Below are 55,943 nucleotides of genomic sequence, written 5' to 3'. Positions count from 1 at the left end.
AGCTGATGGCGCCACCCAACGTCACGATGGTGGAGCGGGTCCGGTCCGGCACCTCGACCTCGTACACCCATCTGGTCATGGTGGCGGGGGTGGTGGTCGTCTCGGCCGGCAACATCCTGGTCATCGGCCGCCCGTTCGGCGAGGTGCCGACGGGCTGGATCGTCGCGATCCTGGGCGGCCCCGCGCTGTTCCTGCTCGGCGGCTGCCTCTTCGACTTCGTGATGACCGGTCGGATCCTCTGGTCCCGGGCGATCGCGATCGTCGTACTCGGTGCCGTGGGACCGGCGATGCCGCTGCTGTCGCCACTCGCCGTCATGGTCGTGGCCAACCTGATCCTGCTGTTGACCCTGCTCGCCGAGACGGTGGCCCGGCGGGTCAGCCCAGAACCGGCGGCGTCGGAGCGCGGGGGTGGTGCCGGGTACTGACGAGGTTCGCCACCGCGATCAGGTGCAGGATGATCATGACGAGCAGGGTGGTCTCGATCATCGACATCAGGTGGGTCACCGGTGCCACCGCGCCGAGCAGGACCAACCCGGCGGGCCGGGACCGGGACACCCGGCCGAACACGATGTAGTCGAGCAGTCCCCGGCCGAGCAGGAACAGGCCGGGACCGCCGAGGACGGTTGCCGCCCAGGCCGCCGGGGTGTCGTCGAAGGGGTGTTGGATGACGAACTGGCCGGCGGCGGCCGTACCGACGATGCCGGCCACCATGATCAGGTGAGTGACGGCGGTGAGCTGGCTCAGCCGGGACGGATTGTCGGACCGGGAGATGGCCGTGCTCATCAACTCGCCGGCACGGTAGATGTAGATCCGCCACATCAGCACCGTGATCAGGAAGACGACCACGAGCGCCCAGGCCTGGTCGACAGGTTGCGTCCGGGTGTCGCTGAAGGACTGGCCAGCCAAGAAGATCGAGGTCCCGAGCGCGATGATGACGAACTTCCGGTAGCGCTCGGTGAGCCGTTTTCCGGCCAGCCGCCGTTCCCGGGACTGGTGTGCACCGATGAACCGGGGGACGGGCCAGCCGAGCGCCGCGCCCGTGTACTCGATCCCGATCGCCACCGCCCAGAGCACCCCCCGAGCCGTACCGGTGAGCAGTCCGCCGCTGATCCAGCCGATTCCCGCGACGCTCTCCCAGAGGATGATCCGCCGGGAGTGGCCCACCCCCGCGTCGGACTGGGCCGTGACCAGGTTGTAGAGAACCGTTCCGAGGTGGATCAGCACGTAGGTGATCGCGAACAACAGGCCCCGGCTGCCGTACGCGTCGGGCACCAGGGCCGCCAGCAGCAGGCTGCCGGCCATCGTCCAGATCACCTGCGGTTGGGTCATCGGCCGGCTGAGGTCGACCGTGCTGGCCGCCCACGCGGTCAGCGCCCAGAGCAGCGCGAACGCCAGCAGCAGCACCAGGACCTGACCGGCTACCGCCCAGGTCATCCGTTGCGTCAGCCGCTCGGCGAGCGACAGCAGCACGAAGACGTAGACCAGGTCGAAGAACAACTCCAGGAACGCCGGCCGGTCCGCCTCCTCCGCCGAGGTTGCCGCCTCGGGGCTGCCATCCGTCGCCATCGACCACCCAGCCCACCCGTCCGGTCCGCCACTGTCGCGCAATCCGACCCTAGGGGCCGCACGGTGTCGGTGTGGGACGAAGCTGCGGGGTCGAGACCTACGAGGCCAACCGCTCGGCCGCGGTGCGACCTGATCTCGTGAGTTCGATCCCGCCGTCCGACCGGTTGATCTCCGACCACACCGCGTCGAGGGAGAGGCCGAGGACGTCGGCGATCGCGGCGATGGTCGGGAAGGCAGGGGTGGCCACCCGACCGGACTCGATCTTCCGGAGGGTCTCCGGCGAGACACCCGCGTCCAGTGCGGTGAGGAGCATCGAACGCTGCCCCCTGGCCCGGCGCAGGAGGGCGCCGAGGCGCTGTCCGCGTTCGACCTCTTCGGGGGTGAGCGGCAACCTGACCATGGCGCCGATTCTAGTACCGGGATAATATGACCGGGATACTTATTGGTCGTACGAGTAAGGCACCGCATGATCGAGATCCTGGACCCCACCGACCTGCCGCGAGCAAGGGACACGGGCGCCCTGGTCGGTGGCATATTGCAGAACCTGAAGAGCCGCACCGTGGTCGGCACGAACCTGCTGGACATCGACCGGTGGGCCCAGGCCATGATCATCGAGGCCGGAGCGCAGTCCTGCTACGTCGACTACGAGCCGTCCTTCGGACGCGGGCCGTTCGGCCACTACATCTGCACATCGGTCAACGACGCCGTGCTCCACGGACTGCCGTACGACTATCCGCTCGCCGACGGCGACCTGCTGACCCTCGACCTCGCCGTCGCCAAGGGCGGAGTTGTCGCCGACTCCGCCGTCAGCTTCCTCGTGGGCGACTCGAAACCCCCGGAGAGCGTCGCGATGATCGACGCCACCGAGCGTGCACTGAGCGCGGGGATAGCCGCGGCCGGACCGGGGGCCCGCATCGGTGACATCTCCCATGCCATCGGCTTGGTCCTCAGCGCGGCGGGATATCCGATCAACACCGAGTTCGGCGGTCACGGCGTCGGCTCGACGATGCACCAGGACCCGCACGTCTCGAACACGGGGCGGCCCGGTCGCGGATACAAACTGCGCCCCGGCCTGCTGCTGGCCCTGGAACCATGGATCATGGCGGACACCGCCAAGCTCGTCACCGACGCCGACGGCTGGACACTCCGAAGCGCGACCGGCTGCCGGACCGCGCACAGCGAGCACACGATCGCCATCACCGACGACGGAGCCGAAATCCTCACCCTGCCGAAGCAGGCACGACCCTGAGTGACAACGGCCCCGGTCGGTACGGCTAGTCGCGCAGGCGGCGGATGTCGCCGTACGCCCGGTAGAAGCCGCCCCGGCCCGACTCCCGGACCTCCGGGACCAGGTAGCGGGCCCTCGGCTCCCGGATGCCCTTCGGGAACTGCACCAACCAGTCCCGCCGGTAGCCCGGCGAGAGTACGTGGATGCGCAGCCGGCCGCCCTCCTCGACGCACTCCACCAGCACCCCGTCGCCCGCGTCGTGGGTCACCTCGACCGTGGACGACACCGGCACCGCCGGCATCCGGGGCGGCGCCTTCACGTCCACCACGTCCGGGACGCTGCCCTGCTCGGCCGCCCGGATCGCCGCCTCGCTCGCGTCGACGCAGGCCAGCGCCCCGCTCGTGGTGACCAGGTAGAGCCGCTGCTCGTGGTACTGCATCGAGTAGGCCGACCCGCAGCCGGTGCCGAGCTTCCACAGTCGGTTGCCGGCGGCGTCGAAGCAGTAGATCGAGGAGTGGCTGTCCCCGGCGAAGACGAACTCACCGTCGGCCGAGGTGGCACAGGAGTAGACCGGCGCGTCGCACCGGTAGATCCGTTCCGACCGGCCGTCCTTGCTCAGCCGGACCACCTGGCTGGTGGCCGTACCGGCGTAGAGGGTGCCCGGCTCCTGCCAGCCGAACAGCACCGCCCCGGTCGGCTGGTGCCACACCTCCCGACCGGTCCGCCAGTCGTAGCTGGTCACCCCGCGCGAGTGCCCGTGATGTACGGCGTCCGCGTCACAGCGCACCATCCAGCCGGACGAACCGTTGCCCTGCCGCCGCCAGAGGAACTCGTCCTCGTGGTCGATGCTGGCGATCCCGCCCCCGGAGTCCGAGACGCCGAGTACGCCGTCGTGGATGTCCAACCAGTAGATGTCGATGTCGTCGGCGATCCGGTAGGCCAGCCGGGGCACCTTGCCGGAGATGTCGTACACGTTGCCGTCGTCGCAGCCGGCGTAGCGCCAGTCGTCGTCGGCGACGATGCACTTCACCCCGTCCGGCAGCCGGTACTGCTGCACCACCTCGGCGTCGTGGTTCAACGCGGTGATCACGCCGTGCTCGTTGCCGACCAGGCAGCCGTACCGGTCGACGAAGATGCCGAACGCCGGGGCGCCGGAGTCGTACCGCCAGAGCACCGGGGCCCGGTGGGCGGTGGACCGGACGCTGACGATCTGGCGCCGCGACACGCCGCGCTTCTGCCGCTGCCCCGGCACGGCCGGGGCGTACCCCTTGCGTACCTTCTCGCCGAGCTTGCGGGACGCCTCCAGCCGGGCCCGCTCGGCACTGGGGAAACTGCTCCGCTTGACCTGGCCGGTGTCGCCGATCCGGCCGTACCGGACGGTCAGCTCCGTTCCGTCGACGGTCACCTCGTAGAACTTGTGCGAGCCACCGTCGGCCTCGGACAGTTCGAGGTACGTCGTCTCCTGCGGCATCGGGGGTTACCTCCGGGATGGCGTGACTGGCGCCGGCGGGGGCACCGGGCGCATCGACGGACCACACCGTAGAGACCCGGACCGACAAAATTCCGACCGGTCGCGGGGGCGTTCAGCGCAGCGGGTGCAGCTTGTCGACCGCCTTGCGGGCCGCGACCAGCACCGGGTCCCAGACCGGGGAGTACGGCGGTGCGTAGCCGAGGTCGAGCATCGACATCTCGTCCACCGTCATCCTGTTCCAGAGCGCCACGGCCAGGGTGTCGATCCGCTTCGCCGACATGGACCGGCCGACGATCTGCGCGCCGAGCAGTTGCCCGGTGCCCCGCTCGGCGATCAGCTTGACCGTCATCGGGGCGGCGTCGGGGAAGTAGCCGGCGGTGTTGGTCGACTCGACGGTGACGGTGATGAACTCGAACCCGGCGATCCGCGCCTCCGGCTCCAGCAGGCCGGTCCGGGCCACCTCCAGGTCGCACACCCGGGTCACGGCGGTGCCGACGACACCGCCGAAGGTGGCGTAGCCGCCGCCGATGTTGATGCCGGCCACCCGGCCCTGCTTGTTGGCGTGCGTGCCGAGCGGCACGTAGACCGGTTGGCCGGTCGTCTTGTGCAGGGTCTCGACGCAGTCGCCGGCCGCCCAGACCCGGGGCACTCCGATCACCCGCATCCGCAGGTCGGTACGGATCCCGCCGGTCGGGCCGATCGGCAGGCCGGCGTCGGCGGCGAGCCGGACGTTCGGCCGTACGCCGGTGCCGAGCACGACCACGTCCGTCGGGATCGTGGCCTCGTCGGTCCGTACGCCGGTGACCCGGCCCTGTTCGGTGGTGAGCCCGGTGATGTCGACCCCGGTACGCACGTCGATGCCGAGCCCGACCAGGGCGTCGCGGACCAGCCGGCCCATGTCCGGGTCGACGGTCGACATCGGCTGCTCGCCCCGTTCGACCAGGGTCACCGACAGCCCGCGTTCGATCATCGCCTCGGCCATCTCGACCCCGATGTAGCCGCCGCCGACCACCACCGCCCGTTTCGGTTTCGGGTCTCCGTCCAGCCAGTGCCGCAGCGCCTTGCCGTCGTCCAGGGTCTGCACCCCGAACACCCCGCCCGCGTCGGTACGCGCCCAGGGCGGAACGCTCGGCACCGCGCCGGCCGCGTACACCAGGTCGTCGAAGTGCTCCCGGACCTCGCGCCCGCCGTTGTCCAGGTCCCGCGCGACCACCTCGTGCCGCTCCAGGTCGATCCCGGTGACCTCGTGCCGGGTCCGGACGTCGATCTGGTGGTCCCGGCGGTGCGTCTCCGGGTCACGGGTGATCAGTTCCTCGCAGTCGACCAACCCGCTGATCCAGTACGGGATGCCGCAGGCCGAGTAGGACGTGAAGTGTCCCCGCTCGAACGCGATGATCTCCAGGTCGTCCCGGTCCCGGCGACGTCGCGCCTGGGACGCGGCGGACATTCCCGCGGCATCGCCACCGATCACGATCAGTCGCTCAGTCATGACTTATTGTCACCGTTCCGGGGCGTCGTCGCCGCGGGTCTGCCGCGCCAGGTCGGCGACGACGTCGGTGAGTTCACCCCGACGGGCGTACGCGGCCCGCTGCCGGGTGGCACCGGTGCCGTCCTTGCGCAGCCGGTCCAGCAGGTCGGTCACCTCGGGCAGGTCACCGTGCCGCTCCAGTTCCGGACGAACCCGGTCGACCAGCTTGTCGAGCAGCTCCCACGCCGGCATGGTGCCGCCGCGGACCGGGTCGACGGCGAGCCCGTCCATCCCGTCGTGCGCGGCCCGCCAGTGCGCGGCGGTCAGCAGGTGGTGGTCGATCCGTATCGGCTCGCGGCCCTGCTCGACATCGGTCAGCGCGGTGCCGACCAGGGACCGGACCAGCGCCGCGACCAGGATCGTGTCGTCCAGGCTCGGGCAGACGTCACCGATCCGGATCTCCACCGTCGGGTAGTGCGCGGAGAGGCGCGCGTACCAGTAGACCATTCCCTCGTCGAGCAGCATGCCGGTCGCGACGAGCTGGTCCACCAGCCACTGGTAGTGCGCGTACGACTCCAGCCACGGGGTCGGCGCGACCGACGGCCAGCGCTCCCAGAGCACCGAGCGCCAGCTCGCGTACCCGGTGTCCTGCCCGTTGTGGAAGGGCGAGTTGGTGGTGACCGCGTGCAGGATCGGCAGCCACGGTCGCAGGTGGTTGAGCACCTGAACGCCCGTTTCCGGGTCGGGGATGCCGACGTGCACGTGCATGCCGTTGTTGCCGGGGCCGTCGACCAGTGGCCCGAACTGCTCGACCATCCGGTGGAACCGTGGGTTGTCGAACACCGGCGGAACCGGCCCGTCGACCAGCCCGGCGCCGACCGCGACCAGCCGTACGCCCGCCGCGTCGGCCGCGTCGGCGAGCCCGGACCGGAGCAGTCCGAGCGAGTGCCGCAGCGCGCTCAGCTCCAGGCCGGGCGGGCTGCCGATCTCGATCTGGCTGGTCTGGAACTCGTGCTGCACCTGGCCGCGCAGGTCGTCCGGCACCTGTTCCAGCACCCGGTCCACCGCCGGGACCGCCTGCCCGGTCTCCGGGTCGACGAGCAGGAACTCCTCCTCGACCCCGACCGTCCGCAGCCCCTGCTGCTCGGCCGCCTCGGTCGCCCCCGGCTGGCGGGTCACGCCTGCCTGGGTGCCCCGCACAGCCGCGTCCTGGGGAACCGCCGTGTTCTGGGCCATCGCCACACTGCCGGCCATCGCCACCACCCGCCGTTCGTCGGTTGCCGTCGCGCCGGGAAAGGCGCCTGGCGACTCCGTTACCCAGCGCGGTCGGGCCGGGAAACGCCGCACCGGCGTGGCGACTCGCACTCCTTTCGAGGCATTCGGCCTCCGGAGGCGGGCATCGGGCGGGTGGACCCGCTCGGCGGCACGGCAGTGCGTGCCCGATCGGCTAGCGGAAGACGCCGATCTCCCGGGGCTTGAGGCCGGGGAAGATGGCCTTCGGATCGGCCACCCCCATCCGGGCCCGCAGCAGCTCGGTCAGCACGTCCCGGTAGTCGTTCGCGCCGGCCAGGTCGCCCTGGTCCAGGGCTGAGGCGGCAAGCCCCGGCCAGCGGCCGTGCACCTTCCCGCCGTTCATCCCGCCGCCGAGCATCAGCATCAGACCGCCGTGCCCGTGGTCGGTGCCGGAGCTGCCGTTCGCCTCGACCCGGCGGCCGAACTCGCTCATCGTGACCACCGAGACGTCGTCGAGTGCCGGCCCCAGATCGGTGGCGAACGCGCCGAGCGCACCGGCCAGCTCGTTCAGCCGGTTGCGCATGTCGCCGCCGTCCGGCCCGCCGATGTTGGTGTGCATGTCCCAGCCGCCGATGTCGACCGCTGCCACCCGCAGCCCCACCTTCGCCTTGATCAGTCGGGCCACGTCGCGCAACTGGTCGGCGAAGCCGCCACCCGGCCACTGCGCCGTCGACTTGTAGTCCTTGCTGGCGATCTTGCGCGCGGCCGCGATCGACGCCAGGGTCTCGGTCGCCTGGGTGGCCAACGGGTGGTCGTCCAGGCCGGTGTAGAGCGCCTTCAGCGCGGTCAGCGTGCTCGCCCGTACGCCACTGAAGCCCTGTAGGTCGAACTCGCGGATGCCCTGGAGCACCAGCTTGTTCTCGCCGCCGACCAGCGAGCGGGGCAGTGCCGAACCCTCGGCGATGGCCCGGAAGGTGGTGCCCGGACCGAGCGCGGTGAGCACCCGGTCCAGCCAGCCGGTGTGCACCCCGGTCGAGGCGGCACCCCGTTCCAGGCAGTCCTGCGCCTGGAAGTGGCTGCGGCTGGCGTCCGGCGAGGCGACCGCGTGCACGGCGGCCATCTTCCCCGACTTCCAGAACGGCTCCAGCGGTGCGAGCGCCGGATGCAGGCCGAACCGGTCGTCCCCGGCGATCAGCGCACCCGGCTGCACGGCGATGTTGCGGCGGGCGTCGAGGTAGTTGCGGTCCCCGCGCGGCACCACCACCGACAGGCCGTCCATGCCGCCGCGCAGGAAGACCACGACCAGGGTGCGGTTGGTGGTGGCCGGGGCGCCGAACGCGACCCGGGTGGTGGCGATCTGCCCGGCCAGGCTGGCCACACCGACCGCACCCGCGCCGGCCATCACCCGACGCCGGGTGAAGCCGTGCCGCCAGCGGTCGCGCTGCTCGGTCAGCTCGCCGGTGACCGCCTCGGCGTGCACCCGGATCGCCGCCTCGGGCAGGTTCGGCCCGTACCGGCGCAGTTCGTCGACCGTACGCGGAGAGTTGTCCTGATTCATGGTCTCTCCTCAGCGCAGCGCGTGGTAGATCGAGTCGAGGAAGAGCGGGGCCAGGTGTTCGATCTTGCCGCCGAGGGTGGCGTTCTTGACCGCCGTACCCTCCTTCGAGCCGAGGAAGGCCAGCAGCGCCTGCTTGTCCTTGGCGGCCAGCGGCTGTTGCAGCAACCGGGCGGCGAGGGCGTCGAGGTATTCGCCGGTGGTCGGTGGACGCTTGCCCACCAACCCCTCGGGCTTCGGGTACGACAGCCCCCTCTGCGCCCCCTGCACCAGCGCCCGGTGGCTGTTCCAGATGGCCAGGGTGGCGTGTGCCGATCGCCACGCCGCCGCCACGTCGGGGTAGCCGTTCGGCGGCACCCAGCCCAGCGGCGGCTGCCCGAAGCGCTGCGTCAACCGGTAGAGCCCCTCGATTCCGGCGCGGGTGTCGGCACCGGGTGCGACCCCGAGCGAGCGGGCGGTGGCGACGAAGTTCTCCAGCGGCCGGCGGGCCTTGAGCCCGGTCGAGATCCAGAACTCCTGCGAGCGGAACAGGACCCGCAGCACCGGGGCGATCGCGGTCCCGTTGGCCAGGTACGCCTCGGCCAGCCGCTGCACCAGGTGGTGCGGCGGGGTGTCGGCGACGAACCGGACCGCAAGCTTGCGGGCGATGTTCTTCGCCGTCGCCTCGTGGGTGGCCAGGTATTGCAGGTAGCGGTCGCCGACGGCGAGCCCCTTGGCCCGGGACGGGTTCTTGTCGGTGAAGCCGAGCACCTTGACCGGGTCGACCCAGTGCCGGTCGGCCTCGTACCGGAACTCGCCCTCGTTCGTGACGGTCCGGCCGGTCATGATGTACGCGCTGTTGCGTACGTCGGATTCGGTGTAACCGCCGTCGATCCCGACCGTGTGCAGTTCGAGCAGTTCCCGACCGTAGTTCTCGTTCACCGACCGGCGGTGCGACTCGTTGTTGTTCAGGTAGCGCAGCATGGCCGGGTTGCGGGCGCTGGCGGCGAGCATGTCGGAGAACCTGCCGAGCGCGTGCTTGCGGATGACCTGGGTGTCGAACGAGGTGCGTACGTCCCAGCCGCCGTCGAACGGGTTGGTCACGTTCAGGTGGTTGGACCAGAAGTCGACCATCACCTCGAAGAGTTGGCGGCTGCTCCAGAACTGGCGGGCCAGGGTGGCGTGGCCCAGTTCGTACTGGGCGGCCCAGTCGAACTCCTTGACCGCGCGCCGGATCTGCGCGGTGGACATGCCGACGGTGGGGAACGAGCCGAGCACCTGGTCGCCGATCGGGTCGGCGACCTTGCCCGGGTCGAGCTGCGCCTCGATCCAGGCGTCGATGCCGGACGCGCGGACGGCGTCCGCCTCGGTCCGGGTCGGCCCGAAGGAGGCCCGGCGCAGCAGGTGCAGCACCGGGTCGCGGCTGAGCGGGTTGGGGAAGACGGGGGTCGCCTTCAGCGCCGCCTCGGCGGCCTTCGCCGGGGTCTCGGCGAGCCCGGCGGCGCCGAAGTTGATCGACTCGCCGAGTGACTGGCTGTAGCTGGCGTCGCGGTCGGCGAAGGAGCCCGCGTCGCGGGGTGACCGGGTCGAGGTCGCCTGGTCGCTCACGGCCGCGGCGATCCCACCACCCCCACCGAGTACGGCGGCGGCCGAGCCGACCGCGCCGGTGGCGACCGCGGCGGCGCCGAGTCCGATGACCACCTGGCGGCGGTTGCGCAGCAGGGTGAACAGGGCCGGTTCGCCGGCTCGGGCGGCGCGGGCCATCGTGCCGAGCACCGGCGCCAGCCGACCTGATCCGCCCCGGCCAGCCCCGGCCCGGCGCTCGACGCCGGTTCCGGTCGCCCGTCGGGCGGGTGCCCGGTGCCGGGATTGCCCGTCGCGCTCCGCCGAGCCCGGCTGTTCCCGCTCGGCCATCCTGGGCGCACCTCTTCGTCGATCCGGGGTTGGGTGGGCGTCCGACAGCCAGCGCCCCAGGCGCACCCTAGCCAGCCGCTGAGTCGGCGCTCAACCATCGAGACGGAATGTTAAGCCGGAGCAAAGGAACCGCCCCGGCTCGGCTCGATCCGGACGGGGCCGGTCGGCCCCGTCCCCGGGCACCGACGGTGCTCCTCCCGGCCGCGTAGCGGCTCTTCCTCCCCGCCGCACGCGGCCGATTCCGCCTTTCATCGTCCACATCGGATGTTGTCTCCGGCTCCGCGCCCGGTGCTGACCACGCGCACCCGGTGCCGAGCCTTCCCGGAATCGGACCGAGGGGTTCACCATGCTCGCCTTCGCACCACTCGACGGCGCCGTCGGCGTCGCCGCCACCGTCGTCCACGCGCTCGCCACGGCGGTCACGCCACTGGCCGGCACCGCCGCCACCGCCGTCGCCGTCGTGCTCTTCACGATCGCCGTACGCCTGCTGATCACGCCCCTGACCGTGGCCCAGGTACGCGGCGAGCGGCGTCGGGCCGCGCTCGCCCCGCAGCTGCGGGAACTCCAGCGGCGGTACGGCAAGGACCGGGCCCGGTTGCAGCAGGAGATGATCAAGTTGCACCGGGAGGCCGGGGCGAGCCCGCTCGCCGGTTGCCTGCCGGGGCTGTTGCAGGTGCCGTTCTTCGTGGTCATGTACCACCTCTTCACCGCTGCCGGCCCGGTCGGTGGTGGTGCCGGGCTGCTCACCGAGCGACTGGCCGGGGTGCCGCTCGGGCACCACGTCGCGGACGGACTCGGCGGCGCGGCGGGGCCGCTGTTCGGCGTACTGCTGGTGCTGTTGCTGGGATTGGCCTGGTGGACGTCGCGGCGGATGCGTCGGGACGCGGCCGTGTCCGCCGCGCAGCCCGGCGGTACGGAGCAGCCCGGCGCCGCCGTGCTGGCCCGGCTGCTGCCGCTGCTGCCGTACGGGACGGTGCTGGCGGCGCTGGTGCTGCCGTTGGCGGCGGTGCTCTACCTGGTCACCACTACCGCCTGGACGGCTCTGGAACGGGCGGTGTTGCGCCGGCCGGTGCAGGTGGCGACCACCTAGACATCGACAAACGTTGACATATGTGGGCCCGGGACGTACAACCGGACGGAGAGCGCTCTCTCATCCGTCCCGTAGAGAGGCCAACATCATGACCAGCACCGTCCCGGCCCCGGCCGGAACCACCCCGAGACGACGGCGGCTGCTGCTGCTGGCCGTGCTCACCGCGCTCGTCACCGTGGTGAGCACGGTCTCGGTGACCGCCCGTGCCGCCGTACCACCGACCCCGCCCGGCTGGAGTCTGGTGTGGAGCGACGACTTCACCGGCGCCGCCAACACCCTGCCGTCGGCCGGCAACTGGATCATCGACACCGGCACCAGCTATCCGGGCGGCCCACCCAACTGGGGCACCGGTGAGATCCAGACCTACACCAACAGCACCGCCAACGTCAGTCACGACGGAGCCGGCAACCTGCGGATCACCCCGATCCGGGCCGCGAACGGCCAGTGGACCTCGTCCCGGATCGAGACCGTACGGACCAACTTCAAGCCGCCGGCCGGTGGTGTGCTCGCCATCGAGGGCCGGATCCAGATGCCGAACGTGACCGGTGCCGCCGCTGCCGGATACTGGCCGGCGTTCTGGGCGCTCGGTGCGCCGTACCGGGGCAACTACCAGAACTGGCCGGCCATCGGCGAGTTCGACGTGATGGAGAACGTCAACGGGATCAACTCGGTCTGGGGCGTACTGCACTGCGGGGTCGCGCCGGGCGGGCCGTGCAACGAGTTCAACGGCATCGGCGCCAACCGGGCCTGCCCCGGCTCCACCTGCCAGTCGACGTTCCACACGTACCGCTTCGAGTGGGACAGCGGGTCCAGCCCGCAGCAACTGCGCTGGTACGTCGACGGCCAGCTCTACCACACGGTCACCGAGACCCAGGTCGGCCAGCCGCACTGGAACAACATGACCAGCCACGCCGGCTACTTCCTGCTGCTCAACGTGGCGATGGGCGGCTCGTTCCCGAACGGGGTGGCCGGTGGCACCACGCCGACGGCGGCCACCGTCTCCGGCCGGCCGATGCTGGTCGACTACGTCGCGGTCTGGAGCCGGGGCGGTGGCACCCCGCCGACCACCCCGCCGCCCGGCGGTGGCGACGCGTACTCGACCATCCAGGCCGAGGCGTACAGCGGGCAGAACGGCGTACAGGTCGAGGCGTGCAGCGAGGGCGGGCAGAACCTGAGTCACCTGGCCGCCGGTGACTGGGCCCGGTTCGACAACATCGACTTCGGCAGCACGCCGGCCCGCGACTTCGTGGCCCGGGTCGCCTCCGGTGCCCCCGGTGGGGTGAGTGGCCTGGTCGAGGTACGCCTGGACAGCCCGACCAACCCGCCGATCGGCAGCTTCTCGCTCTCCAACACCGGTGGTTGGCAGAGCTGGCGTTCGGTGCCCGGCAACGTCACCCCGACCACCGGCCGGCACACCGTCTACCTGACCTTCGGCAGCGGCCAGCCGGCCGACTTCGTCAACGTCAACTGGATCATCTTCCGGCGCTGACCGGCGCCGCCCCGCCGAGGCGCCAGGGGCCCCTTCCGCATCGCAAATCCGATGGGAGGGGGCCCTTCCTTTGCATTTGCCGGCACCGGGGTCTGGACAGAAACAGTTAAGAGTCTTAATAATTGGCCAACTGTCGATGGCTGCCGATGCCTGACCGGCCGTGGAGGCCCGCATGAAGCGCTCCAGAATCCTGCTCCTGTCCTTGATCACGACCCTGGTGGCGGCATTCGGCGCTGTCTGGGTGGCGATGCCGGCGTTCGCCGCCGGTCCGACGGCGACCTTCGTGAAGGTCTCCGACTGGGGTTCGGGTTGGGAGGGGAAGTACACCGTCACCAACGGCGGGACGACCACCCTCACTTCCTGGACGGTGGTCTTCGATCTGCCGGCGGGGAGCACCGTCGGGACCTTCTGGGACGCCTCGATGACCTCGTCGGGCCAGCGGTTCACGTTCACCAACCGGTCCTGGAACGGGACCCTGGCGCCGGGCGCGTCGACGTCGTTCGGGTTCAACGGCACCGGCCCGGGCAGCCCGACCAACTGCACCCTCAACGGCGCCGCGTGCGGTGGTGGCACCACACCCACCACCCCACCGACGACCCGGCCGCCGACCACCCCGCCCACCACGCCACCGACCACCCGGCCGCCGACCACGCCGCCGCCCACCACCACCCCGCCGGTCACGCCGCCGCCGAACTCGCCGCTGCCGAAGCACTTCCTCACCGGCTACTGGCACAACTTCGACAACCCCGCCGTCGAACTGCGGCTGCGTGATGTCCCCAACGAGTACGACCTGATCGCGGTCGCGTTCGCCGAGGCGACCAGCACCCCCGGCGCGGTCACCTTCGGCATCGACCCCGGCCTGTCCAGCGCGCTCGGCGGCTACACCAACGCCAACTTCATCAGCGACGTACAGACCCTGCACTCGCGGGGCAAGAAGGTGATCCTCTCGGTCGGCGGCGAGACCGGCCGGGTCGCGGTCAACGACGCCGCCTCCGCGACCAACTTCAGCAACACCGTCTACGGCCTCATCCAGCAGTACGGCTTCGACGGCGTCGACATCGACCTGGAGAACGGGCTCAACCCGACCTACATGGGCCAAGCGCTGCGCAGCCTGCGGAGCAGGGTCGGCGCCAACCTCATCATCACGATGGCACCGCAGACCATCGACATGCAGAACCCGACGGTCAGCTACTTCAAGCTCGCGCTCGACATCCGGGACATCCTCACCGTCGTACACACCCAGTTCTACAACTCCGGCTCGATGCTCGGTTGCGACCAGCAGTTCGCGTACAGCCAGGGAACGGTCAACTTCATGACCGCGCTCGCCTGCACGCAACTGGAGGCCGGACTCCGGCCCGACCAGGTGGCGCTCGGCCTGCCGGCCGGACCCGGCGCGGCCGGCGGCGGCATCGTCGCACCGGCCCTGGTCAACCAGGCGCTCAACTGCCTCGCCCGGGCGACCAACTGCGGCAGCTTCGTGCCGCCGCGCACCTACCCCGGCATCCGGGGCGCGATGACCTGGTCGATCAACTGGGACGTCTCGAACGGCAACAACTTCGCCCGTACGGTCAAGCCGCACCTCGCCACGCTGCCGTGACCGCCGTACCCCCGACCACCGGCGCCGCCCGGCACTGAGGATCGGTCGCCGCCGGCACCCGGCCGGCACCCGTACCGATCACCGCGACCCGCAACCAGGGCGCGCGGGACGAGTGGCCGATCAACGACGATCGGCCGCTTGTCCCGCGTCCGGGGTCGAGCGGACCGGAGTACGGGTCAGCGGACCGAGGTGCGTTCGGGCTCGTCCCGGCTTTCCGTACGGCGGGACCGGCGGCGGCGCAGCCGCTTGACCACCCAGGTCGAGACGACGAGGACGAAAGCGGCAAGCAGCGCCAGGTCGAACCAGGTGCTGTACTGCTCGATCCGCTGCCAGCGCGAGCCGAGCGCGTAACCGAGCCCGATGAAGATCGAGTTCCAGATGCCGCTGCCCAGCGTGGTCAGGGCCAGGAACCGGCCGATCGGCATGTGGTTCGCGCCGGCCGGCACCGAGACCAGGCTGCGGACCACCGGCACCATCCGGCCGAACAGCACCGCCCAGTTCCCGTACCGCTCGAACCAGCGGTCGGCCCGATCCAGGTCGTCCGCGTCCACCAGCGGGATCCGGTCGAGCCAGCGTTTGAGGCGTTCCTCGCCGAGGGCCGCGCCGAGCCAGTAGAGCGCGAGCGCCCCGGCCACCGAGCCGACCGTCGCCGCGACCCCCATCACGAAGACGTTGGCGCGTCCCTCGCCGGCCAGATAGCCGGCCAGCGCGAGCACGATCTCGCTCGGCACCGGCGGCACGAGATTCTCCAGGGCCACCAGCAGGCCGACCCCGAGCGGACCCAGTGCCTCGATGACCGAGGTCACCCATCCCGTCAGTCCACCCATGGGAACTTCCTACCCACCACGATCCACTTCTACACCGGCCGCTCCGACCAGGCAGGCGTTTGCCGGTACGGCCCACCGGAAAAGGCAGTCCGGCATGGGCGACCGGTGGTATTCCGAGGCAGTCGTCTACTGCCTCGACATCGACACGTACGCGGACAGCGACGGCGACGGGGTCGGTGACCTGCGTGGGCTGATCGGCCGGCTGGACTACCTGGCCCGGCTGGGGGTGACCTGCCTGTGGCTGCACCCGATCCACCCGTCACCGAACCGGGACGACGGCTACGACGCCACCGACTTCTACAACGTCGACCCGCGCTTCGGCACGCTCGGCGACTTCGCCGAACTGCTGCACCAGGCCCGAAACCGGGGCATCCGGGTGATCATCGACCTGGTGGTGAACCACACCTCCGACCAGCACCCGTGGTTCCGCTCCGCCCGCTCGTCACCGGACTCGCCGTACCGGGACTGGTACGTCTGGTCCGACGCGGCGCCGCCGGACCGTAAGCAGGGCATGGTCTTCCCCGGCGAGCAGGACGAGACGTGGACCTACGACCGGACCGCCAAGGCCTGGTACTACCACCGGTTCTACGAGTTCCAGCCGGACCTGAACATGGCCAACCCGGCGGTCCGGGAGGAGATCAAGAAGATCATCGCGTTCTGGCTCCAGCTCGGCGTCTCCGGGTTCCGGATCGACGCGGTGCCGTTCATCATCGAGCTGACCGAGCCGGGAAACCCGGACTCGCCTAAGGACTTCGAGTTCGTCACCGAACTGCGCCAGCACGCCCAGTGGCGCCGGGCCGACGCGGTCCTGCTGGCCGAGGCGAACGTCGAACCGGCCCAGCTCGTGCACTACTTCGGCGACCGGGGCGGGTCCGCCAACCGGCTGCACATGCTGTTCGACTTCATGCTCAACGGCCGGTTGGTGCTCGCTCTGGCCCGGCAGGACCCGGAGCCGATCATCGAGGCGCTGCGGGACACCCCCGAACTGCCGTACGGCGGGCAGTGGGCCACCTTCCTGCGCAACCACGACGAGATCGACCTGTCCCGGCTCACCGCCGAGCAGCGCGACCAGGTGTTCCAACAGTTCGGGCCGGACGAGCACATGCGCCTCTACGGCCGGGGGATCCGGCGGCGGTTGGCCCCGATGCTCGGCGGCGACCGGCGGCGGATCGAGCTGGCGTACGCGTTGCAGTTCTCGCTGCGCGGTACGCCGGTGCTCCGCTACGGCGAGGAGATCGGCATGGGGGAGGACCTGTCGTTGAACGGCCGGGACGCGATCCGTACCCCGATGCAGTGGTCCTTCCAGGACAACGCGGGGTTCTCCACCGCCGCGCCGGAGGAGCTGATCCGCCCGGTCATCACCGGCGGCGAGTACGGCTACGAGCGGGTCAACGTCACCGCCCAGCGGCACGACCCCGGTTCGCTGCTGTCCTGGTTCGAGCGGATGATCCGTACCCTGCGGGAGGCGCCGGAGGTCGGCTCGGGCCGGTGCGCGGACCTGAACCGGGTGATGCCGCCGGGGGTGCTGGCGCACCGCGCCGACGGCCCGACCGGCACGATGCTCTTCCTGCACAACCTCGGTACGTCCGACGCCGTGGTCGACCTCGGTGACCTGTACGCCGAGGCGGAACTCCCCGGTGACGTGCTCGCCGACCAGGAGTACGCCCCGGTCGGCAAGCTCGACGCGCTGGCCGTCGCCGGGTACGGCTACCGCTGGATCCGGTTGCACCGCGGGCCGGGCATGCTGGGTTAAGCTCCTCCCGCCGAGCCTAAGTTACCGGGAGGTAAGTATGTCGGAGCAGTCCGCCGCCGGGTCCGAGCAGTCCCGCGTCGCCATCGTCACCGGCGCCGCCCGAGGCATCGGCGCGGCCACCGCCCAGCGGCTCGCCGCCGACGGCCTGGCCGTCGCCGTGGTCGACCTGGACGAGTCGGCGGCCGGGGCGACCGTCGCGTCGATCGTCGCGGCCGGTGGCCGGGGGGTGGCGGTCGGTGCCGACGTGGCCGACCGGGAGCAGGTGCGGGGTGCGGTCGAGCGGATCGCCGCCGAACTCGGCCCGCCGTCGGTGCTGGTGAACAACGCCGGGGTGCTCCGGGACAACCTGCTGTTCAAGATGACCGACGCGGACTGGGACACGGTGCTGGGCGTGCACCTGCGCGGTGCGTTCCTGTTCACCCAGGCCGCCCAGAAGTACATGGTCGAGCAGCGCTGGGGCCGGATCGTCAACCTCTCCAGCACCTCCGCGCTGGGCAACCGGGGCCAGGCGAACTACGCCGCGGCAAAGGCCGGGCTCCAGGGCTTCACCAAGACCCTGGCGATCGAGCTGGGCCCGTTCGGTATCACCGCCAACGCGGTGGCGCCCGGTTTCATCGTGACCGACATGACCGCCGCGACCGCCGCCCGGATCGGGGTCGACTTCGACGAGTTCCAGCGGGCCGGCGCCGCCGAGATCCCGGTCCGCCGGGTCGGCCGACCGGAGGACGTGGCGCACACCATCTCGTACCTGGCCAGTGAGGGGGCGTCGTTCGTCTCCGGTCAGGTGATCTACGTGGCCGGCGGCCCGCGCGACTAGCCGGCGACCGCCCGGCCCTCGGGCAGCTCGCGGTGCCGACCGGCTTCGCGGGCGGTCAGGCCGCTTCGCGGGTGCGGCGCAGCCAGAGCAGGCCGAGCACCGGCAGCACCAGCGGAATGTAGCCGTAACCCGCGCCGAAACCGGACCAGACCGTGTCGTCCGGGAACAGGGCCCGGTCGAGCAGGCTGGTCGCGCCGACCGCCAGCACCCCGACGAGTTCCACCGTGCAGCAGATCAGGGCGATCCGGCGACCGCCGCGCCCGGCGCGGGCCAGTCCGACGGTGGCCACGATGTAGACCACGGCGGCGAACGCGGAGAGCAGGTACGCCACCGGCGCCTCGTCGAATCTGGTGACGATCTGCAGGGTGGCGCGGGAGGTGGCGGCGATCGCGAACAGGATGTAGACCGCGATCAGCACCCGGCCCGGCCCGGCGTTGGTCACCCGCTGCGGCGGCTGCCGTACCGCCGACGACGGGTGCGTGCTCGACGTTCCGGTCCGCGACGAACCGGTCGATGGGTCAGCCACCGGTCACCTCCCAGGTCTGCTGGAGTCGTACCACCACGACCGGGATGACCAGGCAGACGACGGTCACGATCACCGAACCCCAGCGGGTCGGCTCCATCCGGGCCAGCACCCCGGCCAGCGGCGGCAGGCAGACCAGGGTGACCAGGTAGCCGAAGAAGGTGCCGGGCTCGCCGGGCTGCTCGCCGCCGGCCCAGGCTGCCAGCGCCAGGCCGGCGAGGACCAGCAGGCTCGCCTCCACGATCGCCAGGCCGACCAGGTGGGTCAGGTCCGGCGGCCGGTTGCGCAACGTCGTGATCAGGCTCCACCCGGCGAGTACGAGCGAGAGCACGATCGTCACCGTCACCAGGGAGCCGTTCACGCCCGACAGCCTAGTGAGCCCGGCTCCGGCCCCTCCGACCTGCCCACCAGGCATTCGTCACGGCTGGTCAGGCCATCAACACGCGTCTATCATCGGTCCGATCGGGCTCCGGGGTCGGGCCGCACCGGCGACCGGGGCGGTGGGGCTTCCGGGTCGGGCCCCGGTTGGGCGACACGGACCGTGGGGAGCGACGGCGTGGGCGCGACGGGTGTGTGGGCGTTGCTGATGGCCGGTGGTTTCGTCGTGCTCGCCCTGCTCGGGCTGGCGGTGCTGGCCGACCACTCGTACTCCCGTACCCCGCGTCCGGACCTGGACCGGCTGCGCGCGGAGGCCGACGAACTCGCCGCGCACGCCGCCCGGGCCCGGATCGACGCGACCGGGGCGGTGGAGCGGGCGGTCCTGGCCCGGGCCGAGGTGGCGGCGGCGGAGCAGGCCAGGGAAGCCGCCTGGGTCGCCCAGGAGAGCGTGGAGCAGGCGTACGACCGCGCCTGGCAGGCGGCGCTGGCCGGTCGCCGGGCGGCCGGGGTGATCGACAGTACGGCGCCCGCCGACGCGGACCGCGAACGGGCGGTGTCCCGGGCCGCGCTCTCGGCCTACCGGCGCGGGGACATCTCGGTGCAGGAGTTGCGCGAGGTCTTCCGCCGCTCGGGTGACTGGGATCCGGCCCAGGAGGAGCGGGAACGGGTGGCCGAGCGCTGCCGGATCGAGCAGGGCGCGGCCCGGCGGGCCCACGACCGGGCCGCGGCCGGATTCCGTCGGGCCGAACAGGCGGCCAGGGTCGCCGAGGTGGCCGCCGAGGCACTGGTCGACGAGGCGGCCGAATCCGCGGCCGAGGCCGACGAGGCCCTGCTGGCCCTGCGACGGCACACCGGCAGCCGCCGGTTCCTCCGCCTCCGGCGCGGATAGGAACGGCTCCCGGCACAACCGGTGAACGACCCTCCCGCACCGGCGGTGTGGACCGGACCGGGGGTGTCGCGGGGGTGGTGAGGCGTTAGGTTAACCACGGTGGCCGGGTTCGACGGCCACCGGCGCCACCCGCGCGGGCCGGGTGAGGAGAGGAGCCGGCGTTGCTACGGTTCGGGCTGTTCGGCACGGGTCACTGGGCCGCCGAGACCCACGCGGCGGCGCTCACCGCGCACCCGAAGGCGCAACTCGCCGGCATCTGGGGCCGTGACCACGACAAGACCAGGGCGCTGGGCCAGCGGTACGGCGTACCGGCGTTCGACGACGTGGACGAGTTGATCGAGACCGTCGACGCGGTCGCCGTCGCGCTGCCGCCGGACATCCAGGCCGACATCGCGGTCCAGGCCGCCATCGCCGGCAAGCACCTGCTGCTGGACAAGCCGCTGGCGCTGAGCCTGCCCGACGCCGAGCGGGTGATGAGTGCCACCGCGCGGGCCGGAGTGGCGTCGCTGGTCTTCTTCACCAACCGGTTCCACCCGAACGTGGCCGGATTCCTCAGCGCGACCGCGGCGGCCGGCGGCTGGTACGGCGCCCGCGCCACCATGTACGCCTCGATCTTCGAGCCGGGCAACCCGTACGGCGCGTCGCCGTGGCGGCGGGAGCGGGGCGCGCTCTGGGACATCGGCCCGCACGCCCTGTCGATCATCGTGCCGGTGCTCGGCCGGGTGACCCAGGTGGCCGCGTTGGGCGGCCCACGGGACACCGTCCACCTGCTGCTCGCCCACGCCACCGGCGCGACCAGCACCCTCTCGCTGACCCTGAACGCGGCACCCGCGGCCCGTGCCTTCGACTTCGTCTTCTACGGGGAGAACGGCGTGGAGAGCGTGCCGAGCGGGGACGGCACCGCCGTGCAGGCCCTCTCGCTGGCCCTGGACCAGTTGGTCGAGGACGTCGACTCGGGTAACCGGGACAACCTGTGTGACGTGCGGTTCGGCCGCGAGGTGGTGGCCGTACTCGACGCCGCCGAGGCGGCCCGCCGGCAGAGCCGTACCGTTCGGCTGCCGGGCTGAGCCGACGCCCGGCCGTCGCGGCGGGGAGCGCGGCGCCCGGCGGGCGGTTTGTGGCCCGGTCGGCCGGGTAGGCCCGGACATGCAGGTGCACCGGCTCGGGGGACCGGGCGACTTCGATCCGTTACTGGCCCACGCCGGCCGCGCCCGGGTGGTGATGCTGGGCGAGGCGAGCCACGGCGGGTACGACTACTACCGGTTGCGCGAGCAGTTGACCCGGCGGCTGATCGCCGAGTGCGGGTTCAACTTCGTCGCCGTCGAGGGCGACTGGCCGGACTGCGACCGGGTGCATCTGTCGGTGACCTCCGCACCGGGCGGCGACCCCGACCCGCAGATCGCGCTCGAACGGTTCGAGCGCTGGCCGACCTGGATGTGGGCCAACGCCGAGGTGGCCCGGTTCTGCCGCTGGCTGCGCGCCTGGAACTCCGACCGGCCGGAACCGGAGCGGGTCGGCTTCCACGGGCTCGACGTCTACAGCCTGTGGGACTCGATGCAGGCGATCCTCGACTACCTGGGCGAGGACGACCCGGCGGCGGTGGCCGCCGCGCAGGCGGCGTACCGCTGCTTCGAGCCGTACGGGCAGCAGGTCGAGGAGTACGGGCTGGCCAGCCGGTTCGTCTCGGCCAGCTGCGAGGACGAGGTGATCCGGCTGCTGGCAACGGTCCGCGCCCGCGCCGCCGCCGACGGGGCGGACCGGTTCGCCGCGTGGCAGAACGCCGAGGTGGTGGCGGGGGCGGAGCGGTACTACCGGGCCATGGTCGCGGGCGGCCCGCAGTCGTGGAACGTACGCGACACCCACATGGCGGACACGCTCGACCGACTGCTGGAGCGGTACGGCCCGGACACCCGCGCGGTGGTCTGGGCGCACAACACCCACATCGGTGACGCACGGGCCACCGACATGGCCGACGCCGGCATGATCAACATTGGTCAGCTGGCCCGCGAGCGGCACGGGGACGACGCGGTGGCCCTGATCGGCTTCGGCGGCTACCAGGGAACGGTGGTCGCCGCGCCCCGCTGGGGAGCACCGGCCGAGATCATGACCGTGCCGCCGGCCCGCCCCGGCTCGCTGGAGGACCGGCTGCACGGCATGCTGCCCGAACGGGCGCTGCTGGTGCTCTCCCACGGCGACCGCCCGCAGTGGCTGAACGAGCCGGCCGACCACCGGGCGATCGGGGTCGTCTACGACCCGTCGTTCGAGGAGTGGGGCAACTACGTCCCGACCCGGCTGGCCGACCGGTACGACGGGTTCATCTGGTGCGACCAGACCACCGCCGTACACGAGTTGCAGGCCTTCGCGGAGCCGGGCGAGCTGGAGACGTACCCGGCCGGGCTCTGAGGGCGACCCCGCGCGGCCCGGCGGCGGCCGGTCGTCACCAGTCGTGCATCGAGCCGTCGGTGAGCCGGTTCACCGGCAGGTACCTCGGCGTGTACGGGTACCGCGCGGCGGCCTGCTCGTCGAACCGGACCCCGATGCCCGGCTCGTCGCCGAGGTGCAGCATCCCGTCGTCGAACCGGTAGCCGGCCTGGAACACCTCACCGGCCGGGTCGAGGTGGTCCATGTACTCCTGGATGCCGAAGTTGGGGATGGTCAGGTCGAGGTGCAGCGCGGCGGCGATGCCGATCGGGGAGATGTCCCCGGCACCGTGCGACCCGGACTTCACCCCGTAGGTGTCGGCGAAGTCGAAGACCCGTTTGGTGTGGGTGATCCCACCCGTGTGCGGCACCGACGTACGGATGTAGTCGATCAGGCGTTCGGCGATCAGGTCCTTGCAGTCCCAGATGGTGTTGAAGACCTCGCCGACCGCCAGCGGGGTGACGGTGTGCTGCCGGATCAGCCGGAACGCCGACTGGTCCTCGGCCGGCGTGCTGTCCTCGATCCAGAACATCCGGTACGGCTCCAGCGACCGCCCCAGCCGGGCCGCCTCGATCGGGGTGAGCCGGTGGTGCACGTCGTGCAGCAGGTGGAAGCCGTAACCGAGCTGGTCGCGGGTGGCGGCGACGAGCTTCGGCACGAAGTCGAGGTAGGCGGCGGTGTCCCAGACGTCCTCGGCCGGCCGGTCGTGCGCGGCCGGTTCGTAGGTCAGCCCGCCGCCGACCCGGATGCCGTAGGTCGAGGTGAGTCCGGGGATCGCGGACTGGACCCGGACCGCCCGGTAGCCGGCCTCCAGGAAGCGGGCCACGTCGGCCACCGCCTCCTCGATCCCGGCGCCGCTGGCGTGCCCGTAGACCGTGACACCGTCCCGGGCCGCGCCGCCGAGCAGCTGGTAGACCGGCAGACCGGCGGCCTTGCCCTTGATGTCCCAGAGGGCCACGTCGACGGCGCCGATGGCGGTCATCGTGACCGGACCCCGCCGCCAGTAGGCGCCCCGGTACAGGTACTGCCAGGTGTCGGAGATCCGTGCCGCGTCCCGCCCGACCAGCAGCGGCACGAGATGGTCCCGCAGGTACGACGCGACGGAGAGCTCACGGCCGTTGAGGGTGGCGTCGCCGTACCCGACCAGCCCGTCGTCGGTGGTGATCTTCAGGGTGACGTAGTTGCGGCCGGGACAGGTGACGAAGACGTCGGCGGCAATGATCTTCATGGGGTGCCTTCCGAGGGGACGGGCGAGGGCGGTGGCGGCTCCGGTGGGGTGGTGGTCCTCCAGGGCAGCGTATTGCCTTCGGTTTGGTCGATGTCCGGTTCGGGGTAGCAGGAGCGGTGGGCGGATCCCGTGGCGCCCCCGCGATCGGCGCGACAGGTAGCGGCCACGGACGACTCAAGGAGGACACATGCGTAGGTCGGCGATAGTGGCGGTGGCGACCCTGGCCGGACTGGGCCTGGCCGCGAGCGGCTGCACCGAGGGCAGCGGCGTCGGTCTGGCCACACCGAGCCCGTCCGGCGGCACCGGCACCGTGGCGCCGTCCGGCAGCGCCAGCGCCGCACCGGCGACCGGCGGTCCGGTGGCGTCCTGCGTGACCGGGGACTGGCGTACCGCCTCGGCCGCGGGGCAGGCCGGCGGGACGCTGGCCAGCGCCAGCATCAGCGGCGGGGACGGGGTGCTGGTCAAGGTCGGCCCGACCGGCGCGACCACGGTCGACTTCGCCGCGATGAAGCCGGTGACCTTCAAGGCGCAGCTCGGTGACGCCAGGATCGCCGGCACGTTCAGCTACGCCGGAAAGGCCAGCGGCACGGTCAGCACCGGCGCCGGTGGCGGCACCACCGGTGACTGGGCGCCCGTACCGCCGTTGCAGTGGGGCGACACCCGCGTCACCGTGACGTTGACCGAGCCGACGCCGGCCACGCTCTTCGAGAACGTCAAGATCTCCGAGTACGTCGGCGACGGTGCCAGCCGTACCGGCGACGTGGTCGACATCCAGCCGCTGCTCGGCGAGGGCCGTTACCAGTGCGGTGGGAACACGTTGACCCTGACCCCGAAGGATGCCGGCGGTCTGACCTGGGTGCTCAACCGCGCCTGACCCGACGGCGGTCCGGTGTCACCCGGCTGCCTCGATCCGAGGCCGGTCCCGTCCTGGGGCCGGCCTCACCCGTGCCGGTCCCGTCGCGGTCCGGCCTCAGTCGTCGTAGTGCGCGGGCTCCGCGTCGCACGGGTCCGCCTCGGTGTCGCAGGGCTCCGGTTCGGTGTCCTGCTCGAATCCGGCCCGGACGATGTCGGAGATCTCCGCGAGCACGTCGAGCTGCTCCGGGGTGAGTACGTCGACCACCCAGCGCCGTACGTGCGACACGTGTTTCGGTGCCGCCCTCGTGATCTCCGCCAGGCCGGTGTCGGTGATCCGGATGAACGCGCCCCGGGGATCGGTGGCGCAGGGCTCCCGCTCGACCAGACCACGCCGGGCCATCCGCCCGAGGTGGTGGGTGAGCCGGGTCTTCTCCCACTGGAGGTGGGTCCGGAGCTGGAAGATCCGCAGCCGCTTCTCGGGCGCCTCGCTGAGGTGGACCAGCACGGCGTAGTCGCTCTCGGAGAGGCCGGTGTCGGCGAGCAGTCCGCGATTCAGCCGGCTGTGCAACTCCATCTGCATGGTGATGAAGGAACGCCAGGCACGCTGCTCCCGATCACTGAGCCATCGTTCCCCGTTCGCCGCCACCCGGCCATGATACTGCCGAAGATGACATGTCATCCTTCGCCGACTCGGCCGGCCGGAACCGGGCCGAACGGAGCAGGCCCCCGAGCCGGCCGTGGTGGGACCGGGTGGGGGCCTGCGGACGTCGACCGGCGCGAGGTCAGAGCATGGACATGTGTACGTGGTCGGTGTGGTCGCTCTCACCGCTGTACGACTTCCAGCCGGTGGCCGGGAACCAGATCTGCTTGTACCAGATCACGTAGAGGATGCCGAGCTTGTCTGCGTTGCGGACCAGGAACGCGGTCAGGTTGTTGCCGTAGAGGCGCTGGTCCTGGTTGCGTGCGGGGGCGAATCCGCTGTTCAACAGGGACCAGTCGCAGGCGCGACCCTTCGGGTGCTCGAACGGACCGCCGTTACGGTGACAGCCGACGAACCGGTTGAAGCCGGCCTTCTTCACCTCGTTGTACGCGTGCAGCGTGCGCGGGGTGACGCAGCCCCCGGTGGTCGGGTCGTCCTTGCTGCACGACTCCTTCGGCCAACCGCCGCTGGCCGTACGCGGGGCGGCCTTCGCCACCGGTGAGTTGGCGTCGACGAAGCCGTTGGTCAGTCTCTTGCCGCCGACCAGGGCGAGTGAGCGTTCGGCGTCCTGCTTCTGCCGGGCCATCACCGCCGTCTGCTTCTCCTGCTCCTTGACCTCGGCGTCGGCCAGGGCCTTGGCGCGTTCGGCCAGCTCACGGGCGGCGTTGAGTTCGTGCAGCTTCTGGTCGTTGACCGCGTTCATCTCGTCGAGCGCGACCGCCCGGTCGAGGAACGAGTCCGGGGAGGCGCTGTTGAGGAGTGCCGACACGGCGCCGAGCTTGCCGGTGCGGTAGGAGCGGGCGGCGATCTCGGCGACCTGGGGGGTCAGCTCCTCGATCTGCGTCTCGGCCTTCGCGAGCTCGGTGGCGAGGACCGACTGCCGCTTCTTCGACGCGTCGAGCGCGGCCTTGGCGTCGAGGAAGCGACGTCCGGTCGCCTCCAGGACCTCGCTCAGCAGCGGGGTGTCGGACTCGACCGGGCCGGGCGGTGTGGCCGGCGCGGCCAGTGCCGTGGCCGAGAGCGGTGCCACCATGAGCAGGGCGGTGACCAGCGCCAGGGCAGGCGTGAACCATCGGCGGAGGGGTGCCGTCATGCAGGATCCTTCCGTTGGTCGCCGACCGGGTTAGCTGACGGGTTCGGGATGGAAGTGATCCCTACCGCTGTCGCGGATTCACCCCACGTACTCGGTTCCCCGGTTCGTCCAGGACGATTAGGCGACGGTCCCGCCGGCACCGGTTGGCGCCGATTGGCGTTGACCGCGAAGAATCCTACCGTGTGATCCGTCCTGGTGGACACGTCCATCGGGGTGCCAAAAGCGTTATGGGACAACGACTTTCGGTTATCGTTCACCGTTTCGGCTAATCCGGATACCGGCTGTAATGGTGATGGTGCTGATTGTCGAATCAGCGATCGACGACCAGCGTTGCGTGATCGGCGATCGGTGTCAGCGGTTGCCGCGTTTGCGCGACGGCTGCGCCTTTCCCGGCGACTGGTTGCCGCCCGCCGCTTTCCGGGCCGCCGCCGCGCGTCTGGCCGCCGCGGTGGTGACCGGTCGGCGGCGGTTCGCCGGACCGGTGTTGATCCGTGCGGTGCGTCTCGGTCGCAGCGTCAGGCCGACGATGACCGCCACGCCGACGAGGAGCAGCACCGGCAGCAACCAGACCATCGGGCTGCTGCCGTCGTCGTTGGTGCCACCGGCGGCGTTCGGATCCGGCGACGCCGGTGCGGTGGTGCTGCCGGTGCCCGGATTCGTCGGGGCCGACCGCTCGGGGTTCTCGGCGGCGGCGAGCAGGGCCGGGTCGGCGGGGTTCGTCGGCGCGGTCCAGCCCTGCGGCGCGGCGGTCGCCGTACCGGCGTAGGAGAACTTGACCGTGCCGCGTACCGGCTCGCTGTCGGAGGCCACCGAGAGGTAGCTGGCGGTGTACTCGCCCTTCTCCGGCCAGTGCGAAACCTTGACGAACGCGGAGTATCCGGTGTGGTAGAGCTTCGGCTCCCACTTGCCGTTGACCAGGTTCAGCTCGGTGACCGGGCGGTCGAGCCGCTTGTCCGGACCGGGCTGCCAACCGGCGTCGACGCGTACGCCGCTCGGTGTGGTCACGGTGAAGTACGCGTTGGCCGCCGGTGCCTCGGTGAAGTACAGCTCCAGCACCTGCGTCGGCCGGGACAGGGTGGCCCCGGCAACCGGGTCGGAGACGGCGAGCTGACCGTGGGCGGACGCGGGCGAGCCGACCACCGCGAGCGCGATCGTGGCGACGACGACGACGGCGAGCAGGCGGCAGGCCGCGCGGACGGTGAGCAGCCGGGGCGATCGCATCGGCCCATCATGGTGGCTTCCGCTGTGCCCGGCAAGACGCTACAGTCGCTTCCCGATGTCGCGGGACCGGCTGACTGGGGAGATGGTGATGATGCCCTCTATCGGCCGTCGTCGTGCACTGGCCGCGTTCTGCGGTGCGGTGCTGCTGACCGTTGCCGGCACCGGATGCGGTTCGACCGGGGGACCGGCGGACCCGGACGCGCCGGTCGAGGTGGCCATCACCATCACCGAGGGGCGGGCCGATCCGCAGCCCGGTCGGGTGGACGCGACGAAGGGCCAGTCGGTCCGGATCACCGTGACCAGCGACGTGCCGGACCGGGTGCACGTGCACGGGTACGACGTCGGCGCGGAACTGCCCGCCGGGCAGCCGGCCACGGTCGAGTTCGTGGCGGACCGGGACGGCATGTTCGAGGTCGAGACGCACGAGACCGAGCTGCTGCTGTTCCAGCTACTGGTCCGATGAGGACGGTCCCCGAGCTGCTCGCCCACGGGGTCGGCGGGCGGCAGGACCTGCCCATCCCGTTCGCGTACGCGGTGACCGGTGCCGCGCTCGCCCTGGTCATCTCGTTCGTCGTGCTGGGCGCGTGGTGGCGGGAGCCGAGGCTGGGCGACCCGGAGGCGGGACGGCCGCTGCCGGAGCGGGTCGGCCGGTTGGTCGACTCGGCCGGGTGGCGGTGGGCGCTGCGCTGCCTGGGACTGGTACTGGCGGCGTACTTCGCGATCGGACTCTTCTTCGGGCCGGACGTCGACCGCAACCCCACCGCCGGCCTGTTCTACGTGGTCTTCTGGGTCGGGCTGGTGCCCGCCTCGCTGCTCTTCGGACCGGTGTGGCGGGCGCTGAATCCGCTGCGTACGGTCTATCTGCTGGCTGCCGCGATCGGCCGGCGGGATCCGCGCCGGGGCTTTCTGCCGCTGCCGCCGAGGCTGGGTTACTGGCCGGCGGCGGTCGGCCTGCTGGCCTTCGTCTGGCTCGAACTCGTCGCACCGGACCGGGCCACCGTGCCGGTCATCCGGGCCTGGCTGGTCGGGTACGCGCTGCTGGTGCTGCTCGGCGCGGCCCTGTTCGGGGTCGGTTTCTTCGACCGGGGCGACGCGTTCGAGGTCTACGGCGACCTGGTCGGCCGGCTGGCGGTGGTGGGCCGTCGCGACGACGGGACACTGGTCTGGCGCAATCCGCTGGAGGGGATGAGCGGGCTGGCACCGGCTCCGGGACTCACCGCGGTGGTGGTCGTCCTGCTCGGCTCGACGCTGTTCGACAGCCTCTCCAACGCCCCGGCGTGGTTCCGGTTCGTGCAGAACACCGAACTGCCGGCGGTGCTGACCAACACCGTCGGGATGCTGGTGCTGATCGGCCTGGTGCTGGCCGCGTACGGCCTGACCTGCCTGCTCGCGGCGAAGCTGGCACCGGGCGTGCGGCCGGCCGACGTGGCGGGCGAGATCGCCCACTGCATCGTGCCGATCGCGGTCGGGTACGTGCTCGCGCACTACTACTCGCTGCTGGTCCTGGAGGGGCAGCGGACCGTCGCGCTGCTGTCGGACCCGCTGGTCACCGGGGACGCGAACTGGCTGGGAACCGCCGACTGGTCGGTCAGCGCGGCGCTGGTCACCCCGACCGGGGTGGCGATGTTGCAGGTCACGCTGATCGTGCTCGGGCATCTGCTGGGCACGGTACTCAGTCACGACCGGGCGCTGGTGCTGTTCCCCGGCCGGTCTGCGGTCGCCGCGCAGGTGCCGTTGCTGGTGCTGATGGTCGGCTACACGGTCGCCGGGCTGCTGCTGCTCTTCGCCGGCTGACCCGGCACCCTTCGGTCCATCGAAGCTGGCAATGGGTCCCACTTCTAATTTGCACACATAGCGATGTACGCATACTTTGAGGAAGGAGCGGCGCGACAACGAGGGAGGGCGACCCATGGGTGCAGGCCACGACCACGGCGCACACGTACTGCGGGCAGGGGAGAAACACCGCCGCCCGCTCTGGGCCGCGCTCGCCGTACTGGGCGTGTTCATGCTGGTCGAAGCGGTCGCCGCCTGGTTCACCGGCTCGCTCGCCCTGCTCTCCGACGCCGGCCACATGTTCACCGACGTGCTCGGCATCGGGCTCGCGCTGGCCGCGATCACCGCCGCCAGCCGCGCCGGCCGGGACACCCAACGCACCTTCGGCCTCTACCGGCTCGAAGTGCTCGCCGCGCTCGCCAACGCCGTCCTGCTCTTCGGGGTCGCGATCGCCGTCCTGGTCGAGGCGGTCCGCCGGTTCGGAGACCCACCCGAGGTCGCCGCCGGCCCGATGCTCGTCGTCGCGGCCGGTGGCCTGGCGGCCAACATCGTCGCCTTCCTGCTCCTGCGCTCCGGAGCCAAGGAGAGCCTGAACGTGCGCGGCGCCTACCTGGAGGTGCTCGGCGACCTGCTCGGCTCGGTCGGCGTCATCGTCGCCGCGCTGGTCATCACGTTCACCGGCTGGCTCTACGCCGACCTGGTCGTCGCGGTCGCGGTCGGCCTGTTCATCCTGCCGCGCACCTGGCAACTCGCCCGCGCCGCGATCCGGGTGCTGGTGCAGGCCGCCCCGCCGCACGTCGACGTGACCGAGGTACGCACCAGCCTGGCCGGGGTCGACGGGGTCTGCGACGTACACGACCTGCACGTCTGGACCCTGACCTCCGGCATGGACGTCGCCTCCGCCCACCTCAGCCTCGACCCCGGTGCGGATGTCGGCCGGGTGCTGACCGCCGCCCGTGGACGCCTGCACGAGAGTTTCGGCATCGACCACGCCACCCTCCAGGTCGAACCGCTAACCTCGGCCCGGTTGTGTCAGGACAGCCACTGGTGACTCGGCGGGAACTATCCGCCCGGCCAGCACGACTACCCGTGGGGCTGTCTGCCATCGCCGTTGGGAGTTGAGCTGGATGCGAGTGTTCCGCCCACTTGCCGTCATCGCCGTCGTCTGCGCCACCGCGCTCGTCGCCGTACCCGCGCCGGCCTGGGCGCACAACGAGCTGCGGACCAGCAACCCCGCCAACGGCGCCCGGCTGGCCGCCGCACCGGCCCAGGTGGTGCTCGACTTCGCCGAACGGCTCAACCCCAAGTTCACCACCGTCGCGGTGACCGACAAGGCCGGTACGGCGCTCGGCGACGGCCAACCGCAGGTCACCGGGGTACGCGCGGTCCAGCGGCTGCGTCAGCCGCTGGACGCGGGCGACTACACGGTGGCGTACCGGGTGGTGTCGGTCGACGGGCACCCGGTCAGCGGCAAACTCACCTTCACCGTGACCGCCCCGCCGCCCACCACCGCCGCCGCGACGCCATCGACGGACGGGCAACCGCCGACCGAACCGAGCCCGGCCGGTGCGTCCGCCGGCGCCACCGCGCCCCCGTCGGACGAACTGCCGGGTGAACTCGCCGGCGACGAGAGCAGCACCGACGGCGGCAGCGGCGTGCTACCCGGCCTGCTGCTCGGCGCCGTCGCCGTACTGGCGATCGGCACCGGATTCCTGCTCATCCGGCGCCGCCGGACCACCCAGCCGTGAGCGCACCGGACCACCCGGCCGTGCAGACGTCGCCGGACCACCCGGCCCTGCAGACGTCGCCGGACCACTCTCCCAAGGGCGCACCGGAACATCCGGCCGGCACGACGCCCGAGCGGGGGGCCGTACCGGCGCCGGCCCCATCGGCACCGGGCGGGGTCGGCGCGGGCCGGTCGTACCCCGGGGGTTGGCCGGTCGCGGTCGCCGGGCTGCTCGTCGCCGTCGCGGTGCTGGCCGCGCTGCTGAAGTACGGCGGCGCCACCCGCCGGGAGGTCCTGCCCGGCCTGACCGACGCCGGCCCGCTCATCCCGTGGCTGTTGCCCGCCGCCCGGCTCGGCACACAGGTGGGTGCTGTCGTCACCGTCGGCCTGCTGCTGGCGGCGGTGCTCTTCTCGGCCCGCGCCACCGGAGGCGGCCTCTCCGCCACCGGCTACCGGCGGGTCCGGACGGCGGCCTGGTCGGCGCTCGGCTGGTGCCTCGCCAGCGTCGCCGCACTCTGCCTCACCCTCGCCGACGTGCTCGCACTGCCGATCGGCGAGGCGGTGTCGTTCACCACGGTCGTCAACTTCGCCACCACCGTCCAGTTGGGACAGGCACTGACGCTCTCCGGCTGGCTGGCCGGGGCGGTCTTCCTCATCTGCCGGGCCGCCCTGACCCCACGGACCGCCGGTGTCGCACTGCTGGTCGCCGTACTCGCGATGGTGCCGCCGGTCTTCACCGGGCACGCCGCAGGCGCCAGCAACCACCAACTCGCCGTCTCCGGGCTGCTGCTGCACGTCGTACCGGTGGCGCTCTGGGCCGGCGGGCTGCTCGCCCTGGCGCTGACCGGCCGCGCGCGAACCGACCAACTCGCCATCGCGGTACGCCGGTTCTCCCCGCTCGCCGCCGGCTGCCTGCTCCTGGTCGCCGCCTCCGGCCTGGTCTCGGCGTACGTGCGGCTGCCCGACCCGGCTGCCCTCGTCGACAGCCGGTACGGCCAACTCGTCCTGCTCAAGACCCTCCTGCTCGGCACGCTCGCCGCCGCCGGCTGGTGGCAACGGCGTACCGCCCTGCCCGCCCTGCGGGGCGGCGACCGGAGCCGGTTCACCCGGATCGCCATCGTGGAGGTGCTGCTCTTCGCCGCCGCGATGGGTACCGCCGTGGCACTGTCCCGGACCCCGCCGCCGGTGCCGGGCGGACCCGAGGAGAGCATCGCGCAGGCGCTGCTCGGCTACCCGTTGCCGGCGGCACCCGACGCCGCCCGACTACTCGGCGACTGGCTGCCCGAACCGATCCTCATCGCCGTCGCGCTCGCCGCCGCCGGCTACTACCTCGCCGCGGTGATCCGGCTGCGGCGGAGCGGTGGGCAGTGGCCGGTCTGGCGTACGGGCGCCTTCCTGCTCGGCTGCGCCGTGATCGTGGTCGCCACCTCCAGCGGCCTGGCCCGGTACGCGCCCCTGCTGTTCAGCGCACACCTGCTCCAGCAACTGCTGCTCACCACGGTGGCGCCGATCCTGCTGGTGCTCGCCACCCCGCTCACCCTGGCCCGGCGGGTGCTGCCGACCACCGTCACCCCCGGCTGGCCGGGCGTACGGGAGTGGCTGCGGGGAGCCGGGGCGTCCCGGTCCGGGCGGCTGCTGACCCGGCCGCCGGTGGCGCTGGTGCTGCTCGCCGCGACCGGATTCCCGCTCTACTTCACCGGCATCTACGACCAGACCCTGCGTTCACACGCCGCGCATCTGCTCATGATCGGCTACTTCCTGGCCGCCGGCTGGCTCTTCTTCTGGGTGGTGCTCGGCGTCGACCCCGTACCCCGGCGTTCCGGCTACCCGGCCCGGGTGCTGGCCGTACTGCTGCTGGTGGTGGCACAGGTCGGCCTCGGGCTGGTGCTCGCCCGCTCGGGCACCCTGCTCGCCGCCGACTGGTCGACCGCCCTGGCCCGCCCGTGGGGCGACCCGCCGTTGGTCGACCAGCAGAACGCGGGCCACCTGCTCTGGTCGTTCGGCAGCCTGCCCCTGCTCGCCGTCCTCGCCGTACTCACCCTCCGCCACCGCCGTAACCCCTAACCGACCCACCCACTCGCCGCTCACCCCGCGAAACCGAGCCCCGCACTTTCACGGAAAGAGTCGCTATTCCGGGCCGAATAACCACTTTTTCCGTGAAAGTGTGCGGATCTTGGTGGGGTGGGCGGTGGGTGGGGTGAGGGTCAGGGGCGGAGGCGCCAGCGGGTGGGGGTGGGTTCGGGGTCGGCGGGTGGTGCGGGGGTGGCGTCCGGGGCGTGGGGCGTGGTGGGTTGGGCGGTGGTGTCCGACGACGGGGCGTGGGGCGTGGCGCGTTCGGCGACGGGGTCCGGCGAGCCGAGGGGTGTCGCGGGTTGGCGGCGGCGGGCGATGGCGGCACCGCCGAGCGCGGCCGCGGCGAGCAGCACGATCAGCAGCCCGACCCGCAGCACGTCGGAGAAGCGGTCGGTGGCGACCTCGTCACCGGCGGCCACCTCGGTGTCCTCGGTGCCGCCGGGGTCTGCGCCCGTCGCCGCCGGTGGCGGACCGGCCGGGGCGAGCAGGGCGACCACCGGGGCCGGGCCGGTGCCGGCGGCGGCCGCCGAACCGGGCGGGGTGCTCCACCGCACCTGGGTGCCGTCGGAGTAGGTCTGGGTCACGTCGAAGACGAGCTGCTCGGCCTCGGGCATCGGTCCCAGCGACACCACCAGTTCGGCGACGCCCGGCGACGGAGGCGGTGCCGTACGGGTCCAGACGATCGTCGAGGTCACCTCGGTCACGTTGCCGTGGTGAATGCCGCTGAGCTGCTGCGTCAGTGGGCGGGTGGTGATGGTCGGTCCCCAGTCCGGTACCGACATCGGGTACACCTCGGCGACCGGCGCCGACTCGGGCAGCCGCAGCTCGACCCGGCTGGTGTACGCCCCGGCGCGCTCGTCCGGCACCCGGAAGGTGAGCTTCGCGGCGTCACCCCGGTACGCCTGCGCCGGTGTCACGGTCACGTCCGCGCTGGCCGGTGTGCCGACGAGACACAGCCCGCCGGCCAACACGGTGCCCAGCAGTGTGGCGCGTACCACCGGGGTTCTTCCGGTCCGTACCGAATCTGGCATCAGGAACCCTCCTTCGACCCGTACCCGTACCCTGCCCCGTCGGGTAGTTCGTAGCCGGGGCCGGAAAGGTTCAATCCGGCGGCATGTCGGCACCGCCGCCCAGGTACGCCAGCACCGCCAGCACCCGGCGGTTGGTGTCCTCGGTCGGGGGCAGGTCGAGCTTGGCGAGGATGTTGCCGACGTGTTTGCCGATCGCCGCCTCGGAGACGACCATGGCTCGCGCGATCGCCGTGTTCGAGCGTCCCTCGGCGATCAGGGCCAACACCTCCCGTTCACGGGCGGAGAGCCGGGCCAGCGGGTCGCGGCGGCGGCGCAGCAGTTGGCGTACCACCTCGGGGTCGACGACGGTGCCACCGGTCACCACCTGGCGCAGCATGCCGACGAACTCCGGCACGTCGACCACCCGGTCCTTGAGCAGGTAGCCGACCCGCCGGCCGTCACCGGAGTCGAGCAACTCGGCGGCGTAGCCGGGGCGGACGTACTGGCTGAGCACGACGACGGCGAGGTCCGGATGGGTGCGGCGCAGCCGTACCGCCGCCCGTAGCCCTTCGTCGGTGAAGCCGGGCGGCATCCGTACGTCGGTCACCACCAGGTCCGGTGCGTGCTCGGTGACGGCCGCGACCAGCGCCTGCGCGTCGCCGACCGCCGCGACCACCGCGAACCCGAAGCGGTCGAGCAGCCCGACCAGCCCCTCCCGGAGCAGCACCCCGTCCTCGGCGAGCACGACCCTGGTCACCGGGGACACGGTAGCTCCACCCGGAGCAGGGTCGGCCCGCCGGGCGGGCTGGAGAGCAGCATCCGCCCGCCGACCACCGCCACCCGGTCGGCCAGCCCGGTCAGCCCGGTGCCGTGCCGGGGGTCGGCACCGCCCCGACCGTCGTCGGCGACCTGTACGGTCACCCGCCCGCCACCCTGCCCCAGGGTCACCGAGACGGCGGTGGCGCCGCTGTGCCTCGCCGCGTTGGTGAGCGCCTCGGCGACCACGAAGTATCCGGTCGCCTCCAGGTGTCCCGGCAGTCGCCCGGACAGTTCACTGTGGACGCTCACCGGGATCGGGCAGCGGTCGGCGAGTTCGCCGAGCGCGGCCGGCAGCCCGCGTTCGGTGAGGATCTGCGGATGGATCCCATGGATGATCTCCCGCAGTTCGACCATGGCCTGTTTCGCCTGCTCGTGGGCGGTGGCCAGGGTGGCGGCAGCGGGCGAGTCGGCGGGCAGGTCGAGTCGGGCCAGGCCGAGTTGCAGGGTGAGGCTGACCAGCCGCTGCTGGGCACCGTCGTGTAGGTCACGCTCGATCCGGCGGCGCTCGGACTCGAACGCGTCGACCAGCCGGGCCCGCGAGTGGGCCACCTCGACCAGTTCCGCCCGCAGTTGCTCGTCCTCGCCACCGCCGTCGTGCAGCAGCAACCGGGCGACCGCGCCGTGCGCGCCGGCCAGCACCGCCAGCAGGTACGGCAGCACCGGTAGCAGGAGCAGACCCGCCACGGCGTACGGCAGGGCGCCGCCGACCGAGTCGACCGTGTCGAAACCGAGTGACACCGGGCCGACGTCGTGCCCGACCAGGAACGGGCTCGCCAGGAGGGTCACGATCAGCAGCGGTACGGCGAACACCGCGCCGTACAGCACCGGGGCGGCGGTGACCAGCAGGATCGTGTAGCCCAGTTCGCGCCAGGTGGCGCCCTCGGTGTACCGGGTGCGCAGCCAGGGCCACGGGCCGGTGGCGGTCGGTCGGCGGTGCCCGGTCACCAGTGGGGCGGTGTCGACCAGGCGTAACCGCCGCCGTTCCAGGGCCGCCACCGGCAGTGCGAGCAGTGGCCCGAACGCCGCGACCAGCACCGCCCCGAGCAGTACGGCCATCAGCAGCGTGCCGAGTGGCCGGAGGTCCCCGGTGGTGATCCGGCGCAGTGCGATCAGCCAGGGCAGGCCGAGCACCAGCATCGGCAGCCCCACGGCGGCCACCACCGGCGGTGTGGTGAGCAGGTAGCCGAGCGAGCGCCACGGCCAGCCGCCGAGCAGGAACCGTCGGCGGGTGACCGATTCCCACGCGTTGTGGGCGGCATTGTCGAACGGATCGGATGGGACGTCTTCCGGTGGATTCGGTACGGCGTCTTCCAGCGGGTCCGGTACGGCGTCGGTAAGCACGGAATCGACGCTAACGGGGCGCGATCGGCGGATCCATCGGTCTGGCGCTAGACCTCGGGTATGCCCAGCCATACCCCGTACGGAGGAATTCCGGTGGTGATTCCTCCGGCCATTCGGACGGTCACCCGATTCGACGCGGCGCGAAAGCGTGGCATTCGGATGCGGCGTACGACCGGTGGGGTGTCGGTGATTGGGGCGATACCTTTCCCGGATGCCGCTTGCTCTTTGCTCCGGGTTCGCTGGCGGTGTGCCCGGGGCGCCGGTCAGGCGGTTGTGTCGGCGAGCACCGGGCGTCGCCGGGCCACCAGTTGTTCCAGGAGCGCGACGGCGTGCTCCGGGTCGGGCAGGGCGACGATCTCGTCCCGGAGCCGTTGTGCGGCCCGGCGGTAACCGGGTTCGGCGAGCACGGTGGCGACCGTCGTGGCGGCCTCGTCCGGGGTGACGGTGTAGGCGTCGAGCACCCGGCCGATGCCGAGCGCCGCGCAGCGGGCCGCGTTCGCCGGCTGGTCGGCCCCCATCGGCGCCAGCACCATCGGCAGGCCGTGTTCGAGGGTCCCGATCACGCTGCCCGAGCCGCCGTGCGAGAGCACCAGGTCGCAGTGGGGCAGGAGGAGCGCCTGGGGAACGTAGCGCTCGATGCGTACGTGCTCGGGTTGCCGGCCGAATTCGGCCGGGTCGATCTGCTGTCCGACCGTGACGAGCAGGTTGATGTCCAGTTTGCCCAGTCCGGCGATGAGTCGGGGAAAGAGGTCGCCGGACTCGACGTTGAACTCGGTGCCGAGGGTCAGGTAGACACCCGGTCGACCGTTCGCCCGCCCGTCCCACGGTGCGCTCGTCCCGGCAGCCTCGTCGACGATCGGCCGTCCGGCCGGGGGCGTCGGTGGTGGTGGACTGACCGGACGGATCGAATGGGCGGTGGCGGGCAGTGGGAAGGCCGGGTCGCGGAAGCTCGGCGGGGCGGGGGAGAGGACCAGGTAGCGGCTGAGCATGGCGAGTTCGGGATCGGGCGGCAGGTCGTACGCGGCGCGCAGCTCGTCCAGCGGTTCGGCGACGAGGTCCGGCCGGATCAGGGTGCCGGCGGCGAGCACCAGCACGGTCGCGTACGGCAGCCCGAGGCGTTCCGCGACGACCATGCTGCCGAAGTCCGCCTCGTCGCAGACCACGAGGTCGGGTTGCCAGGCGGGGCAGAGGGCGAGCATCCGGCCGGCGCGCTCGCGGGCGGCCCGGCCGGCGAAGATCTCGCGTATCTCGCGGTCGATCTGGTCGAAGTCGATCGGCTGCAACGGTGCGCGTTCGCGGGCGGCGGTGGCGGGCGCCTGGTGACCCGGACCGCTGGCGGCGGGTTCGGCGACGACGGCGGTGAAGCCGGCCGCCTCGACCTTCGCGGCCATGCCCGGCCTGCAGGCGAAGGCGACCCGGTGACCGGCGGCTTCGGCGGCGCGGGCGATCGGTACGAGCGGGATCAGGTGACCGCTACCACCGGCGAAGCTGAAGAGGATGCGCACCCGGAGACTTTCGCTCATCGGACCGGCGTTTTCAACCGGTATAGCCGTACTGGCCGGTGCCGGCGGCTGCCATTCGGCCGAAGCGCGAGTCTTATTTCGCACACCTGTGTTGAAACGCTGGTCGATGACTGCTACAAAGGTGCGTGCCCAAGGTCGTCGATCATGATCAGCGTCGGGAGGAACTCGCCCGCGCGGTCTGGGCCGTGGTCGCCCGAGCCGGCGTCGAGGGCGCGACCGTGCGCGCGGTGGCGGCCGAGGCCGGCTGGTCGATGGGGGCCCTGCGCTACTACTTCGCCACCCAGGACGGACTGTTGAGGTTCGCGCTGGAGGCGATGCTCCGACGTACGCCCGAGCGGCTCCGGGTCCAGCTGGCGACCGGCGGACCCGGCCTCGAACGGGCCCAGCGCCTCATCGAGGAACTGTTGCCGCTGGACCGGGAACGGCTCGCCGAGGGGCTGGTCTGGCTGGCGTTCCTCACCCGCGCCCGAGTCGACCGGAGCTTCGACGACCTGCGCGAGACCGGTTGGCGCGGCGAGCGGTACGTCTGCCGGCTCGCCGTGGCCGAGATAGCCGGCTGCCCGTGGCCGATCGAACTCGCCGACCTGCTGCCCGGCGAGGCGTTGGAGGCCGAGGCCGCGGAGCTGCACACCTTCGTCGACGGCCTCACCCTGCAGGGCGCCACCTTCCCCGAGGAGGTGCCGTCGGAGCACCTGCGCCACCTGCTGCGCCGACGGCTCGAAAAGCTCGAATCCGCCGTACGAGAGGATCCTTGATGGACGCCGGGTTGATCGGATCCCTGGTACTGCTCGCCCTGATCGACAGCACGAGCTTCGGGACCCTGCTGATCCCGATCTGGATGATGCTCGTCCCCGGTCGGCTGCACGCGTCCCGACTACTGATCTTCCTCGGCACGGTCGCGATCTTCTACCTCGCCCTCGGGGTGGCGCTGACCGCCGGCGCCACTGCACTGCTGGACGACATCCGGCCGATCCTCGCCACCGGACCGTTCCAGGTGGTGCAACTCCTGCTCGGGGTCGTCCTGCTCGTCCTCGCCTTCCGTACCGGCCGGAAGAAGTCGGGATCGGAGCCGGGCCGGCTGATGCGCTGGCGGGAGCGGGCGATGACCGGCGAGGGTTCGGTGAAGGCGCTGATCGCCCTGGCCCTGACCGCGGTCACCCTGGAGGCGGCGACGATGCTGCCCTACCTGGCCGCGATCGGGCTGCTCAGCGCCGCCGAGCTGGCGCTGCCGGTGAGCGCCGCGGTGCTCACCGGATACTGCCTGGTGATGATCCTGCCGGCGCTCGTGCTGCTGGGCGCCCGGATGGTCGCGGCCAACCTGGTGCAGCCCCTGCTCGTCCGGGTCAACGGGTGGATGACCCGCAGCGCGGCCGAGACCACCGGCTGGATCCTCGGCCTCGCCGGGTTCCTGCTCGCCTCGAACGCCGCCCGCGAACTGGGCCTCTTCGACGCGATCGACTCCCTCTCCGGGGCGAAGTAGGCGCACCTCGACGAGCTATCGCCAGCCCGAACGGGACGCCCCGAGCGCGAGGCGATCTCGCGCCCGGGTCGACTACCGGCGGACTCCGCTCGGCGTGGGTCTGCTCCAGGCGATGCTGGTCGTGGTCGACTGGGCCGAGCGGCACGTTCCGGAGATCGACGCCGCCCGCGCCCGCTACGACGAAAAAATCATCGTCCGGCGGCGGGTTGACTGTCCGGACCGGGCCGGCGGCTCCGACGTCTCCGGTGAACGGCACCGAGCAGGTGCCGGCAGACGAGGAGGACCACGGTGAAGTACATGATTTTGTTGGCCGGCTCGCAGCGGGACTACGACGCGATGGCGGGCAAGCCCGGCGACGAACCGGCCTGGTCGCCCGAGGACGTCGCGGCGATGCACGAGTTCATGGCGGCGTGGAACAACGAACTGGTCGAGTCCGGGGAGTTCGTCGACGGCCAGGGCCTGACCGCCCCGGTCCACGCCCGCCGGGTCCGGTTGCGCGGCGGAGTCCCGGTGGTCACCGACGGGCCGTACGCCGAAACCCAGGAGGTGCTGGCCGGCTACACCATCGTCGAGTGCGCCAGCTTCGACCGGGCCACCGAGATCGCCGCGCGCCTGGTGAGTACCCCGCAACCGAAGCGCGACGGGCCGGAGCGGGAGTGGTACGTCGACGTACGGCCGATCATCGAAGGCTTCGAGGAACTGGACATCTGATCGGACCCGCACCGGACCCCGAGGTCGAGGACCTGCTGCGCCGGCTGGCGCCGCAGGTCCTCGGCGCGGTCGTACGCCGCTACGGGCACTTCGACACCGCCGAGGACGCGACCCAGGAGGCACTGATCACGGCGGCCACGAGGTGGCCGGTGGACGGTCTGCCGGACAACCCGCTCGGCTGGCTGATCACGGTCGCCTCGCGCCGGCTGACCGACCTGCTCCGCAGCGAACAGGCCCGGTCGCGCCGGGAGGACACCATCGCCCGGTCGACCCCGCCGGAACAGTGGCTCGCACCCGCCGCCGACCACCCGGTGACGGACTCCGACGACACCCTCATCCTGCTTTTCATGTGCTGCCACCCGGCGCTGCCCCCGGCCGCACAGATCGGTTTGACCCTGCGTGCGGTCGGCGGCCTGAGCACCGGGGAGGTGGCGCGCGCCCTCCTCGTACCGGAGGCGACCATGACCCGGCGGATCAGCCGGGCCAAGCAGCGGATCAGAGAGAGCGGGATCCCGTTCGGCCTGCCCCCGGCAGCGGACCGCGCCGACCGGCTCGGTGTCGTCCTGCACGTGCTCTACCTGATCTTCAACGAGGGGTACGTCAGCACCACCGGCCCCCACCTGCACCGGGCCGAACTGTCGGCCGAGGCGATCCGGTTGACCCGGCTGGTGCACCGGCTGCTGCCGCAGGACGGCGAGGTGGCCGGGCTGCTCGCGTTGATGCTGCTCACCGACGCGCGACGGCCGGCGCGTACCGGGCCGGACGGCGGGCTGGTGCCGATGGTGGAGCAGGACCGGAGCCGGTGGGACACCGGACAGATCGCCGAGGGGGTGGCCCTGCTCACCGAGGCGCTGCCGCGCGGGGCGACCGGGCCGTACCAGCTCCAGGCGGCGATCGCCGCGATCCACGACGAGGCGCCGACCGCCGAGGCCACCGACTGGCCCCAGATCGTCGCCCTGTACGAGCTGCTGCTGCGCATCTCCGACAGCCCGGTGGTGGCCCTGAACCATGCCGTCGCGGTGGCCATGGCCAGTGGCGCCGAGGCCGGGCTGGACCTGCTCGGCACACTCGAATCCGACCGGCGGATCGCCGACGACCACCGCCTGCACGCCGTCCGCGCCCATCTGCTGGAACTCTCCGGCGACCTCGGGTCAGCCCGCGAGTCGTACGAGAGCGCCGCCCGCCTCGCCACCGCCCTGGCGCAACAGCGCTACCTCCGCGCCCGAGCCGCCCGCCTGTCCTGATCACGTTGGTGGGGCATGGGAAGAGGGGCAGCAAGTGGTTCGCGTGCTACAAGTTCGGCGTAGACAAGGCCGTTGAAGGCTATCCTCAGCACCTCCGGCGACCGACGGTCAGCGGACGGAACCGGCACGAATCGGTCGTATTCGAAGAATGCGGGAGGTCGAGCGACCTGGTACGTACCCGGCGACGGTGACTCGGGTATCACGACCACCGGCAGACCCTTGACGACCTGGGTGACCGTGGCGCCGGCCAGTTGGATGACAGACGGATCCCCGGTCCGGCCGGCCGCCGGCGAGACAACGACATAATGCCGGTCAGAGCTGAAGACCGAAGACATCGCACCGTAGGCTTCCCGAAAGAGACTCACCTCGCACCGGCAGGTGGCGACGTACGACTCGTCCTGACCGAGCAGGCGCAGAGCCTCTGCCAGGTCGGTGCACGCATCCCATGCTCTGATGCCGCCCGTGCCGGCCCTGCCCACCAGCGCCGTCAGGGCTCCGTAGAACGCCGCCCCTTCGGAGTGGTGGGCGGCCGGCGGAAGACCGATGCTGCCGCTACCGACATCGTGTGGATCGGGACGGCCCGGCTGCACCGGACCAGGGAACGATGACAGATCCGGGGTTCGGCGAGGCGAACGGCGGCAAGAGGTGCGTCCAGTCAGTTGCCGCCCGTGCTCAGGTCACCTGGCGGACAGTCGGGTTGCAACCTCCAGGCGGATTGCCCGAGGTGGCGTGCGCGTGGCATCCCGCGTCAATGGAGGCGAGTGGACGACCTACGGAGACATCTCGATTGCCGTGCGCGGCGACACCAAGGCAGCCCGAAGTGTTGGGCAGGCCGCCGCAGCGCTCGCCAATTTCCCCCATCCCGAACGAATCCTCATGGAAGACGGGCGCATCAATCCGAAGTGGCGCGACAGTCAGGATCGTGGGCCGGAGTACTGCCGCCAGCTGTTGGAGGAGCAGGGCGTTCGGTTCGACAACGATCTCGCTGATGCAAGCCAGCGCGTGACCTGGGATGCTCTGCGTCGCCGCGACGAGTCCGAGCCCGTCACCGAGTGACGGCACGAACGACGTAGCCAGGATGGAGCTCATGGCACACGGGCCGAACACAATCGAGATCAACGGCACAGCATTGCTTCTCACGACCGTCAGCGGAGGCACGGCGGTACACCTCACCGCTGCCACAACACCCGTCGCCGGCCGCGAAGCAGTGCCCGACTTCTACTTCGACGGCGGCAACGACCGCGTGCCGGCCGACTACGACCTCATGGCCCTGCGCGAACGTCGATGGTCCGACAGGACGATCTGCGGCCGCGTCTGGGCGGTCATGGTCGGCGGCGACGGCGGTGCAGTTGGCCGGCACGGCGACGTAGCGTACGCCCCAACCTGCCGGCGCTGTCTTACCTTGATCGACCGCCACTTCCCGAAACCCGAACCCGACGACCGGCTCGCCCTCGTCGCCCAACTCGCTACCGACGTGGTGATGGACCGACGAGGCTACGTCGAGATCCACCACGTACCCGGTGACCAGCAAGACGCCCTGCGTAAAGCCGTCCGCGCCGCGATCCGGAAGCGCGCCGATCACCCCGTCCGGACCTACTCGCTCAATGGCGTCATCTACGTCGAATGCCAGGCAATGTACGACCGGTACGCCCGCCAGAACGGCCGCGAAGCGGCCGATGCCGTGGACGCGGTACTGAAAGGCGAACCGCCGCCGCACCGCGAACGTGATTGGGTCATCTCATGGGCCACCTGGGGCATCAGCTAACGCCGGGCTATGCGACAAGCGAACGGCTCCTCGCCGATCTGGGCGAGGAGCCGTTCATTACGATCCGAGCGAGAACTGAGCTGCAACGGTCAGATGCCGGTCGATGACCGCACGTTGTTGCAGTTCTGTGACGTGCCCCCGGCAGGATTCGAACCTGCGCCCCCGCCTCCGGAGGGCGGTGCTCTATCCCCTGAGCTACGGGGGCTCAGCGACCGGGAAAGAGTAGCAAACACCCGGCCCGTGGGCCGAATCGGTATCCGGCGGGCGTGCCGCCCCCGACCCCACCCCTAGGAACGACCACACGAGGGCAGCGCGTACGGGGCGATCCGGGGCGGTAGTCGTCGGGGCCATTCGCCCCGGCCCCAGGAGCCGTCCACCACCACGTGCACCAGGCGCCCGTCGGTGCCGCTCAACCGCAGCAGGAAGTCGCGGGGCAGTGGTGGGTCCACCGTCGGTGTGGTGATCATGAACTTGACCCGGCCTCGCTGGGACATCGCCGAGATGACGTCCGCCGCCGGTACGACACCGTGCAGTCGCGTACGGCCGAGCCAGCACAGCTCCGCACGGTGCTCCTGGGCGGAGCGGACGATCGCGGGGTACTCCTGGCGTACCCAGACGCGTACGGCGTCGACACAGAGGCCGCAGGCGCGGTCGGTGGGTTCGCGTGGCCCGAGTCCCCAGGCTTGCAGGTACTCGGCGACGGTTGCCGGCTCGATGGTGAGCCCGAACCGGCGCTCGATCAGGGCGGTGACGCTCTGCCGGGTCCAGAGCGGATCGTCGAGCCCGAACTGGTCCGGGTACCTGCCCCGCAGCGCGTCGATCAGCTCAAGCTCCTGATCGCGGCTGAGCGCCTCTGCCGGGCCTGACCGCTGCCCCCGGCGAGCGGCCACCGCGCCGTCGCCGCCGATGGTGTGCCGCCGGCACCAGCTGGTGACCGAACGTCGCGCGTCTTTGAGAACAACCCCCACGACTGGGGCAACGAGCCCGGATCATGACTGGTCACGATATCTACGGAGAAAACTCCCTAAACCGCACAGTCGGGCATAACGGCACGTATCCGGGTAGAGCGGACTACTTCACGTCTACTTTGTCGAGCAGTGCCTGGATTGCGGTGATTTCCTTCTTCTGGCCGGCGACCATGGTGCCGGCGAGGGACTGCACCTGCTCGTCGTCGGAGAGATCCAGGGCCGCCTCGGCCATGTGGATGCCGCCGAGGTGGTGGTTGAGCATCAGCCGGAGGAACATCACGTCGAAGTCCCGGCCGGTGGCCGCCCGCAACTGGGCCCGCTCGGCGTCGGTGGCCATGCCGGGCATCAGGCCGTCGCGGACCATCGCGCCGCCGCCGTCCGGCATCCACGACATCCGCGGCTGGGTGCCGGTCGGGCTCAGGTTCCAGTCCCGCAACCAGGTCAGCATCACGCCGATCTGGCCCTGCTGGGTGAGGGCGATGTCCGCGCCGAGCGTCCGTACGTCCGGGTCGGTGGCCTTCTCGTGCGCGAGCATGGCCATCTCGACGGCCTGAGCGTGGTGGGTCGACATGTCCCGGGCGAACCCGGCCTCTGCCGAGGTGTCGCCGGGCCGGGTCAGACCCGGGATCAGCAACCCGGCGACCACGCCGAGGACCAGCCCGACGACGATCCCGATCGCCACCCAGCCGGTGCTGAACCGTCGGTGGCCCTCACCCGAGGCGGAGCCGTCGTCGAAGGTGCCTGAATCGTCGTCGTCGCCCGCCGAGGCGTCCGGCTCGAAGTCGTCCCCGAGATCGTCGAGGTCTTCGAGCCGTCGGTCGTCGGCGCCCGACGCGCCGGCCGGAGCCGACGCGTCGGGGCGGGTTGCTGTACCCATCGATGTCCTTACCTGGTACTGGATGGTGCTACTGCTCGGTGGTGCCGTCCTTGCCGAGGTCGCGCGGGGTGGTGCCGGTGGCGGTGATGCCGCCGGAGCAGCTCGCGTTCTGCTCGATGCCGGCGTTGACGCGCAGTGCCCGGATGAACGTGTCGATCCGGCCGTCGTCCGCGTTGTCGACCTTGAGCTGGTAGCCCCAGGCCTGCACCGAGATCGGCTTGTCCAGGTTGTCGACCGGGCTCATCAGCATGTACTCGTTGCCGCGCACCTTCTCGGCCAGCGCCGAGACCTGGTCGGCCGGCAGGCCCGACTTGTAGGTCACCCACACCGCGCCGTGCTCCATGCTGTGCACCGCGTGCTCGCTGGCGATCGGGGCGTCGTAGACGTCGCCCATGCAGTTCTGCCAGTTGAAGTTGTGCTTGCCGCCGACGGGCGGGGTGAGCGTGTAGCTGACCGGGCCCCAGGCGTGCTCCGAGGCGGTCAGCGACTTGTCCGGCGACTCCCGGTAGTCCTTGAGCCCGTCGATGCCCTTGGCCTGGTCCTGCCAGGGCTTGGCGCCCTGGAAGACCGCGTAGCCGCCCCATCCGATGATCCCGACGGCCAGCAGACCGACGGCGACGAAGAGGGCGATCGGGCCCCAACTGCGGCCCTGGCTGACCTTGACCGGGGCGATCGGCTTGCGGGGGCCCTTGCCGCCACCGCCCGCGCCCCGACCTTGCCCGCCGGGGCGGCCGCCACCGGAGTTACCGGTTGCTGGCTTGCCACCCGCCGCCGGCTTTCCACCGGCCGCCGGCTTCTTACCGGTGCTGACCACGGACGGACGGCTTTGATCGCCACCCTGGGTGCTGATGCTCATGGTGCCTCGTCAGGTCGGTCGGTCAGGGGGTGGCGGGTCACAAAGGCGCAGGGTGTCCGCCGAGTGACCGAGTCTACCCCCGGTAACATGTTTCGGTGACTCCCGCCAATCTCGCCGAGGTCGTCCGTACCGCCGCCCAGGCGGTCTTCATATCCCGTGGGCTCGATCCGTCCCTGCTGCCGGAGTCGGTGACCCTGGAGCGACCCCGCAATCCCGAGCACGGCGACTACGCCTCCACGCTCGCCCTGCAGCTCGCCAAGCGGGTCGGGGTGCCGCCGCGCGAGCTGGCCGCCGGGCTGGCCGAGGAGCTGAGTCGGGCAGTCGGCATCAAGTCGGTCGAGATCGCCGGACCCGGCTTCCTCAACATCCGGCTCGACGCCGCCGCCGCCGGGCAGCTGGCCCGCGTCGTGGTCCAGGCCGGCCGGGAGTACGGCCGCAGCGACGTCCTGGCCGGTGAGCGGATCAACCTGGAGTTCGTCTCGGCGAACCCGACCGGCCCGGTGCACATCGGCGGGGTCCGGTGGGCCGCCGTCGGCGACGCGCTCAGCCGGCTGCTGCGCACCACCGGTGCCGACGTCACCACCGAGTACTACTTCAACGACGCCGGTTCGCAGATCGACCGGTTCGCCCGCTCGCTGCTCGCCGCCGCCAGGGGTGAGCCGGCGCCCGAGGACGGCTACGGTGGGGCGTACATCGCGGAGATCGCCGAGGCGGTCCGGGCGCTGCACCCGGACGTGCTCGACCGCCCCGACGCGGTGGCCCAGGAGGTCTTCCGGGTCGAGGGTGTCGCGCTGATGTTCGACGAGATCCGTAGCTCGCTGGACCAGTTCGGGGTCCGGTTCGACGTCTACTTCAACGAGAAGGACCTGCACGACCGGGGCGAGCTGGACCTGGCCCTGACCCGGCTGACCGAGCAGGGCCGCACGTACGAGCTGGACGGCGCGACCTGGCTACGGACCACCGACTTCGGTGACGACAAGGACCGGGTGCTGCGCAAGTCCAACGGCGAGTGGACCTACTTCGCCGCCGACTGCGCGTACTACCTCGACAAGCGGGAGCGCGGCTTCGGCCGGGTCGTGATCATGCTCGGTGCCGACCACCACGGCTACATCGGTCGGATGAAGGCGATGGCCGCCTGCTTCGGCGACGACCCGGAGCAGACCCTGGAGATCCTGATCGGGCAACTGGTCAACCTGGTCCGGGACGGCCAGCCGGTCCGGATGTCCAAGCGTGCCGGCACCGTGGTCACCCTGGAGGACCTGGTCGAGGCGATCGGCGTGGACGCGGCCCGGTACGCCCTGGCCCGCTACTCCAGCGACTCCCCGATCGACATCGACGTCGAACTCTGGACCCGGGCCAAGAGCGACAACCCGGTCTTCTACGTCCAGTACGTCGCCGCGCGTACCGCCGGGATCAGCCGGCAGGCCGCGGGGGTCGGACTGACCCGTGGCGAACCCGACGCGTTCCGGCCCGAGCTGCTCGACCACGAGAAGGAGAACGAGCTGCTCAAGGCGCTGGCCGAGTACCCGGCCGTGCTCGCCTCCGCGGCCGAGCTGCGCGAACCGCACCGGGTGGCCCGCTACCTGGAGGAGCAGGTGGCGCAGTCGTTCCACCGGTTCTACGACAACTGCCGGGTGCTGCCGCTGGGCGACGAGGAGATCACCGACCTGCACCGGGCCCGGCTCTGGCTGGTCGACGCCACCCGTACGGTGATCGCCAACGGTCTGGAACTACTCGGGGTCTCCGCCCCGGAGGAGATGTAGCGACATGCGTGCTCACGAGGCGGGGGCGCTGCACGGCGACCTCGGCAGCCGGGGACCGGCGTGGTTGCGTACGCCCGAGGACGTCAACGCCCTCGTGCCGCAGCTGTGGCCGCGGACCGTCACCCGCGACGCCGACGGCGAGCTGACCGTCGGCAACCTGCGGATCGGTGCGCTGACCAAGATGTTCGGCACCCCGATCTACGTGCTCGACGAGGAGGACCTGCGGTCGCGCTGCCGGGACTTCCGGGCCGCCTTCCCCGACGACGACATCTTCTACGCGGGCAAGGCGTTCATCTGCAAGGCCGTCGTCCGGATCATCGCCGAGGAGGGGTTGCACCTCGACGTCTGCTCCGGCGGTGAGCTGGCGGTCGCGCTCGCCGCCGACATGCCGGCCGAGCGGATCGGTTTCCACGGCAACAACAAGTCGGTGAGCGAACTGTCCCGTGCCCTCGACGCCGGGGTGGGCCGGATCATCGTCGACTCGTTCGACGAGATCGACCGACTCACCGAGCTGGCCCGGCAGCGCGGGGTTCGCCCCCGGGTGCTGCTCCGGGTCACCGTCGGGGTCGAGGCGCACACGCACGAGTTCATCGCCACCTCGCACGAGGACCAGAAGTTCGGCTTCTCGCTGGCCGGCGGGGCGGCGGCCGCCGCCGCGTTCCGGATCCTCGACGACGACGTGCTGGAGCTGCGCGGGCTGCACTCGCACATCGGTTCGCAGATCTTCGACACCAGCGGCTTCGAGGTGTCGGCCCGGCGGGTGCTGAGCCTGCAGGCGCAGATCCGCGACGCGCGCGGGGTCGAACTGCCCGAGCTGGACCTCGGCGGCGGCTTCGGGATCGCGTACACGACCCAGGACGACCCGTCGACGCCGCACGACCTGGCCAAGCGGATCAACAAGATCGTCGACGGTGAGTGCGAGGGGTTGCGGCTGGCCAGGCCGCACCTGAGCTTCGAGCCCGGCCGCGCGATCATCGGCCCGGCCATGTTCACCGCGTACGAGGTCGGCACGGTCAAGGACGTCGATGGCCTGCGGACGTACGTGAGCGTGGACGGCGGGATGAGCGACAACATCCGTACCGCCTTGTACGGTGCCTCGTACTCGGCCACCCTGGCCAACCGGCGCTCCGACGCCGAGCCGATCCTGGCCCGTGTGGTGGGAAAGCATTGCGAGTCCGGGGATGTGGTGGTGAAGGATGAATTCTTGCCCGCCGACGTACAGCCCGGAGATCTTCTCGCCGTGCCCGGCACGGGTGCCTACTGCCGGAGCATGGCCAGCAACTACAACCATGTCCCGAGGCCCCCGGTGGTGGCGGTCCGTGGCAACGAGGCGCGCGTGATCGTCCGGCGGGAGACCGAAGACGATCTGCTGGCATTGGATGTGGGATGACGAAGCCTGTCCGCTTGGCGCTGCTCGGTTGTGGCACGGTCGGCAGCGAGGTGGTACGCCTGCTGCACGAGCAGGCCGCCGACCTCACCGCCCGGATCGGCGCGCCGCTGGAGATCGCCGGCATCGCCGTACGCCGACAGGGCCGCAACCGGGGTGACCTGCCGGTCGACCCGGCGGTCTTCACCACCGACGCGCTCGGCCTGGTCAAACGGGACGACGTCGACGTGGTGGTGGAGATGGTCGGCGGCATCGAACCGGCCCGTACCTGGCTGGTCGAGGCGCTGCGGGCCGGCAAGAGCGTGGTGACGGCGAACAAGGCACTGCTGGCCGAGGACGGCGGTTCGCTGCACGACGCCGCCGCGGAGAGCGGCGCCGACCTCTACTACGAGGCCTCGGTCGCCGGGGCGATCCCGCTGCTGCGCCCGCTGCGCGAGTCGTTGCAGGGCGACACGATCACCCGGGTCACCGGCATCGTCAACGGCACCACCAACTTCATCCTCTCCGCGATGGACGCCACCGGGGCCGGGTTCGGCGAGGCGCTCGACGAGGCCACCGAACTGGGGTACGCGGAGGCCGACCCGACCGCCGACGTGGAGGGCTTCGACGCGGCGGCGAAGGCCGCGATCCTCGCCTCGCTGGCCTTCCACACCCGGGTCAGTGCGGCCGACGTCTACCGCGAGGGGATCACCGAGGTCACCGCCGCCGACGTGGCCAGCGCCAACGCCATGGGCTGCACGATCAAGCTGCTCTGCATCGCCTCCCGTGGCCCGGACTCCACCGGCGCGGAGTCGATCGGGGTCCGGGTGTACCCGGCGATGATCCCGCGCAGCCATCCGCTGGCCAGCGTCGGGGACGCGTTCAACGCGGTCTTCGTCGAGGCGGTCTCGGCCGGGCAGCTGATGTTCTACGGCCGGGGTGCCGGCGGCGCGCCGACCGCGAGCGCCGTCCTCGGCGACGTGGTGGCGGTCTCCCGCAACCGGCTGGCCGGCGTCAGCACGCCCAGCGAGTCGGCGTACGCGGCGTTGCCGATCCGGCCGATGGGGGAGGCGGTCACCCGCTACCACATCAGCCTCGACGTGGCCGACCGCGCCGGTGTGCTGGCCACGGTGGCGGGGGTCTTCGCCCGCCACGAGGTGTCGATCGCGACCGTCCGGCAGGCGCCCGCGAACACCGGCGGTACGTCCACCGTCGGGCGGGGCGGTGACGCGATCCTGGTGATCGTCACGCACGCCGCGCCGGACGCCGCGCTCGCGGCCACCGTCGAGGAGTTGCGCGGGCTCGACATCGTCCGTTCGATCGCCAGCGTGCTCCGGGTGGAGGGCGGCGTCTGAGCCGGTCGGAGACCGGCCCGGCCCGGACCGGTACGGCGTCGGGGCCGAGCGGTCCGGGTGGGGCGACGGTGTCCCGCCAGATGGGTAACGATGGGTGCGCGGGCGTGGCAACCGGCACCCTGGGTCACGCTTGACCGACCCACCTTCACCCGGCGTCCGCCCCGAGCGGCGACGCATCGACGAGGAGACCGACATGTGGCGGGGTTTGATCGAGGCATACCGGGACCGGCTGCCGGTCACCGACGCCACACCGGTCGTCACGCTGCACGAGGGGAACACCCCGCTGCTGCCCGCGCCGGTGCTCTCCGCCCGTACCGGCTGTGACGTCTACCTGAAGGTGGAGGGGGCGAACCCGACCGGTTCGTTCAAGGACCGGGGGATGACCGTGGCGGTCTCCCGTGCCGTCGAGGTCGGCAACAAGGCGATCATCTGCGCCTCCACCGGCAACACCAGCGCCTCGGCCGCCGCGTACGCCGCCCGCGCCGGGCTGAGCTGCGCGGTGCTGGTGCCGCAGGGGAAGATCGCGCTGGGCAAGCTGGCCCAGGCGCTGGTCCACGGGGCGAAGCTGTTGCAGGTCGAGGGGAACTTCGACGACTGTCTGGCGCTCGCCTCCAAGCTCGCCCAGGACTACCCGGTGGCGCTGGTCAACTCGGTCAACCCGGACCGGGTGCACGGCCAGAAGACCGCCGCCTTCGAGATCGTCGAGGCGCTCGGCGACGCCCCGGACATCCACTGCCTGCCGGTCGGCAACGCCGGCAACATCACCGCGTACTGGTTGGGTTACCGGGAGGACGTGGCGGCCGGCAACGCCACCCGCCACCCGAAGATGTACGGCTTCCAGGCCGCCGGTGCCGCCCCGATCGTCAACGGCGAGGCGGTACGCGAGCCGTCCACCATCGCCACCGCGATCCGGATCGGCAACCCGGCGAGCTGGACCGGGGCGTTGGAGGCGCGGGACGCCTCGGGCGGGCTGATCGCGGCGGTGACCGACCGGGAGATCCTGGCCGCGTACCGGTTGCTCGCCCGTGAGGTGGGCGCGTTCGTGGAGCTGGGCAGCGCGGCCAGTGTCGCGGGCCTGCTCCAGCAGGCCGAGGCGGGCCGGGTGCCGGCCGGCTCGACGATCGTCTGCACGGTGACCGGGCACGGGCTGAAGGATCCGGAGTGGGCCATCTCCACCGCCCCGTCGCCGACCACGGTCGGCAACGACGTGATCGCCGCCGCCCGCGCGCTCGACCTGGTCTGACCGGCGGTCGTCGCAGCTACCGGTCGGCGGTCCGGTCCTGCTCGGCCGGGTCCGACCGCTCGGCCGGTGCGGTTCCGTCCGCCCGACCACCGGGGGCGGTGCCGGAGTCGTCCGTGGACCGTGCGGTGTCGGGTCCGACCGCGGATCCGGCTTCGCACTGTTGCTCGGCGGCCGCGGTGACCAGCAGGGTGGTGGCCCGCTCGACGGTTGCCAGGTCGTCGACTGAGAGCCGGCTGAGGAGGTTTTGCATCCGGGCGTGGCCGGCGGTCAGGATGCCCTCCATGAGCTTGCGGCCGGCCGGGCTCAGCTCGACCCGGCGGACCCGCCGATCGCGTGGGTCCTCACCCCGTACCACGAGGTCCTGCGCGACCAGACGGTCGACGATGCCGGTCATGGTCGCCAGGCTGACCCCCAGCACGCCGGAGAGTTCCCGCCCGGAAGCGCTGCCGCTGTGTGCGAGCAGGAGCAGTATTTTCAGCTGCGGCAGGGTGAGGTGCAGCGAGAGGAGCGGATCGGAGCGGTCGGAGGCGAACAGGTGCTGCATCCGACGTTGACCGTCCAGAATGGCCGCGATGAGCCGGGACCGGTCGTCGACCATCGCTCGCCTGCCTCCTCGCCGTCGCGGTGGTGGCGGTGACGCAGGTCGTGCCACTGGCCACCGGACGTTAGCAGGCACCCCCGACCTCACGCGAATTGTTCGTGTCAGGCAAAATATTCGTGTCGCGCCCTGACTTCCCCAGGAGAGCTCGCCCATGTCGTTGTTTGCCAGGCTCAGTCTTGCCAACCGAGGGCTGGTCGCCCTCATCGCGGTGGTGATCACGGGCTTCGGGGTGTTCGCCGTCCCCTCGCTGAAGCAGCAACTCCTACCGTCGTTGGAGTTCCCGGCGGCGTTCATCGTGGCCAGCTACCCGGGCGCCTCGCCCGAGATCGTCGAAGCGCAGGTCACCGAGCCGATCGAGAACAGCATCCAGGGCGTCGCCGGTCTCACCAAGGTCACCTCGACCTCGCGTGAGGGTGCCACGACCGTCCAGGTGGAGTACGAGTTCGGCAGCGACCTCGACGGCGTCGTCAACAAGATGGAGACCGCGCTCAACCGGATCAGCGCCCAGCTCCCCGAGGGCGTCGACCCGCTGGTCTTCGCCGGCAGCACCGACGACCTGCCGGCCGTCGTACTGGCCGCCAGCGGCGGCGGGGACAAGCAGGCGCTCGCCGACAAGCTGCGCGCCACCGTCGTACCCGACCTTGAGGGGATCGAGGGCGTACGCACGGTCGAGGTGACCGGTGCCCCCGACCAGCAGGTCGTCATCACCCCCGACCCGGCCAAGCTCGCCGCGCTCGGCATCGCGCCGACCGCCATCGGTACCGCGCTCCAGACCAACGGGGTGGCCATCCCGGCCGGCACCCTGGTCGACGGCACCCGGGCCCGTACGGTGCAGATCGGCACCCGGATCGGCACCATCGACGACCTGCGCGGCATTTTCGTCAGCCCGACCGCTCCCGGTACCCCCGCGGTCAAGCTCGGCGACATCGCCACCGTGGAGAAGCAGGCCGCCGCGGCGACCGGGTTCACCCGGACCAACGGCAAGGAGAGCCTCGGCATCCAGGTCACCGCCGCGCCGGACGGCAACGCGGTGCAGATCTCGCACGAGATCCGGGACCGGCTCACCGACCTCGGTCAGGCGTCCGGCGCCGACCTCACGGTCATCTTCGACCAGGCCCCGTACGTCGAGAAGTCGATCGAAAGCCTGACCACCGAGGGCCTGCTCGGCCTGGTGATGGCCGTCCTGGTCATCCTGGTGTTCCTGCTGTCGGTGCGGTCCACCCTGGTCACCGCGGTCTCGATCCCGCTCTCCGTGCTGGTCGCGCTGATCGCGCTCTGGATCGGCGACTACTCGCTCAACCTGCTCACCCTCGGCGCCCTGACCATCGCGGTCGGCCGGGTGGTCGACGACTCCATCGTCGTCCTGGAGAACATCAAACGACACCTCGGGTACGGCGAGGACAAGCGCGACGCCATCATCACCGGCGTCCGTGAGGTCTCCGGCGCGGTGACCGCCTCCACCCTCACCACCGTCGCGGTGTTCGCACCGATCGCCCTGGTCGGTGGCTTCGTGGGGCAGATCTTCGCCCCGTTCGCGATCACCGTCACGGTGGCGCTGCTCGCCTCGCTGGTGGTCTCGCTGACCGTCATCCCGGTGCTGGCGTACTGGTTCCTGAAGCCGGCCGCCGGTGGCGCGGGCGAGGCGGCCGTACGCGCCGCCGCCGAGGAGAAGGAGCTGCGCAGTCCGCTCCAGCGGGCCTACCTGCCGGTGATCGGCTTCGCCACCAGGCGCCGCTGGTCCACCGTGGCGATCGGGCTGGTGGTGCTCTTCGCCACGTTCGGTCTCTCCACCCAGCTCAAGACGAACTTCCTGGACGACTCCGGCCAGGACACCGTCAGCATCAGCCAGAAGCTGCCGGTCGGCAGCAGCCTGGCGACCACCGACGCCGCCGCCAAGCAGGTCGAGGGGATCCTGGCCCGGACCGACGGGATCGAGTCGTACCAGGTGACCGCCGGTGGCGGGGGCAACCCGTGGGAGGGCGGCGGTGGCGCGGCCAGCGCGAGTTTCTCCGTCGCACTGCACGAGGGCACCGAGGCCGGTCCGCTCAAGGACAGCCTGCGGGCGGAGTTCGACAAACTGAGCGACGCCGGTGAGATCACCTTCGGTGGCGGCAGCCAGTCGACCAACCAGCTCGCCGTGATCGTCCAGGCGGCCGACAACGACGTGCTGGCGAGCGCGACCGAGCAGGTACGCAAGCTCATGTCCGAGACCCCGGAGGTCGAGGACGTCGAGAGCAGCCTCGCCGACAGCGCGCCGCGGATCGACGTCGCGGTGGACCGGGCCAAGGCGGCCGCGTTCGGGCTCTCCGAGGCGGCCGTCGGGCAACTCGTCGGGCAGGCGTTCCGGGGCAGCCCGCTGGGGCAGGTCTCGCTCGACAACGACCAGCAGAACGTGGTGCTGCGCTTCGGCTCGACCCCGGCCACCGTGGACGAGCTCAGGGCGCTTCCGATCGGCCCGGCGAAGCTCGGTGACCTGGCCACCGTCAACGAGGTGGCCGGCCCGGTCGCGGTCACCCGGATCGACGGCGAGCGCAGCGTCACCGTCACCGGTACGGCCACCGGCGCCAACCTCGGAGCCACCAGCGCCGAGTTGCAGAAGAAGCTGGACGCGCTGGACGTACCGGGGGCCAGCTTCACCATCGGCGGGGTCAGCGCCGAGCAGGCGGACGCCTTCGCCGACCTGGGGCTCGCCGTACTCGCCGCGATCGCGATCGTTTTCGTGATCATGGTGGCGACCTTCCGGAGCCTGATCCAGCCGCTCATCCTGCTGGTCTCGATCCCGTTCGCGGCCACCGGTGCGATCGGCCTGCTGCTGGTCACCGGCACGCCGCTGGGCGTACCGGCCCTGATCGGTGTGCTGATGCTGGTCGGCATCGTGGTGACCAACGCGATCGTGCTGCTGGACCTGATCAACCAGTACCGGGAGCAGGGGATGGGCGTACAGGAGGCGGTGGTCGAAGGGGCCCGGCGCCGGTTGCGGCCGATCCTGATGACCGCCATCGCCACCATCTTCGCCCTGCTGCCGATGGCGCTCGGCCTCACCGGCGAGGGCGGGTTCATCTCGCAGCCGCTGGCGGTCGTGGTGATCGGTGGCCTGCTCAGCTCGACCCTGCTCACGCTGGTGCTGGTGCCGACCCTCTACACGATGGTGGAGGGTCGCCGGGAGGCCCGCCGCAAGGCGCGCGACCTGGCCCGGGGCGACGGTGGCCCGCACAGCTCCGGTATCGAGCCCGAGCTGGTCGGCGCCGGTGCCACGGCGACCGGCGGCGCGGCCCACTCCGGTCGGTTCGGCGTCGACGCGGCCCCTCGGCCCTCGGGTGCGCTGGTCGACGGCACCGACCAGTTCGAGGTGCTCCGGCTGCCGAAGACCAAGCGCTCGCCGCTTCCGCCGGCCGAGTAGTCGACGGAATCAGAGCGGTTCAGTTGGTCCGGGTCGTCTCGGGTCGGTGCGGTCACCGGCCCGAGACGACCCGTCTGTCGGTTCGGAGTCCTGCGGGTAAGGTCCCGGTCCGTGTCGTCGTCTCCACTGCGGGTCCTGGCCCGAAACCGTGACTTCCGGAACCTGTTCTGCGCCGAGCTGGTGGTCTTCGGCTCCGACTGGTTCGTCATGGTGCCGCTGCTGGTGCTGTTGCCGCAGCTGACCGGCAGCGGGGTGTGGGGCGCGCTGGTGCTGGCCGCCGACACCGGACTGACCGCGCTGATGCTGCCGTACAGCGGGATGATCGCCGACCGGATCGACCGCAAGAAGATCATGATGGTGGCGAACCTGGCCGCGCTGGTGGCGATCCTGCTGCTGCTCTGGGTGCGCAGCGCCGGCACCGCCTGGTTGGCGCTGGTCGCGGTCGGCCTGGTGGCGGTGTCGAAGGCGTTCTACTCGCCCGCCGCCCAGGCTGCCCTGCCGAACGTGCTGGCACCGGAGGACCTGGCCGCCGGCAACGCGGTCGCCGGGGCGGCCTGGGGCACCATGGCGGTGGTCGGGGCGTCGCTCGGCGGGCTGCTCAGCGAGGTCGTCGGCCCGTACGCGTGTTTCTGGATCGCGGCGGCGGCGCTGGGCGGGGGCGCCCGGCCGGCCACGAGGAGCCCCCCCCCCCTTCCAGCCCCCCGCTCACCCACCTCTCCAGCGCAGCGGGGATGGGGGGGGGGTGGCGAAGGGG

General features: G+C 71.4%; 52 protein-coding genes, 1 tRNA gene and 1 riboswitch (1 of these 54 running past the window's edge). Of the genes, 30 read left to right on the top strand and 23 right to left on the bottom strand.

The genetic code is table 11. The features are described from left to right. Positions 1-425, top strand: the end of a protein-coding gene (locus ACZ6QQ_RS33755; RefSeq protein ID WP_465881833.1) for a low temperature requirement protein A. The gene continues 775 nt to the left of window position 1, outside the view; the window shows 425 of its 1,200 coding nt (coding positions 776-1,200); its start codon lies beyond the left edge, outside the window; it ends in the stop codon at positions 423-425. Here ACZ6QQ_RS33755 and ACZ6QQ_RS33750 read toward each other — a convergent pair. Then, entirely contained in the window at positions 376-1,566 is a 1,191-nt protein-coding gene (locus ACZ6QQ_RS33750; protein ID WP_465881831.1) for a low temperature requirement protein A, read from the bottom strand. The genes ACZ6QQ_RS33755 and ACZ6QQ_RS33750 overlap by 50 nt on opposite strands. Positions 1,567-1,663: 97 nt before the next feature. Then, entirely contained in the window at positions 1,664-1,966 is a 303-nt protein-coding gene (locus tag ACZ6QQ_RS33745) for a helix-turn-helix domain-containing protein (RefSeq protein ID WP_465881829.1), read from the bottom strand. Between the two features lie 66 nt (positions 1,967-2,032). Between ACZ6QQ_RS33745 and map the strand changes: the two genes are divergently transcribed. After that, positions 2,033-2,815 (top strand): type I methionyl aminopeptidase, encoded by a 783-nt coding sequence (map, locus tag ACZ6QQ_RS33740; protein ID WP_465881827.1) that lies wholly within the window; start codon positions 2,033-2,035, stop codon positions 2,813-2,815. A gap of 25 nt (positions 2,816-2,840) precedes the next feature. Here the strand turns inward: map and ACZ6QQ_RS33735 are convergent, their stop codons facing one another. From ACZ6QQ_RS33735 to ACZ6QQ_RS33715, 5 genes are all read right to left on the bottom strand, one after another. Further along, the gene (locus ACZ6QQ_RS33735) at positions 2,841-4,265 is read right to left on the bottom strand and encodes a WGR domain-containing protein (RefSeq protein ID WP_465881826.1); all 1,425 of its coding nucleotides are present in this window, start codon (positions 4,263-4,265) and stop codon (positions 2,841-2,843) included. 112 nt (positions 4,266-4,377) lie between these two features. Then, complete coding sequence (locus tag ACZ6QQ_RS33730; protein ID WP_465881825.1) at positions 4,378-5,754, bottom strand: FAD-dependent oxidoreductase; 1,377 nt, start codon at positions 5,752-5,754, stop codon at positions 4,378-4,380. Between the two features lie 9 nt (positions 5,755-5,763). Next, positions 5,764-6,987 carry a carboxylate-amine ligase gene (locus ACZ6QQ_RS33725; protein WP_465881823.1) on the bottom strand — a complete coding sequence of 408 codons (1,224 nt, stop codon included), beginning with the start codon at positions 6,985-6,987 and terminating at the stop codon, positions 5,764-5,766. A 193-nt stretch (positions 6,988-7,180) separates the two neighbouring features. Continuing rightward, positions 7,181-8,524: a DUF1501 domain-containing protein gene (locus ACZ6QQ_RS33720; RefSeq protein WP_465881822.1), complete on the bottom strand. Its 1,344-nt coding sequence runs from the start codon at positions 8,522-8,524 to the stop codon at positions 7,181-7,183. Positions 8,525-8,533: 9 nt separating this feature from the next. Then, positions 8,534-10,414, bottom strand: a complete 1,881-nt coding sequence (locus ACZ6QQ_RS33715) for a DUF1800 domain-containing protein (RefSeq protein WP_465881820.1) — start codon at positions 10,412-10,414, stop codon at positions 8,534-8,536. Between the two features lie 107 nt (positions 10,415-10,521). On the opposite strand from ACZ6QQ_RS33715, the gene ACZ6QQ_RS33710 reads away from it, so the two are divergent. From ACZ6QQ_RS33710 to ACZ6QQ_RS33695, 4 genes are all read left to right on the top strand, one after another. Continuing rightward, positions 10,522-10,623 carry a DUF6412 domain-containing protein gene (locus ACZ6QQ_RS33710; protein WP_465881819.1) on the top strand — a complete coding sequence of 34 codons (102 nt, stop codon included), beginning with the start codon at positions 10,522-10,524 and terminating at the stop codon, positions 10,621-10,623. Between the two features lie 137 nt (positions 10,624-10,760). Further along, a complete protein-coding gene (locus ACZ6QQ_RS33705; protein ID WP_465881817.1) occupies positions 10,761-11,504 on the top strand; it encodes a YidC/Oxa1 family membrane protein insertase in 744 nt (247 codons plus the stop codon). A gap of 88 nt (positions 11,505-11,592) precedes the next feature. Next, positions 11,593-12,993 carry a carbohydrate-binding protein gene (locus tag ACZ6QQ_RS33700; protein ID WP_465881816.1) on the top strand — a complete coding sequence of 467 codons (1,401 nt, stop codon included), beginning with the start codon at positions 11,593-11,595 and terminating at the stop codon, positions 12,991-12,993. A gap of 172 nt (positions 12,994-13,165) precedes the next feature. Beyond that, positions 13,166-14,590, top strand: a complete 1,425-nt coding sequence (locus ACZ6QQ_RS33695; protein WP_465881815.1) for a chitinase — start codon at positions 13,166-13,168, stop codon at positions 14,588-14,590. Positions 14,591-14,766: 176 nt separating this feature from the next. Here the strand turns inward: ACZ6QQ_RS33695 and ACZ6QQ_RS33690 are convergent, their stop codons facing one another. Beyond that, positions 14,767-15,417 (bottom strand): DedA family protein, encoded by a 651-nt coding sequence (locus tag ACZ6QQ_RS33690; RefSeq protein WP_465881814.1) that lies wholly within the window; start codon positions 15,415-15,417, stop codon positions 14,767-14,769. A 94-nt stretch (positions 15,418-15,511) separates the two neighbouring features. Between ACZ6QQ_RS33690 and ACZ6QQ_RS33685 the strand changes: the two genes are divergently transcribed. Together ACZ6QQ_RS33685 and fabG are read left to right on the top strand one after the other, a co-directional pair. Further along, a complete protein-coding gene (locus ACZ6QQ_RS33685) occupies positions 15,512-17,170 on the top strand; it encodes an alpha-amylase family protein (RefSeq protein WP_465881812.1) in 1,659 nt (552 codons plus the stop codon). 37 nt (positions 17,171-17,207) lie between these two features. Continuing rightward, positions 17,208-17,987 (top strand): 3-oxoacyl-ACP reductase FabG, encoded by a 780-nt coding sequence (gene fabG, locus ACZ6QQ_RS33680; RefSeq protein ID WP_465881811.1) that lies wholly within the window; start codon positions 17,208-17,210, stop codon positions 17,985-17,987. A 55-nt stretch (positions 17,988-18,042) separates the two neighbouring features. Here fabG and ACZ6QQ_RS33675 read toward each other — a convergent pair whose 3' ends face one another. After that, positions 18,043-18,429: a hypothetical protein gene (locus ACZ6QQ_RS33675; RefSeq protein WP_465881896.1), complete on the bottom strand. Its 387-nt coding sequence runs from the start codon at positions 18,427-18,429 to the stop codon at positions 18,043-18,045. Positions 18,430-18,505: 76 nt separating this feature from the next. Next, positions 18,506-18,925: a hypothetical protein gene (locus ACZ6QQ_RS33670; RefSeq protein WP_465881809.1), complete on the bottom strand. Its 420-nt coding sequence runs from the start codon at positions 18,923-18,925 to the stop codon at positions 18,506-18,508. Positions 18,926-19,066: 141 nt separating this feature from the next. Here ACZ6QQ_RS33670 and ACZ6QQ_RS33665 point away from each other — a divergent pair, with 141 nt between their 5' ends. The 3 genes from ACZ6QQ_RS33665 (at position 19,067) to ACZ6QQ_RS33655 (ending at position 22,180) form a co-directional block, all read left to right on the top strand. Then, complete coding sequence (locus tag ACZ6QQ_RS33665) at positions 19,067-19,777, top strand: hypothetical protein (RefSeq protein WP_465881808.1); 711 nt, start codon at positions 19,067-19,069, stop codon at positions 19,775-19,777. 161 nt (positions 19,778-19,938) lie between these two features. Further along, positions 19,939-20,844, top strand: coding sequence for a Gfo/Idh/MocA family protein (locus ACZ6QQ_RS33660; protein ID WP_465881806.1), 906 nt, complete (start codon positions 19,939-19,941; stop codon positions 20,842-20,844). A 79-nt stretch (positions 20,845-20,923) separates the two neighbouring features. Next, complete coding sequence (locus ACZ6QQ_RS33655; protein WP_465881805.1) at positions 20,924-22,180, top strand: erythromycin esterase family protein; 1,257 nt, start codon at positions 20,924-20,926, stop codon at positions 22,178-22,180. Positions 22,181-22,214: 34 nt separating this feature from the next. Here the strand turns inward: ACZ6QQ_RS33655 and manD are convergent, their stop codons facing one another. Beyond that, positions 22,215-23,426 (bottom strand): D-mannonate dehydratase ManD, encoded by a 1,212-nt coding sequence (gene manD, locus ACZ6QQ_RS33650; protein WP_465881804.1) that lies wholly within the window; start codon positions 23,424-23,426, stop codon positions 22,215-22,217. Between the two features lie 187 nt (positions 23,427-23,613). On the opposite strand from manD, the gene ACZ6QQ_RS33645 reads away from it, so the two are divergent. After that, positions 23,614-24,300 carry a hypothetical protein gene (locus ACZ6QQ_RS33645; RefSeq protein ID WP_465881802.1) on the top strand — a complete coding sequence of 229 codons (687 nt, stop codon included), beginning with the start codon at positions 23,614-23,616 and terminating at the stop codon, positions 24,298-24,300. Positions 24,301-24,396: 96 nt separating this feature from the next. Here the strand turns inward: ACZ6QQ_RS33645 and ACZ6QQ_RS33640 are convergent, their stop codons facing one another. The 3 genes from ACZ6QQ_RS33640 to ACZ6QQ_RS33630 form a co-directional block, all read right to left on the bottom strand. Continuing rightward, positions 24,397-24,927: a MarR family winged helix-turn-helix transcriptional regulator gene (locus tag ACZ6QQ_RS33640; protein WP_465881801.1), complete on the bottom strand. Its 531-nt coding sequence runs from the start codon at positions 24,925-24,927 to the stop codon at positions 24,397-24,399. A 136-nt stretch (positions 24,928-25,063) separates the two neighbouring features. Next, positions 25,064-26,074, bottom strand: coding sequence for a coiled-coil domain-containing protein (locus ACZ6QQ_RS33635; RefSeq protein WP_465881800.1), 1,011 nt, complete (start codon positions 26,072-26,074; stop codon positions 25,064-25,066). A 3-nt stretch (positions 26,075-26,077) separates the two neighbouring features. After that, a riboswitch (cyclic di-AMP (ydaO/yuaA leader) is annotated at positions 26,078-26,208 on the bottom strand. Between the two features lie 217 nt (positions 26,209-26,425). After that, a complete protein-coding gene (locus ACZ6QQ_RS33630; RefSeq protein ID WP_465881799.1) occupies positions 26,426-27,295 on the bottom strand; it encodes a copper resistance CopC family protein in 870 nt (289 codons plus the stop codon). Positions 27,296-27,383: 88 nt separating this feature from the next. Between ACZ6QQ_RS33630 and ACZ6QQ_RS33625 the strand changes: the two genes are divergently transcribed. From ACZ6QQ_RS33625 to ACZ6QQ_RS33605, 5 genes are all read left to right on the top strand, one after another. Next, positions 27,384-27,758, top strand: coding sequence for a cupredoxin domain-containing protein (locus tag ACZ6QQ_RS33625; RefSeq protein ID WP_465881798.1), 375 nt, complete (start codon positions 27,384-27,386; stop codon positions 27,756-27,758). Continuing rightward, a complete protein-coding gene (locus ACZ6QQ_RS33620) occupies positions 27,755-29,089 on the top strand; it encodes a hypothetical protein (protein WP_465881797.1) in 1,335 nt (444 codons plus the stop codon). The genes ACZ6QQ_RS33625 and ACZ6QQ_RS33620 overlap by 4 nt, the downstream gene beginning before the upstream one ends. 115 nt (positions 29,090-29,204) lie before the next feature. After that, positions 29,205-30,119, top strand: a complete 915-nt coding sequence (locus ACZ6QQ_RS33615) for a cation diffusion facilitator family transporter (protein ID WP_465881796.1) — start codon at positions 29,205-29,207, stop codon at positions 30,117-30,119. A gap of 76 nt (positions 30,120-30,195) precedes the next feature. Further along, positions 30,196-30,816, top strand: coding sequence for a copper resistance CopC family protein (locus tag ACZ6QQ_RS33610; RefSeq protein WP_465881794.1), 621 nt, complete (start codon positions 30,196-30,198; stop codon positions 30,814-30,816). After that, on the top strand, positions 30,813-32,858 hold the full coding sequence (locus ACZ6QQ_RS33605; protein ID WP_465881793.1) for a bifunctional copper resistance protein CopD/cytochrome c oxidase assembly protein: 2,046 nt from the start codon (positions 30,813-30,815) through the stop codon (positions 32,856-32,858). The genes ACZ6QQ_RS33610 and ACZ6QQ_RS33605 overlap by 4 nt, the downstream gene beginning before the upstream one ends. A gap of 140 nt (positions 32,859-32,998) precedes the next feature. Here the strand turns inward: ACZ6QQ_RS33605 and ACZ6QQ_RS33600 are convergent, their stop codons facing one another. From ACZ6QQ_RS33600 to ACZ6QQ_RS33585, 4 genes are all read right to left on the bottom strand, one after another. Next, positions 32,999-33,898 carry a YcnI family copper-binding membrane protein gene (locus tag ACZ6QQ_RS33600; RefSeq protein ID WP_465881792.1) on the bottom strand — a complete coding sequence of 300 codons (900 nt, stop codon included), beginning with the start codon at positions 33,896-33,898 and terminating at the stop codon, positions 32,999-33,001. A gap of 70 nt (positions 33,899-33,968) precedes the next feature. After that, a complete protein-coding gene (locus ACZ6QQ_RS33595) occupies positions 33,969-34,643 on the bottom strand; it encodes a response regulator transcription factor (RefSeq protein ID WP_465881791.1) in 675 nt (224 codons plus the stop codon). After that, on the bottom strand, positions 34,631-36,037 hold the full coding sequence (locus ACZ6QQ_RS33590; RefSeq protein ID WP_465881790.1) for a sensor histidine kinase: 1,407 nt from the start codon (positions 36,035-36,037) through the stop codon (positions 34,631-34,633). Before ACZ6QQ_RS33590 ends, ACZ6QQ_RS33595 begins: the two co-directional genes overlap by 13 nt. A gap of 263 nt (positions 36,038-36,300) precedes the next feature. Further along, on the bottom strand, positions 36,301-37,560 hold the full coding sequence (locus tag ACZ6QQ_RS33585) for a glycosyltransferase (RefSeq protein ID WP_465881789.1): 1,260 nt from the start codon (positions 37,558-37,560) through the stop codon (positions 36,301-36,303). A gap of 125 nt (positions 37,561-37,685) precedes the next feature. Between ACZ6QQ_RS33585 and ACZ6QQ_RS33580 the strand changes: the two genes are divergently transcribed. From ACZ6QQ_RS33580 to ACZ6QQ_RS33550, 7 genes are all read left to right on the top strand, one after another. Next, entirely contained in the window at positions 37,686-38,315 is a 630-nt protein-coding gene (locus ACZ6QQ_RS33580; RefSeq protein WP_465881788.1) for a TetR/AcrR family transcriptional regulator, read from the top strand. Then, positions 38,315-39,040: a GAP family protein gene (locus tag ACZ6QQ_RS33575; RefSeq protein WP_465881787.1), complete on the top strand. Its 726-nt coding sequence runs from the start codon at positions 38,315-38,317 to the stop codon at positions 39,038-39,040. The genes ACZ6QQ_RS33580 and ACZ6QQ_RS33575 overlap by 1 nt, the downstream gene beginning before the upstream one ends. Positions 39,041-39,134: 94 nt before the next feature. Beyond that, positions 39,135-39,332 (top strand): hypothetical protein, encoded by a 198-nt coding sequence (locus tag ACZ6QQ_RS33570; protein ID WP_465881785.1) that lies wholly within the window; start codon positions 39,135-39,137, stop codon positions 39,330-39,332. 5 nt (positions 39,333-39,337) lie between these two features. Beyond that, positions 39,338-39,751 (top strand): YciI family protein, encoded by a 414-nt coding sequence (locus ACZ6QQ_RS33565; protein WP_465881894.1) that lies wholly within the window; start codon positions 39,338-39,340, stop codon positions 39,749-39,751. Then, positions 39,751-40,995, top strand: coding sequence for an RNA polymerase sigma factor (locus ACZ6QQ_RS33560; protein ID WP_465881892.1), 1,245 nt, complete (start codon positions 39,751-39,753; stop codon positions 40,993-40,995). The genes ACZ6QQ_RS33565 and ACZ6QQ_RS33560 overlap by 1 nt, the downstream gene beginning before the upstream one ends. 735 nt (positions 40,996-41,730) lie before the next feature. After that, positions 41,731-42,051 carry an MGMT family protein gene (locus tag ACZ6QQ_RS33555; RefSeq protein ID WP_465881783.1) on the top strand — a complete coding sequence of 107 codons (321 nt, stop codon included), beginning with the start codon at positions 41,731-41,733 and terminating at the stop codon, positions 42,049-42,051. A gap of 31 nt (positions 42,052-42,082) precedes the next feature. Continuing rightward, on the top strand, positions 42,083-42,760 hold the full coding sequence (locus tag ACZ6QQ_RS33550; protein WP_465881782.1) for a hypothetical protein: 678 nt from the start codon (positions 42,083-42,085) through the stop codon (positions 42,758-42,760). A 133-nt stretch (positions 42,761-42,893) separates the two neighbouring features. On the opposite strand, the gene ACZ6QQ_RS33545 is transcribed toward ACZ6QQ_RS33550, so the two are convergent. The 4 genes from ACZ6QQ_RS33545 to ACZ6QQ_RS33530 all read right to left on the bottom strand — a co-directional run bounded on the left by ACZ6QQ_RS33545 (position 42,894) and on the right by ACZ6QQ_RS33530 (position 45,461). Beyond that, a tRNA-Arg gene (locus ACZ6QQ_RS33545) sits at positions 42,894-42,965 on the bottom strand. A gap of 82 nt (positions 42,966-43,047) precedes the next feature. After that, positions 43,048-43,728, bottom strand: coding sequence for a winged helix-turn-helix domain-containing protein (locus tag ACZ6QQ_RS33540; protein WP_465881781.1), 681 nt, complete (start codon positions 43,726-43,728; stop codon positions 43,048-43,050). Between the two features lie 103 nt (positions 43,729-43,831). Further along, positions 43,832-44,605 carry a DUF305 domain-containing protein gene (locus tag ACZ6QQ_RS33535; protein WP_465881780.1) on the bottom strand — a complete coding sequence of 258 codons (774 nt, stop codon included), beginning with the start codon at positions 44,603-44,605 and terminating at the stop codon, positions 43,832-43,834. Positions 44,606-44,633: 28 nt separating this feature from the next. After that, a complete protein-coding gene (locus ACZ6QQ_RS33530) occupies positions 44,634-45,461 on the bottom strand; it encodes a DUF3105 domain-containing protein (protein ID WP_465881779.1) in 828 nt (275 codons plus the stop codon). 95 nt (positions 45,462-45,556) lie between these two features. Between ACZ6QQ_RS33530 and argS the strand changes: the two genes are divergently transcribed. The 4 genes from argS to thrC all read left to right on the top strand — a co-directional run bounded on the left by argS (position 45,557) and on the right by thrC (position 51,188). Next, positions 45,557-47,224, top strand: a complete 1,668-nt coding sequence (gene argS / locus ACZ6QQ_RS33525; RefSeq protein WP_465881777.1) for an arginine--tRNA ligase — start codon at positions 45,557-45,559, stop codon at positions 47,222-47,224. Positions 47,225-47,228: 4 nt separating this feature from the next. Further along, positions 47,229-48,614 carry a diaminopimelate decarboxylase gene (lysA, locus tag ACZ6QQ_RS33520; RefSeq protein WP_465881776.1) on the top strand — a complete coding sequence of 462 codons (1,386 nt, stop codon included), beginning with the start codon at positions 47,229-47,231 and terminating at the stop codon, positions 48,612-48,614. After that, entirely contained in the window at positions 48,611-49,945 is a 1,335-nt protein-coding gene (locus ACZ6QQ_RS33515; RefSeq protein ID WP_465881775.1) for a homoserine dehydrogenase, read from the top strand. Before lysA ends, ACZ6QQ_RS33515 begins: the two co-directional genes overlap by 4 nt. 193 nt (positions 49,946-50,138) lie before the next feature. Next, positions 50,139-51,188, top strand: coding sequence for a threonine synthase (thrC, locus tag ACZ6QQ_RS33510; protein ID WP_465881891.1), 1,050 nt, complete (start codon positions 50,139-50,141; stop codon positions 51,186-51,188). A 16-nt stretch (positions 51,189-51,204) separates the two neighbouring features. Here thrC and ACZ6QQ_RS33505 read toward each other — a convergent pair whose 3' ends face one another. Then, entirely contained in the window at positions 51,205-51,786 is a 582-nt protein-coding gene (locus ACZ6QQ_RS33505; RefSeq protein WP_465881774.1) for a MarR family winged helix-turn-helix transcriptional regulator, read from the bottom strand. Between the two features lie 154 nt (positions 51,787-51,940). Here ACZ6QQ_RS33505 and ACZ6QQ_RS33500 point away from each other — a divergent pair, with 154 nt between their 5' ends. Beyond that, positions 51,941-55,189 carry an efflux RND transporter permease subunit gene (locus ACZ6QQ_RS33500; RefSeq protein ID WP_465881772.1) on the top strand — a complete coding sequence of 1,083 codons (3,249 nt, stop codon included), beginning with the start codon at positions 51,941-51,943 and terminating at the stop codon, positions 55,187-55,189. Positions 55,190-55,300: 111 nt separating this feature from the next. Then, positions 55,301-55,943, top strand: a 643-nt coding sequence (locus ACZ6QQ_RS33495) for an MFS transporter (protein WP_465881771.1), incomplete at its 3' end; no start/stop codon positions are given.

It is taken from the genome of Micromonospora sp. NPDC049529 (assembly GCF_055586685.1).
The sequence above is the reverse complement of the archived record's forward strand: the minus strand, read 5'-3'. Positions and strand labels throughout refer to the sequence as shown.

Excerpts from the sequence above, each read along its gene's own strand:
- ACZ6QQ_RS33695 (WP_465881815.1), top strand. The coding sequence starts at position 13,166 with ATGAAGCGCTCCAGAATCCTGCTCCTGTCCTTGATCACGACCCTGGTG.
- ACZ6QQ_RS33655 (WP_465881805.1), top strand. The coding sequence starts at position 20,924 with ATGCAGGTGCACCGGCTCGGGGGACCGGGCGACTTCGATCCGTTACTG.
- ACZ6QQ_RS33500 (WP_465881772.1), top strand. The coding sequence starts at position 51,941 with ATGTCGTTGTTTGCCAGGCTCAGTCTTGCCAACCGAGGGCTGGTCGCC.
- ACZ6QQ_RS33600 (WP_465881792.1), bottom strand. The coding sequence starts at position 33,898 with ATGCCAGATTCGGTACGGACCGGAAGAACCCCGGTGGTACGCGCCACA.
- ACZ6QQ_RS33625 (WP_465881798.1), top strand. The coding sequence starts at position 27,384 with ATGATGCCCTCTATCGGCCGTCGTCGTGCACTGGCCGCGTTCTGCGGT.
- ACZ6QQ_RS33615 (WP_465881796.1), top strand. The coding sequence starts at position 29,205 with ATGGGTGCAGGCCACGACCACGGCGCACACGTACTGCGGGCAGGGGAG.
- ACZ6QQ_RS33715 (WP_465881820.1), bottom strand. The coding sequence starts at position 10,414 with ATGGCCGAGCGGGAACAGCCGGGCTCGGCGGAGCGCGACGGGCAATCC.
- map (WP_465881827.1), top strand. The coding sequence starts at position 2,033 with ATGATCGAGATCCTGGACCCCACCGACCTGCCGCGAGCAAGGGACACG.
- ACZ6QQ_RS33725 (WP_465881823.1), bottom strand. The coding sequence starts at position 6,987 with ATGGCCGGCAGTGTGGCGATGGCCCAGAACACGGCGGTTCCCCAGGAC.
- ACZ6QQ_RS33635 (WP_465881800.1), bottom strand. The coding sequence starts at position 26,074 with ATGACGGCACCCCTCCGCCGATGGTTCACGCCTGCCCTGGCGCTGGTC.
- ACZ6QQ_RS33750 (WP_465881831.1), bottom strand. The coding sequence starts at position 1,566 with ATGGCGACGGATGGCAGCCCCGAGGCGGCAACCTCGGCGGAGGAGGCG.
- ACZ6QQ_RS33700 (WP_465881816.1), top strand. The coding sequence starts at position 11,593 with ATGACCAGCACCGTCCCGGCCCCGGCCGGAACCACCCCGAGACGACGG.
- ACZ6QQ_RS33720 (WP_465881822.1), bottom strand. The coding sequence starts at position 8,524 with ATGAATCAGGACAACTCTCCGCGTACGGTCGACGAACTGCGCCGGTAC.
- ACZ6QQ_RS33505 (WP_465881774.1), bottom strand. The coding sequence starts at position 51,786 with ATGGTCGACGACCGGTCCCGGCTCATCGCGGCCATTCTGGACGGTCAA.
- ACZ6QQ_RS33705 (WP_465881817.1), top strand. The coding sequence starts at position 10,761 with ATGCTCGCCTTCGCACCACTCGACGGCGCCGTCGGCGTCGCCGCCACC.
- ACZ6QQ_RS33610 (WP_465881794.1), top strand. The coding sequence starts at position 30,196 with ATGCGAGTGTTCCGCCCACTTGCCGTCATCGCCGTCGTCTGCGCCACC.
- manD (WP_465881804.1), bottom strand. The coding sequence starts at position 23,426 with ATGAAGATCATTGCCGCCGACGTCTTCGTCACCTGTCCCGGCCGCAAC.
- ACZ6QQ_RS33745 (WP_465881829.1), bottom strand. The coding sequence starts at position 1,966 with ATGGTCAGGTTGCCGCTCACCCCCGAAGAGGTCGAACGCGGACAGCGC.
- ACZ6QQ_RS33620 (WP_465881797.1), top strand. The coding sequence starts at position 27,755 with ATGAGGACGGTCCCCGAGCTGCTCGCCCACGGGGTCGGCGGGCGGCAG.
- ACZ6QQ_RS33730 (WP_465881825.1), bottom strand. The coding sequence starts at position 5,754 with ATGACTGAGCGACTGATCGTGATCGGTGGCGATGCCGCGGGAATGTCC.
- ACZ6QQ_RS33710 (WP_465881819.1), top strand. The coding sequence starts at position 10,522 with ATGTTAAGCCGGAGCAAAGGAACCGCCCCGGCTCGGCTCGATCCGGAC.
- ACZ6QQ_RS33535 (WP_465881780.1), bottom strand. The coding sequence starts at position 44,605 with ATGGGTACAGCAACCCGCCCCGACGCGTCGGCTCCGGCCGGCGCGTCG.
- ACZ6QQ_RS33630 (WP_465881799.1), bottom strand. The coding sequence starts at position 27,295 with ATGCGATCGCCCCGGCTGCTCACCGTCCGCGCGGCCTGCCGCCTGCTC.
- thrC (WP_465881891.1), top strand. The coding sequence starts at position 50,139 with ATGTGGCGGGGTTTGATCGAGGCATACCGGGACCGGCTGCCGGTCACC.
- ACZ6QQ_RS33670 (WP_465881809.1), bottom strand. The coding sequence starts at position 18,925 with ATGCCTGGTGGGCAGGTCGGAGGGGCCGGAGCCGGGCTCACTAGGCTG.
- ACZ6QQ_RS33575 (WP_465881787.1), top strand. The coding sequence starts at position 38,315 with ATGGACGCCGGGTTGATCGGATCCCTGGTACTGCTCGCCCTGATCGAC.
- ACZ6QQ_RS33685 (WP_465881812.1), top strand. The coding sequence starts at position 15,512 with ATGGGCGACCGGTGGTATTCCGAGGCAGTCGTCTACTGCCTCGACATC.
- ACZ6QQ_RS33565 (WP_465881894.1), top strand. The coding sequence starts at position 39,338 with ATGATTTTGTTGGCCGGCTCGCAGCGGGACTACGACGCGATGGCGGGC.
- ACZ6QQ_RS33550 (WP_465881782.1), top strand. The coding sequence starts at position 42,083 with ATGGCACACGGGCCGAACACAATCGAGATCAACGGCACAGCATTGCTT.
- ACZ6QQ_RS33735 (WP_465881826.1), bottom strand. The coding sequence starts at position 4,265 with ATGCCGCAGGAGACGACGTACCTCGAACTGTCCGAGGCCGACGGTGGC.
- ACZ6QQ_RS33645 (WP_465881802.1), top strand. The coding sequence starts at position 23,614 with ATGCGTAGGTCGGCGATAGTGGCGGTGGCGACCCTGGCCGGACTGGGC.
- fabG (WP_465881811.1), top strand. The coding sequence starts at position 17,208 with ATGTCGGAGCAGTCCGCCGCCGGGTCCGAGCAGTCCCGCGTCGCCATC.
- ACZ6QQ_RS33690 (WP_465881814.1), bottom strand. The coding sequence starts at position 15,417 with ATGGGTGGACTGACGGGATGGGTGACCTCGGTCATCGAGGCACTGGGT.
- lysA (WP_465881776.1), top strand. The coding sequence starts at position 47,229 with ATGCGTGCTCACGAGGCGGGGGCGCTGCACGGCGACCTCGGCAGCCGG.
- ACZ6QQ_RS33530 (WP_465881779.1), bottom strand. The coding sequence starts at position 45,461 with ATGAGCATCAGCACCCAGGGTGGCGATCAAAGCCGTCCGTCCGTGGTC.
- ACZ6QQ_RS33585 (WP_465881789.1), bottom strand. The coding sequence starts at position 37,560 with ATGAGCGAAAGTCTCCGGGTGCGCATCCTCTTCAGCTTCGCCGGTGGT.
- ACZ6QQ_RS33515 (WP_465881775.1), top strand. The coding sequence starts at position 48,611 with ATGACGAAGCCTGTCCGCTTGGCGCTGCTCGGTTGTGGCACGGTCGGC.